Genomic DNA, 56,760 nt, shown 5'->3' on the forward strand with positions numbered 1-56,760 from the left:
GGTATTGCTGACCTAGACCAACACAACCGCAATCGCAGCGTTGAAAACGCCCATAGGAGCTTCGGATGAAACAGCTTTTCCTGGCATCACTGTTAGGCTCGACCATTGCCATGTGCACCGCCGCCATGGCCGCTGACACCGATCTGAAAACGTTGGAAGCCGCTGCGAAAGCGGAAGGCGCCGTCAACAGTGTCGGCATGCCCGATGACTGGGCAAACTGGAAAGGCACCTGGGACGACCTGGCCAAGGTCTACGGCTTGAAACACATCGACACCGACATGAGCTCGGCCCAGGAAATCGCCAAGTTCGCCGCCGAAAAAGACAACGCCAGTGCCGACATCGGCGACGTCGGGGCGGCGTTCGGCCCGATCGCGGTCAAGCAGGGCGTGGTCCAGCCCTACAAGCCAAGCACCTGGGAACAAGTGCCCGCCTGGGCCAAGGACAAAGACGGCAACTGGGCATTGGCCTACACCGGCACCATCGCCTTCATCGTCAACAAGAAGCTGCTGCACGGTTCCGAAGTGCCGACCAAATGGGCTGACCTGAAGACCGGCAAATACAAAGTCTCCATCGGTGACGTGAGCACCGCGGCCCAGGCCGCCAACGGCGTGCTGGCGGCGGCCCTGGCCAACGGCGGCGACGAGAAGAACCTCCAGCCGGCCCTGTTGATGTTTGCCGAGATCGCCAAGCAAGGGCGCCTGTCCATGGCCAACCCAACCATCGCCACGATGGAAAAAGGTGAAGTCGAAGTCGGTGTGGTCTGGGACTTCAACGGCCTGAGCTACAAGGCCAAGATGGCCAACCCGGATGATTACGTCGTGCTGATTCCGTCCGACGGCTCGGTCATCTCCGGCTACACCACCATCATCAACAAATACGCCAAGCACCCGAACGCCGCCAAGCTGGCCCGCGAGTACATCTTCAGCGACGCCGGCCAGATCAACCTGGCCAAGGGCAACGCCCGTCCGATCCGCGCCGAGCATCTGAAACTGCCGGAAGAGGTCCAGGCCAAGCTGCTGCCGAACGAGCAGTACAAAGGCGTGACCCCGATCAAGGATGCGGATGCGTGGGAGAAGACTTCCAAGGCACTGCCGCAGATGTGGAATGAACAAGTCATCGTCGAGATGAAGTGAGGCGGTAGTCAGACCCGCTCGGATATCCACTGGCAATCCAATTGTGGGAGCAGGCCCTTGTGGGAGCAACGTTTGCTCGCGATAAACGATGACACGGTCTCACAGTTGCACCGTGTCGCCAGCATCGCGAGCAAGCTTTGCTCCCACAGGCCTGCTCCCACACTGGACCGAGATGAGTCCGAGTTTTCTGGTGTCCATCCGGAGTCCTGGTATCCATGAAGCACAACGTCATCCTGGTGGTGCTCGACGGTCTCAACCATGAGGTCGCCCGGCATGCCATGGGGCATTTGCAGGCTTACGTCGGCGCAGGACGCGCGGCCCTCTACAAACTGGAATGTGAGTTGCCCGCCCTGTCCCGCCCACTCTACGAATGCATCCTCACCGGCGTCGTGCCCATCGACAGCGGGATCGTGCACAACAACGTCACGCGCCTGTCGAACCAGCGCAGCATTTTCCACTACGCCACCCAGGCCGGCCTGAGCACAGCGGCTGCGGCGTACCACTGGGTCAGCGAGCTCTACAACGCTTCACCCTTCGTGGCCGGTCGCGACCGTCACACCGACAATCCCGACCTGCCGATTCAATACGGGCATTTCTACTGGAATGACCACTACCCCGATTCCCATCTGTTCGCCGACGCCGAACACCTGCGCCAGCGCTACTTGCCGAACTTCCTGCTGGTGCACCCGATGAACATCGACGACGCCGGCCACAAGCACGGCCTCGATACCCCGCAATACCGCAACAGTGCCCGCTCGGCCGACATCAACCTGGCGGTCTACCTGCAAGCCTGGCTCGACGCCGGTTACCAGGTGCTGGTGACCTCCGACCACGGCATGAACAACGACCGCTCCCACAACGGCCTGCTGGCCGAAGAACGGGAAGTGCCGCTGTTCGTCCTGGGTGACAGCTTCAGTTTCGATCCCGCTGCCGCACCGAGGCAGACCGAGCTGTGCGGCACCATTTGCCAATTGCTCGGCATCGACCACGACAAACCCTATTGCCAGGAGTTACTCAAGTGAACGCCATGACGCGCGGCAAATGGCTGGCAGCGTTGTGCCTGGTGCCCTTCGCGATTTTCTTCATCGTGTTCCAGATCGCCCCGCTGCTCTGGGTGCTGGTCAACAGCCTGGAATCGGAAGAATTCGGCTGGGGCCTGGCCAACTTCAGCAAGATCTTCAGTTCCAAGTTCTACCTGCAAGCCATCCAGCACAGCCTGGAGATCAGCTTCTGGTCCAGTGTGTTCGGCATCGTCATCGCCGTGCTCGGCAGCTACTCACTGCGCCGTGTGGATTCACGGCTGCGCAACTTCGTCAATGCCTTCGCCAACATGACCAGCAACTTCGCCGGCGTGCCCCTGGCCTTCGCCTTCATCATTTTGCTGGGGTTCAACGGCAGCATCACGATCATGCTCAAGCAAGCGGGGATCATCGAGGATTTCAACCTGTATTCGAAAACCGGGCTGATCATTCTCTACACCTACTTCCAGATTCCCCTCGGCGTGCTGCTGCTCTACCCGGCCTTCGACGCCCTGCGCGAAGACTGGCGCGAATCCGCCGAGTTGCTCGGTGCCAGCGGCTGGCAGTTCTGGCGGCACATCGGCTTGCCGGTGCTGACCCCGGCACTGCTGGGCACCTTCGTGATCCTGCTGGCCAACGCCCTCGGCGCCTACGCCACGGTCTACGCGTTGACCACCGGTAACTTCAACGTGCTGCCGATCCGAATCGCCGCCATGGTCTCCGGCGACATTTCCCTCGATCCGAACCTGGCCAGCGCCCTGGCCGTGGTGCTGGTGGCGTTGATGACCATCGTGACCATCGTCCATCAGTTGCTGCTCAAGAGGAGCTACCATGTCTCGCGCTGAACCGGGCTCCGTCGGGCTCTATCATCGGGCGGTGGTGTACCTGCTGTTCGCCATCCTGCTGCTGCCCCTGGCCGGCACGCTGGTCTACTCCATCGCCAGCAGTTGGTCGGCCACCGTGCTACCCAGCGGCTTCACCTTCAAATGGTATGTGCAGTTGTGGAGCGATCCGCGCTTTCTCCACGCCTTCGGTCAATCGTTGCTGGTCTGTGTCGGTGCGCTGGTGCTCTCGGTGGTGTTGATCCTGCCGTTGCTGTTCGTGGTGCACTACCACTTCCCCAAACTCGACGCACTGATGAACATCCTCATCCTGCTGCCGTTCGCGGTGCCGCCCGTGGTGTCGTCGGTGGGGCTGTTGCAACTCTATGGCTCCGGACCGCTGGCGATGGTCGGTACGCCGTGGATCCTGATCGGTTGCTACTTCACCGTCGCCCTGCCGTTCATGTACCGGGCGATCACCAACAACCTGCAAGCCATCAACCTGCGCGACCTGATGGACGCCGCCCAACTGCTTGGCGCCAGCACCTTCCAGGCCGCGTTCCTGGTGGTGCTGCCGAACCTGCGCAAGGGCCTGATGGTGGCGCTGCTGCTGTCCTTCTCGTTCCTGTTCGGCGAATTCGTGTTTGCCAACATCCTCGTCGGCACCCGCTATGAAACCCTGCAGGTCTACCTGAACAACATGCGCAACAGCAGCGGCCACTTCACCAGTGCGCTGGTGATCTCCTATTTCTTCTTCGTACTGGTCCTGACCTGGGCGGCCAATATCTTGAACAAGGACAAAAGCCAATGAGCTACGTCAGCGTCCAACACCTGCAAAAAAGCTATGCCGGCACCCCGGTGTTCAGCGACATCAACTGCGAGATCGCCAAGGGCGAATTCGTCACCCTGCTCGGCCCTTCCGGTTGTGGCAAGTCCACGCTGTTGCGCTGCATTGCCGGCCTGACCGCGGTGGATGCCGGCCAGATCATCCTCGACGGACAGGACATCGTCCCGCTGAGCCCTCAGAAACGCGGCATCGGCATGGTCTTCCAGAGCTACGCCTTGTTCCCGAACATGACCGTGGAGCAAAACGTCGCCTTCGGCCTGCGCATGCAAAAGGTCGACGCCTCGGACAGTCGCCAGCGCGTGCTGGAGATCCTGCGCCTGGTGGAGCTGCACGATTTTGCCGCCCGCTATCCCCATCAACTCTCCGGCGGCCAATGCCAGCGTGTCGCCCTCGCCCGCTCCCTGGTCACGCGGCCGCGCCTGTTGTTGCTGGACGAGCCGCTGTCAGCCCTGGATGCGCGGATTCGCAAGCACTTGCGTGAACAGATCCGACAGATCCAGCGTGAATTGGGCCTGACCACGATTTTCGTCACACATGACCAGGAAGAAGCCCTGACCATGTCTGACCGGATTTTCCTGATGAACCAGGGAAAGATCGTACAAAGCGGCGATGCCGAAACCCTTTACACTGCGCCAGTCGATGTCTTTGCCGCCGGCTTCATCGGCAACTACAACCTGCTGGACGCCGACAGCGCGAGCAAACTGCTGCAGCGGCCGGTGAACGGTCGCATCGCCATCCGCCCCGAGGCCATCGAACTGAGCCGCAGCGGCCAGGCCGATGCGCTGATCCGCAGCCACAGCCTGCTGGGCAACGTCATCCGCTACCGGGTCGAGGCCCGTGGCGTGGAATTGGTGGTGGATGTGCTCAACCGCTCGGCCGCCGACCTGCACCCCGATGGCGCACGGTTGGCACTTTCCATCGATCCATCGGCGCTGTGTGAGGTAGCCTGATGGCTTTGTTGATTTTGAAAAGGGAAACACGCTGATGGCCCTGGCAATTTTTGATCTGGACGAAACCCTGATCCACGGCGACTGCGCCACCCTCTGGAGTGAACAGATGGGTCGCCTGGGCTGGGTCGATCCCGAGTCGTTCATGCGGCGCAACAACGAGCTGATGGACGCCTACAGCCACGGCAAGCTGAGCATGGAAGAGTACATGGACTTCAGCCTGGAACCGATGATCGGCCGCACACCGGAGGAAATCGAGCACCTGGTGGCGCCGTGGGTGGAAGACTTCATCGAACCGATCATCTTCAGCGACGCCACCAAGACCATCGCCGAACACCGCAAGGCCGGCGACCGGATCCTGGTGATCTCGGCCTCGGGCACGCATCTGGTCAAGCCGATTGCCGAACGCCTGGGCATCGATGAGATCCTGGCGATCGAGCTTGAAGTGGCCCATGGCGTGTACAGCGGCAAGACCGTGGGCACCCTGACCTACCGCGAAGGCAAGATCGCGCGGTTGCTGGATTGGCTGGATGCCGAGGAGGAGAACCTGGAAGGCGCGAGTTTCTATTCCGACTCGCGCAACGACCTGCCGTTGTTGCTCAAGGTCGATCACCCGCACGTGGTGAACCCGGACCCGGTGTTGAAGGCCCATGCCGAATCGGCCGGGTGGCCAATCCATAGCTGGAAGTGAGCAGCCCGGTGTGGGAGCGGGCTTGCTCGCGATAGCGGTGGATCAGCAGACATTGATTTAGCTGATACACCGCAATCGCGAGCAAGCTCAGCTCCCACGGGCTCAGCTCCCACAGCTTCAGCCCCTAGCCCAGCAGCAGCCACAGGCTCCAGCCGAGCAACAACAATCCGCAGAGACGACTGAGCCAGAGTCCCTGCGGCAGGTTTTTCTCCAACAGAATGAAAGCACCGATCACTGCCACCCAGAGCAGATTCATCACGCCGACCACGAACAGCAGGCCCATCAGGGCCCAGCAGCAGCCCAGGCAGTAAGCGCCATGGGCCAGGCCCATGCGCCAGCCGCCGAGCACGTCGGGGCGCCAGTAGCTGAGAAGAAAATGCAGCGGCCCGCGACAATGCTCAAGGCAGACCGCCTTGCTCGGCAGCCACTGATAGACGCCTGCGACCAGCAGCAGGCCAGCGCCCAGGGCGGTACTGCTGCTGCGCATCCCCGGACTGAGCAGGGCGAGCCGCTCGAGCGCCCATTGCAGCGCCGTGGCGCCCAGGGCGAAGCCGGCCCAGACCAGACCATAGGCGCTGCAAAACAGCAGCAGGGCCAGGTGTCGCTGCGGTGCCGGCATGCGCTTGCGCAGCATCTGCTGGTAGATCAGCAGCATGGGTACGGCACTGGGCAGCATCATGCCGATCATCATCACCACCCACATGACGAACATCAGCAGCGCATCGCTCAGGCTCCAGGGCATGACCATACCGGCCATTGCCGCATCGGCCATGCCACCCGGCGCACTCATGTCGCGGGCCATGCGCAGCAGCATCAGCCAGGCCAGGACGGTCAGCGCGAGCAGGCAGAGCAGGAACAGCAACTGCTCGCCTGTCAGTCGCTTGCTCGGCGTCGCCGCCCGAGGCCCTGCCATTACGGCTCTATGCCATGGCCGGTGAAGTGTACGTGGGCGAGATGGCTATGACTGCCCTGGGACTGTAGCTTGAGGGCTGAATGCGTCTGGTAGCTGCCGCTGGCGACTTCGGCCTCAAGGAACTCGAAGCCGTTGGGCAGGGACAGGCGGACTCGATGAGGTGAGCCGTCGATCGGGCTACGGATCGGCTCGCCGCTGGCCTGCAGCACGCCTGGAATGTCCAGGTGCGCCAAGCGCTGATCGACATCGATGGATAGGGTGATGGGCACGAACAGCGGTTCGAATGCTTCACTCATGGTGCTGCTGAACACCTGGAACACGTTGGCCCCGGGTCGCTCTCCAGGCCAGAGAGGATGGTCAGCAGGGCCTGGCGTTGCGCCTCGTCGGCGCGTTCATCGATGAACACCTGACAACTGCCGTTACCCTCATGAATAGCGCCCGGCCAAGCGAAGGTGGCAGCCCAGCACAAACCTCCCAGCGCCACCTGATTGAAATACCCGTGCTCCACTCGCATCGACGCCACCGCCTGGCAGTGGCCCCGGGTCGGTGGCGCATCGAATTGACAAGGACAGCCCCAATTACAGTTGCAGGCAACGAATTCGACGCCCTGCATGCGCCATTCGGCGATGGCCATGATCAACCTCTTCACCTGGCGGGTGAAATGAAAGCTGCGGTTACCCCCATCCCCCCTTAATTAACGCTAGCAGGGGGCGCGCATCGGGTACGGGCTGCCGACCAAAGGTCCGCTTGCCCGTGGTCGCCGGTCAACGGTGCAAGCCACTGTCAATTGGGATGAAGGTGCCCGTCATATCGGTGCAAGCATGCAAATGCTCCTGCAAATAAAGACACCTGTGGGAGCGAGCTTGCTCGCGATGACGGTCGCACACTCAACAACTTTGTTGACTGTCACACCGCTAACGCGAGCAAGCTCGCTCCCACAAGTCTGCGCAAAGTCAGCTCAGGCTCTCGTCGATCAGCAACACCAACTTGCCCGACACCTGGTTGGTCGCCAGCTCCGCGAACGCCGCTTCGGCGTCCTTGATTGCGAAGGTCCGGGCCAACTGCGGGCTCAGGCGCTTGTCGGCAAACAGCGGCCACACCTGTTGCCCCAGCTCACTGATCAAGTCAGCCTTGAACTGATCGTCACGGCTGCGCAGGGTCGAGCCGAGCAGTTGGATACGCTTGCCCAGCACCTGGGCCAGATCGAGCTCGGTCGAGCGCCCCCCCATCAGGCCGATCAACACCCAACGGCCGTCAACTGACAAAAGTTTCACGTTGAGCTTGGCGTAGCTGCCACCCACCGGATCGAGGATCACGTCGAAGGGAGCGAGGTCGTTCAAACCCTCCAGGCCATCGGTGCGTACCACGCCGCCTTGGGCGCCCAAGGCCTCGCAATAAGACAGCCGTTCGGTCGAACCGACACTGACCCAGCACGGGTTGCCGAACGCCTTGCACAACTGGATCGCGGCCGAACCGACGCCGCTGGCCCCGGCATGCAGCAGCACTTTCTCGCCCGGCTTGAGCGCCGCCAGCTGGAACAGATTCAGCCACGCGGTGCTGTAGACCTCAGGCAGCGCGGCCGCTTCAGCCAAGGACAAGCCCTCGGGCACCGGCAGCACGTGACGGCCATCGACCACCACCTCCTCGGCCATCCCACCGCCGGCCAGCAGCGCACAAACGCGGTCACCCACCTGCCAGGACGAGCCCGGCCCGACCTCGCTGATCACCCCGGAACACTCCAGCCCCAACACCTGGCTAGCGCCGGGTGGCGGCGGGTAAAGCCCGGCTTTTTGCAACAAATCGGCCCGATTCAGGCCGGCGGCCGCCACACGGATGCGAACTTGCCCCACATCACACGTCGGGCTCGGCTCATCTGCCCATACCACTTGGCCTTCAACGCCTTGCAATGCTTTCACGGTGCCTCCATAGTGAGTCTCGACTGGGCCCGCTGCTTCAACGCCGGGCTTTCTTGCATTATGCGCCCGGGCCACATGGAACCGGCGACTTCAAAGACGGCCTAATATGCGTTATCAATTGTCCCTGCGTCGAATCAGCATGAAGCACCTGTTCCCCAGCACCGCCCTCGCGCTCGTCATTGGCCTCGGCCTGTTACCGTTGTCGAACGATACGTTCGCAGCCAACAGCTGGGACAAGCTTCAGCCCGATCGCGACGAAGTGATTGCCAGCCTTAATGTCGTCGAATTGCTCAAGCGCCATCACTACAGCAAGCCGCCGCTCGATGACGCGCGCTCGGTCATCATCTATGACAGCTATTTGAAGCTGCTCGATCCGTCCCGCAGTTATTTCCTGGCCAGCGACATCGCCGAATTCGACAAGTGGAAAACCCAGTTCGACGATTTCCTCAAGAGCGGCGACCTGAACGCCGGGTTCACCATCTACAAGCGCTACCTGGACCGCGTGAAGGCGCGTCTGGACTACGCCCTTGCCGAGCTGAACAAGGGCGTCGACAAAATCGATTTCAATACCAAGGAAACCTTGCAGGTCGACCGCAAGGACGCCCCTTGGCTCAAAAGCACAGCCGAACTCGATGACCTGTGGCGCAAGCGCGTCAAGGACGAAGTGCTGCGCATGAAGATCGCCGGCAAGGATCCCAAGCAGATCCAGGAAACCCTGACCAAGCGCTACAAGAACCAATTGGCGCGCCTGGACCAGACCCGCGCCGAGGACATTTTCCAGGCGTACATCAACACCTTTGCCATGTCCTACGACCCGCACACCAACTATCTGTCGCCGGATAACGCGGAAAACTTCGACATCAACATGAGCCTGTCCCTGGAAGGCATCGGTGCCGTGCTGCAAAGCGACAACGACCAGGTGAAGATCGTGCGCCTGGTTCCGGCGGGTCCCGCTGACAAAACCAAACAGGTCAGCCCGGCGGACAAGATCATCGGTGTCGCCCAAGGCAACAAGGAAATGGTCGACGTGGTCGGCTGGCGCCTCGACGAAGTGGTCAAGCTGATCCGCGGCCCGAAAGGCTCGGTGGTGCGCCTGGAAGTCATCCCGGCCAGCAACGCGCCGAACGACCAGACCAGCAAAATCGTGGCCATCACCCGTGAAGCGGTGAAACTGGAAGAACAGGCGGCGAAGAAATCGGTCCTCAACCTCAAGCAGGACGGCAAGGACTACAAGCTCGGCATCATTGAGATCCCGGCTTTCTACCTGGACTTCAAGGCCTTCCGCGCCGGGGATCCGGACTACAAGAGCACCACTCGTGACGTCAAGAAGCTGCTGACCGAGCTGCAGAAGGAAAAGGTCGACGGCGTAGTCATCGACTTGCGCAACAACGGCGGCGGCTCCCTGCAGGAAGCCACCGAGCTGACCAGCCTGTTCATCGACAAGGGCCCGACCGTGCTCGTGCGTAACGCCGATGGCCGAGTGGATGTGCTGGAAGACGAAAACCCGGGCGCGTTCTACAAGGGGCCGATGGCCTTGCTGGTCAACCGCTTGTCGGCGTCGGCCTCGGAGATTTTCGCCGGTGCCATGCAGGACTATCACCGGGCACTGATCATCGGCGGCCAGACCTTCGGCAAAGGCACCGTGCAGACCATCCAGCCGCTCAACCATGGCGAGCTGAAGCTGACCCTGGCGAAGTTCTACCGGGTGTCCGGCCAGAGCACCCAGCATCAGGGCGTACTGCCTGACATCGATTACCCGTCGATCATCGACACCAAGGAAATCGGTGAAAGCGCCCTGCCCGAAGCCATGCCGTGGGACACCATCCGGCCGGCGATCAAACCGGCCGTTGACCCCTTCAAGCCGTTCCTGGCCCAACTCAAGTCCGACCACGACGCGCGCTCGGCCCAGGATGCGGAGTTCGTGTTCATCCGCGACAAGCTGGCCCTGGCGCAGAAGTTGATGATGGAGAAAACCGTCACCCTCAACGAAACCGACCGTCGTGCGCAGCATGCCGACATCGAGGCCAAGCAACTGGCCATGGAAAACCTGCGTCGCAAGGCCAAGGGCGAAGAACCCCTCAAAGAGCTGAAGAAAGAAGACGAAGACCTGATCACCGAGCCGGAGAAAACCAAGCCGGAAGACGATGCCTACCTGAGCGAGACCGGGCGGATCCTGCTGGATTACCTGAAACTCAATACGGCGATCGCCAAGCACTAAGGTGATGGCCATTTAATGGTGATGCTCGTCGGAGTGTCATCAAACTGACATCAGTCTGTCGTGAAATACAGGACTGGGTGCCCCGCACCCGGTCCTTTTTTTATCGCCAGAGATTGCCATGACCACGACAGAACAGCTGAGTGCCTTGAGTTCGATCCTGGCTCAAAGCGGTTTGCACAGTCTGTTCCAACCGATCATCTGTCTTTCCGAAAGGCGCATCGTGGGCTATGAAGCCTTGACCCGCGGCCCTTCCAACAGCCCGCTGCACTCGCCCATCGCGCTGCTCTCCGTGGCGCGCCAGGCCGGACGCCTCAGCGAGCTGGAGCTGGCCTGCCGCCGCAGCGCCTGCCAACGCTTCAACGAGCAAAAACTGCCGGGCAAGCTATTTCTCAACGTCTCGCCCGAGTCCCTGCTGGAATCCGCGCACCAGACGGGGCGCACACTGCAATTGCTGCAAGACTTCGGCATCGCACCCAGCCAGGTGGTGATCGAACTGACCGAACAGACCCCTATCGATGACTTCCAGCTCCTGCAAACCGCCCTGCATCACTACCGGGCCATGGGTTTCTCGATTGCCCTGGACGACCTCGGCGCCGGTTATTCGAGCCTGCGGCTGTGGTCCGAATTGCGACCCGACTATGTGAAGATCGACCGGCATTTCATCGACGGCATCCATCAGGACGCCCTCAAGCGCGAGTTCGTGGGCTCGATCCTGAAAATCGCCCGGGCTTCCCGCGCCCAGGTGATTGCCGAGGGAATCGAACTGCCGGAAGAACTGGCGGTGCTGATCGAAATGGGTGTCGACCTGGTCCAGGGTTATCTGCTGGCCCGCCCCCAGGAACAACCGTCACGCGATGCCAGGGCGCTGATGCCCAGGCAGGACAGCGGCGTGGCGGCGCTGAGCGATGAGATCAACGACCTCAGTGCGCTGCTCAACGAACAACCGGCGATGGCCCACGACACACCGACCGCCACCGTGCTGGAAGCGTTTCGGCGCCAGGCCAACCTCAACTCCCTGGCGGTACTGGACAATCAGAACCAGCCCTGCGGCATCGTCCATCGCCATTCACTCTCCGATGCCTTGCTCAAACCCTTCGCCACCGACCTGTTCGCCCGCAAGCCTATCAGCCGGCTGATGAGCGATGACTTTCTCGCGGTGGAGTTGAACCAATCGCTGCAACAAGTCAGTCGCCTGATCACCAGCCGCGCCCGACAACGCATCGAAGAAGACTTCATCATCACCCTCAACGGCAGCTACCTGGGCCTGGGTCGGGTAATCGATGTGCTCAAGCTCATCACCGAGCTGAAAATCCAACAGGCCCGCTACGCCAACCCATTGACCCTGCTGCCGGGCAACGTCCCGATCCAGCAATGCCTCACGCGCCTGCTGCAACAACGGCAGGAATCGGTGATCTGTTACGTGGACATCGACAGTTTCAAACCCTTCAACGACATCTACGGCTACGGCCGCGGCGACGAAGTCCTGCTGTGCCTGGCCCAATGCCTGAACGAACGCATCGACCCCAGCCGCGACTTCGTCGGCCACATCGGCGGCGACGACTTCCTGCTGGTCCTCGGCCCGGAAGACTGGCGCAAACGCCTGGACCAATTGCTGAGCGACTTCCAGACCCATTGCCGGCGCTTCTACCGGCCTGAACATCTGGAGGCGGGGTGCTTTACCGCACTGAATCGACAGGGGGTTCGCCAGGATTTTGCGCTGTTGTCGCTGTCGATTGGGGTGGTGCATCTGCGCGCCGAGGCCTGCGAGAAACTGGATGCCAGCCAACTGGCGGAACTGGCTTCCCAGGCCAAGCACCATGCCAAGGAGATTTTGGGGGGAGTGTGTATTTAGTAGATGGTTTGGCTGAGCGGGAGGCTGTGGTGGAGTTGGGGTTGTCGGTGTAAGCGGACTCTCCATTCACCACGGCCCGAACGCCCTGGCGCAACCCCTGTGGCAAGGGAGCTTGCTCCCGCTGGGCTGCGTAGCAGCCCCCTTCTGAACAACGCCGCGGTGTGTCTGGTTGATCGAGCAGGCTGTTTTGGGGCCGCTTCGCAGCCCAGCGGGAGCAAGCTCCCTCGCCACAAAAGCGGTTTGGTGGTAAATGGCCTACCAAGTAGATTGATCTTCAAGGGCTGCTTTTCTGAGATCTTCCTTCCAAGTTTCTTTTGCCAAGACATAAACATCCTGAAGAAACTCTTTAGGATTTTTTAAGTTATACCATTCCCCACGAGGCCAGCTACCCGCACAATCTTCGTCTATCTCAAACAAACCTTTAAAGTCAAAGTTCGGATCATTAAGCTTGTCACCCAAAAATTCAACCAATACATATCTATGTCTATAGGATAGGCAATCTAAATCCAAACCATATTTAACAATCAACTCTGATCTGTCACGCTTATTCTCAGGATCGTAGACCTCTAGTATTGCCCCGAGTGTTTCTTCACGATCATACACATCAAACTGACCCACAAACCACATCAAGTCAGGTACAAACTCCTCATTTAGAAAAGGGTGCATCAGCATCATTTTTTCTCCATAGGAAATCCGGTGTAAGGTACTCCACCCTTACCAAACTTCACTTCAAACCAATTTAAATCTTCGTTCAACTTAGGATTTTGTTTATCCTTTTTATTTGGTTTATAGCCACGCCCTGCTCCCGGTAACTCCTGCCTGACAACTCTATCTTTTTTGTGATCTACACCAGTAAACGGATCCAGTCCAAGCTTTTCTCTTGTCATAGCTTTATTTAGCGCATTCAAATGAATCCGCCAGTTGCTAAATTGGGAGCTTAGACTTCCATTAGCTCCCTTGGGAATTTCACCCGTGTGCGGATTCGCACCGTTAATGGCACGCTGTTTGAGCGCTACATCTGATATTTCCGAACTGTGTTTTTCAACAGTGTGCATATGGTATTTTTCTTCCATAGTAACAACCCGTCTCTTAGCATTCGCCTCCCCCAACTCATCAATCCGCGCCCGCCGCTGCTCCGCCGTCATCGGCAACCGCGGCTCACCCTCATCTACCTGGACCTTACCCGCCGGATCCTGATCCCCAACCGCCGGCCGACACCCCCCTTCCCCGGACAATCCACCAACCCCAACGGATCCACCCACCCCGTCGGGTTCACCGTGTAGCGATACCCATTGAGCCCACCCGCCAACTTGCTCGGATCAGGCGTCAAATAGCGGCCGGTTTCGGGATTGTAGTAGCGGTGCCGGTTGTAGTGCAGGCCGCTTTCCGGGTCGAAGTATTGGCCCTGGAAGCGCAGCGGTTGTTCCAGTTGTTCGGCGCTGCCGTGGGTGAGTTCGGTGAGTTTGCCGTAGCCGTTGTAGCGCGCCGACCAGACGATCTGGCCGGTGGGGTTGGTCAGTTCCTGGGGCGTGCCCAGGTGGTCGAGGTGGTAGTAGAACGGGCGGGCGTCGGGGCCTTCGCCGTCGAGCAGGGCCAGGGGGCGGAAGGTGCCTGGTTCGTAGACGTAGCTGCGGTGGTGGTGCGGGCTGTTTTCGGCGACGAGCTGGTCGCCCTGCCAGAAAAATTCCGTGGTCAGGCCGTCCACGGTCTTGCTGATGCGTCGGCCGAAGGCGTCGTAGCGGTAGGACGTTTCGCGGCCGTCGGCCGTGGTGACGCCGATCAGGCGGTGTTGGCTGTCGTAGCGGTAGGCGCTGACCAGGGCCTGGCCGCGGCGTTCGCGGATCAGGTTGCCGAAGGCGTCGTAGTCGTAGTGGTGGTCGCCCTCCCTCAGCAGGCGGTTGCCCTTGAGGGTGGTCGGCCCGGGGCGGTCCTGCATCAGCAGGTTGCCGGCCGGGTCGTGGCTGAAATGTTCCGGCGGTTCGCTGTGGGAAAAGTCGATGCGGGTCAGGCGATCCAGCGGGTCGTACTGGTAGCGGCGGCGGTTTCGCTGGTCGGAAAGGCTCTGGAGGTTGCCCCGGGGGCTGTAGGCATAGTCGCGCCAGAACAGTTGTTGCTGGGGGTTCTGCCACACGGTCTGGGCCTTGAGGCGGCCCTGTTCGTCGTACGTGTAATCACTGAGCAGCTGGCCCTGCCGGCGTTGCCGTTCGCGGCCGCCGTCAACGCGGTGTTCGGTCAGGCGCGCGCCGTTGAGGTCGATGGCGGTCAGCGCGCCACCGGGGGCGTGGTGGTAGTCGAGCTGGCTGTCGTCCGGCAGGCGCAGGTGGTTGAGGCGCCCGCAGGCATCGTAGCGATAACGCAGGGTGCCCCAGCCCTGGTGTTCCGTGACCAGCCGATCCTGGGCATCGTATTCGAAGGCCAGCGGGTGATCGCTGCCGTCGTCGACCTGGACCAGCCGGCCCAGTTCGTCGTAGCGGTATTCGATGGCCTGGCCGTCGGGCAAGGTCTTGATCCGCAATCGCCCGGCCGCGTCACGCTGGTAGCGGGTGAGCCGTTGCGAACCGTCCTCGCCGTGCTCGGTTTTCTCCAGCAGGTGGCCGTTGAGGTCGTAGGCGTAGGCGGTGCGTTGGCCGTCGAAGCCGACTTGCTGTCGGATCAAGCCGTTGGCCGTGTAGTCCAGCTGATAGCGTTCGCCGGATTCGTTTTCGATCTCGGTCAGCAACAGCCGCGCCGAGTCGTAGCGGTACTTCAGCTCGCTGCCGTCAGGGTTCAGGCGGCGGCTGACCAGGTGCAGGTCGTCGGCGTATTCGTAGCGGGTGGTTCGGCCCTGCTCGTCGCGCTCGGCGATGACCTTGCCGTAGGCGTTGTAGCTCCAGGCCCGGGTCGCACCGGTGGGCAGGGTGACTTGCAGCAGGCGGCCGACGGCGTCCCATTGGTAGTGCGTGAGGGCGCCGTGTTCGTCCCGGCGGCTGAGTAAACGCCCCAGGGCGTCGTAGGCAAAACACCGCCGACCGCCGTGGGGCAGGACTTCTTCGGTCAGTTGGCCCAGGCGACTCCAGGTGAAACGATGTTCGCCACCGTCCGGGTCATACCTGGCCAGCAGTTGCCCATGGGCGTCGTAGGCATATTCCGTACGCTGGCCGTCGGGATCGATGCTCGCGATCACATCGCCCCGGGCATTGCGGCGGTAGGTCCACACGGCCTTGCCGCGGGACCGGGCGTGCAGGAAGCCGTTGCGGTACTCGTAGGAAGTCGGCGCTTCGTCCGGCGGAATCAGCGCCACCAGCCGTCCGACGTCGTCGTAGCGGTATTCGCTGACCGCCCCCAGCGGGTCCTGTTCGGCGATCAAGCGGCCCTGTTCGTCGTAGGCCTTGAGGTGCTCGCCGCCGTCGGGCTCGACCTTGCGCACCAACCGCGCCCGGTCGTCGTGGACATACACTTCCTGGCTGCCATCCAGGTGCCGGACCGTGACACGGCCGTCCTCGCTCCAGGTGTAGCGGCTGTCCATCTGCGCGAAGGAGGCCCAATGCCGTACGCAGCGGGACGCCGGCCCGACGCCTTGCCACTCCCAGTAGAAACTCGCGCCGCCGGCCAGTTGCCGCTGGAGGATGACGTGCTGGTCGTCGTAGTCGTAGCGTTCGCTTTCACCGGCGGCATTGGTCGCTTCGATCAGTCGGAAACGTCCGTCGTAGCGGTAGGACACCAGCGTCTGCTCGGTCCGCCAGGCTTCGTCGAGGGTGAGGGCCGGGTGGAAGCTCTGGTAGTCGACGGCGACCAAGTGGCGCTGTTCGTAACGCAGGCGCAGGGAGCGCCCGGCGCCGTTGTCCAGGCGGCTGATGTCGCCGTGGATGTTGCGCTGGACGGTCAGGCGGTTGTCGTAGCGGTCACTGAGGGCGATCAGGTGGCCGTCGCGAAAGTGCAGGAACGGGGCGTTTTCCCCGGGCTGGGCGATGATCAGTTCGTCCGGCGCGGCCCCCAGGTAGATCGCCGCCCGGGCCAGGCTGTTGTGGATCGCCGGGCGTTGGGCGGTGGGCAATGGAAAGATCGTGCGGCGATTTTCCTGGTCGACCCAGGTGATCTGCTCGCCCTTGAGCTCCAGGCGATGGGCCAGGGCATGGCTCCAGCCGCGCCCGAGGCCGACGTCCAGGGCGGCGGCGCTGGTGCGGTACAGCCGGGTGAAGACGAACGGCAAGCGGCCGTCGAGGGTGCCATCGTCCAGGGTCAGCAGTTCTTCGCCGGTGACCATCGACACCGGACAGCCGCTGGTCTGGGTCTGGGCCACGGTGTCGGCGCTGTCGCCGTTGGGGTTTTTCGATTGGGCCGGGGCGGCGTCGTGGGGTTCGTGTTTTTTCAGCGTGGTGTTGCGCTGCGCATCCCAGCGCAGTTGCAGCCGGCCTTTTTTTATTCCCGCCGCGACGCCGCGCGCCGCCACGGTTTTGTAGCGGTCCACGTAGGCCATGAAGCCGTTGACCACCGCGAAGATCGCCTTGACGAAACGCTGCATGGCGTTCAGCAGGGTTGCGCCGTGCCTGGCCAACCGCATCGACAGGTAGGCGATCCCGGCCCCCGCACCGGCAAAGGTCAAGACCACGCCGATCAGCAAGTCGATCACGCACTGCACCACCACGGTCGAGAGTGCTTCGGCCGTGTCGCCGGCGACTTCGCTGGGCGGCAGCATCTCCAGCCAGAGGCTGGCGGTACGCACCAACAGGCACAGCGCCGCTTCGTCGCTGGCCAGCAGTTGCAGCTTCGCCATCAGCAGCGGCGTGTCTCGTGCCAGTTTCTTCAACTGATCGGCGCTGTCACCCAATCGATCAACAAACTGACCAGGATCCTTGAGAATGTCCGACAACAGGCTGATGCTGTCCCACACACCCTCGATCGCCGCCCAACTGCCGGCGAGCAACCCGTTCCCCACCGCAGCCGCCGATGTCGCCAAGGACTGCCGGGCCCATCGCGGCTTGAAGCCTTGCCACTCACCCCGTAGCCAGTCCGTCAGATCCCGAGTCAAGCCATCGTAGGAAGAAAACAGCGTCTCGATCTGCCCGGGAGACACCTTGTCCTGGACATGAACCCGATAGGACTTGCCCGCCTCCCCCTCGAAAGTCCCGAGCCCCTGGGCGTCCAGGGTCACCGGCGTGACCTTGCCGCTGTTCACCTCCACCACATCCACCACGATGTCGCCCAGCGGGATGTCGTACACCGACTCGAACTTGCTCTCGATCGTCATCACCCCACCCAGGGGGCACTGGACGACCGTGGAGAGGAAATCATCGTCACCGCTGCTGACGACGGTGGTGCTGTCGCCGAAGCGGATCAGCCGCTCCATGCCCATCAGCGAGGGCAAGTCGGCCGCGTGGCTGGCTCGGTCCGCCGCCCGGCTGTACCAGCGCTCAAGTTGGTCGCGGTAGACCGACAGGGTGTCCTTGAAACTGTCGAGTTCCTGCTCGATACGGTTCACCTGCTCCATCAGGGCAAGGCTCGCTCAAGGGCCGGCAGGAAAAAACGGTCGAACATGGGCAGCGTCTCGCAGCACTCAGGGAGCGCGAGACTGTGCCGGGGATGACGGGGGAATTAAGTCAGGGGAACGGGACAAAGGATGTAGGGCGATTCGCTAAATCCGCCCGACTTCGTCACGAATAGCCTGTGGATAACGCTAGCGGTCGCGAGCTTCGAGTGCCTTGAGCTTGATCTCGGCCAACGGATGCCCGGCTTTTGCCGCCAGGGTCCACCAACGTGCCGCTTCGACCGGGTCCGGTGCCTTGCTGGTTGTACCGGCCAGGCTGATCACGCCGACCTGGTAGGCCGCCTTGCCATCACCGGCCAGAGCCGCCAGCCGCAGCAGGCGAACCCCTTCTTCACGGGCGCCCAGCCCTTGGCCGCGAAACGTGAGGATGTGCCCATAGAAACTTTGCGCACCGACGTCGCCCAGGTTCGCCATGCGTGAGAATTGGCCCTCAAGCCAGGCCCAACCACGCGCCTGGCGGACGAACCAGGACCAGTGAAACAACCGGCGCGCCAGCCAATAACCGACCCGCGCCTTGAGTCGCCAGAGCACTCAGGCCTCCGCCGACTCGGGGTATTCGTATTCAAACACCCGGACCACTTCCGAAGCGTGCCAGGAGGCGGCAGCCACCCCATCGGAAGGCCCGGAAAAACGCCCCAGGCGCTCAACGCATTCGAAGAAGCCCGTGCGCGGCAACCGGCTCGCGCCTTGGCTGATCACCAGGGAACTGCGCAGCGGCTGTTCTGCCCGAGCGTCCAGCGCCGCCAGGTGTTCAAGGGCCGCAGTCAAGGTCTGCATGGCGGGGCTGGGCAGTTGCAAGCGCTCCAGCAAGGCGCGGTAAGTCAATAAATGGCGTTGGCGACGCGCCTGGTCCAATTCACCCAACAACCCATCCCAATGCTGCCGACTGATGCGTACGCTCACGATTCTTCCCTCCAACCCGGCACCGTCAACTCCCAGGCCAGACTGCGCCGAATCGCGGCATCGGGCTGTCGCTCGCCGCTCTCGATCAAGGCCAGATAAGACGGGCTGATACCTACCGTGCGGGCCAGCGCCTCGATGGCGATGCCCTTCCCTTCGCGTAAACTGCGTAACTGATCCAGGCCAGGGAGAACCTGGCCGGGTGCCGCCGCGTGACGGACTGTCGCTTCCCGCGGCGGAGCTTGATCGATGCCTGCTGCCTTCAACAACGCTTGGTACTGATCCCACGGCAAAACCGCGTACTCGGGCTCTCCATCACGTGTGATTATTTGAATATCCATGTTTACCCCGTAGGACAACAACACTTAGCGAGTCAGCCTTTTTCCTTGGAAGTGTAATCCTAAATGCTGGCTAAGGTCGCGGGGTGATGAATTCTCTGGGGATCAGGACTTTTTCTGCCCTTGGAGCTGGAGTTGTTCCGGGGTATCGGGAAGCCTTTCGACTTGGGCCAGTTTCTCGGGAGACTGGCGATAACGCCAGGCGCGGAATGCCTCGAGTTCAACGTCGAGGGTTTTCATGACCCAGGCCAGCACTGCGATATCGTCGAACATGCCAAACATCGGCAAGATATCCGGAATCGCGTCCAGGGGACTGAGGAAATACATGAGCCCGGCCACCACCGACAGCATCGACTTGGCGCTGACCGCGCGGTATTCGCCCCGCCAGTAAGCCAGGCACAAGGCCTGCAACAGGCGCAGGTCCTCCTTGAGCTTGCCCAGCCGTCCGCCCTCCCGGGCACCTTTGCTGGCGACGGCAAAGAGCAACGTCGGTAATCGACCGCGGGCCAGCAGGCGGCCTGCCAACGGCAGAAATCGCGCAAAATTCCACGGGGCCTTCATTTTTTCTCCCACTGAAATGTTATCCACACAAATTGTGGATAACCTTGTGAACAGAGCTGCATTTCACCGCTGAAGCCCCCGTTTCATAAGGGCCCGGCTTAGATCGGGCGTTTTTTACTCACATAAAAAAACCCAATATTTCATTGACTTGACCGGCTGACTGCGTCTAGCACAGCGCCTGTATTGCCTATGACTGTAGCCTGCCCCGTGCGTTCGGTTTTTTTACCATTTGCCGTAGCCCAGATGCGACAACGCCCCGCATGAGCGAGGCGTTGTCGTTATAGCAGACGCGATTACTTGGCTGCGTCTTCTTTTGCCGGATCCTTGATCGCCAGCAGTTCCAGGTCGAACACCAGGACCGAGTTGGCCGGGATGGCCGGGCTCGGGCTCTGGGCGCCGTAGGCCAGGTCGCTCGGGATGTACAGCTTGTACTTCTCGCCGACGTGCATCAGTTGCAGGCCTTCGACCCAACCCGGGATCACACCGCTGACCGGCAGGTCAATCGGGCTGCCACGCTCGACGGAGCTGTCGAACACGGTGCCGTTGGTCAGCTTGCCGGTGTAGTGAACGGTCACTACATCGGTCGGCTTAGGCTGTGGGCCATCGGCTTTCTTGACCACTTCGTACTGCAGGCCGGAAGCGGTGGTGGTAACACCGGCTTTCTTGCCGTTTTCCTCGAGGAATTTCTTGCCAGCGGCTGCCGACTCTTCACTCATCTTGGCCATGCGCTCTTCGGCACGCTTTTGCAGCGCGGCAAAGGCTTCGACCAGTTCTTCGTCTTTCAGCTTCTGTTCTTTCTTGCCGACGGCATCTTCAATGCCCTGGGCGACCGCTTTGGAGTCCAGGTCATCCATGCCTTCCTGAGCCAGGCTCTTGCCCATGTTCAGGCCAATACCGTAGGAAGCTTTCTGCGCCGGGGTTTTCAGCTCTACGCTGGTCTGCGAGTCGCAACCCGCGAGTACCAGGCCAACCAGGGCCACCGCCGCCGCCAACCGATGCTGTTTCATGCTATTTCCTTGTTCATGCGCCTAAAGGGCAATCGAATAAAGCCGCGAGCTTATCAGGCGGCCACGACCAATGGCTACCGGCATGTGAGCCGCAAAGTGATGATAAGTTCAGGCCCGCAAACGCTTTTTAATCCTGGGCAAATGAAGCATCTGTCATCCGTTACGTACAGGGACACATTGCCGCTCCCCCACAGGCCAAGGGTAATGGCCACTTGCCCGCCGCGCAGCACTGAGGCATAAGGGTTTATCAAAAAAACAAGGACGTTACCGTGCGCCTTCTCTCTCGCATTCTCTTGCTCCTCCTCGCGCTGCTGATCCTCGTCGTGGCCGTGGTGCTTTATTACGTCGCCAATCCTCGCTTGCCGTTCTATACCCCCGTCGAACAGGTGCACTACCTGGATCAATGGAGTGCCGCCGAGCGCCAGACGTATTACTTCACCCCCAGGGCACCCAGGTCAAAGGCCTGCGCTACGACTGGTTCACCGCCCTCGAATTGCCTTTTTCGCAACAACGCTTCGCTTCGCCGGAGTACCTGGCGCGCTTCGGCTTCCTGATCGATCCGGCGCAGAAAGCCTCGCCTGACAACCCCGGCAACTTGCCGGTAGGGTTCGCCCGGCACCAGAACCCGGGCAGCACCGAGCAGTTCCTGGATATCACCTGCGCGGCGTGTCATACCGGCGAATTACGCTTCAAGGGCCAGGCGATACGGATCGATGGTGGCTCGGCCCAGCACGTGCTGCCTTCTAGTGTTCCTACGCTACGTGGTGGCAGTTTCGGACAGGCATTGGTCGCCAGTCTGGCGTCTACCTACTACAACCCTTGGAAATTCGAACGCTTCGCCCGCCAGGTACTGGGCAAGGACTACGACGCCCGCCACGAAGAGCTGCGCAAGGCGTTCAAGGTTTCCCTGGACACGTTCCTGCGAGTGGCCTGGAACGATACCCATCGCGGCCTCTACCCCACCGAAGAAGGCCCCGGGCGTACCGACGCCTTCGGTCGCATCGCCAATGCCAGCTTCGGCGACGCCATTTCGGCGGAAAACTACCGGGTCGCCAACGCTCCAGTGGATTACCCGCAACTGTGGGAAATATGGACGTTCGACTGGGTGCAATGGAACGGATCGGCCCAGCAGCCGATGGCCCGCAACGTCGGTGAAGCGCTGGGGGTCGGTGCCACGCTGAATTTCTTCGACGCCCAGGGCAAACCGCTGCAGGGCGACGCGCGATACCCTTCCAGCGTGCGCGTGCGCGACTTGAACAAGATCGAAGAAACCCTGCAACTGCTCAAGCCGCCCGTGTGGCCGGAAGCGTTGCTGGGCGCGATCGATAAACCCTTGGCCGCCAAGGGCCGGGCCCTGTTCACCGAAAACTGCGCCGGCTGCCATGTGCCCAAAGTGGTCCAGGGGCCTGACAGGCCGGTGCAGCAATTGCACATGCTGCCTGTGCAGGTGATCGGCACCGACCCGGGCACCGCCAATAACATCGCCGACCACCGCTTCGACCTGACCAGCCTGCAATGGGACCCGGCCGAACTGGCGAAGCTGGACGTGCAACTGCACCCGACCCCGACGGAGCCGCTGGACCTGAGCCAGCTTTCGGTCGCCAAAGGCCTGGCCTACGTCACCGCCTTCGTCGAAAACCGCGCCTACCGCGACGCCGGCGTCACCCCCGTCGAACGCCCGGCCCTGGACGGTTTCGGCCTGCCCATTGGCGTGCGTGAACTGCGCGCCTACAAGGCCCGGCCACTGGCGGGGGTCTGGGCTACGCCACCGTTCCTGCACAACGGTTCGGTGCCGACGATTTATCAGTTGCTGTCGCCCCAGGACGAGCGGGCGACCACGTTCTATAAGGGCAACTTCGAATACGACCCACGCCACCTGGGTTATCGCACCGAAGCGTTCACCAATGGCTTTATCTTCGACACCCGGATTACCGGCAATCACAACAGCGGCCATGAGTTCCGCGCGGGCGAGCGCGGTAACGGCGTCATTGGCCGCTTGCTGCAACCGCAGGAACGCTGGGCCTTGCTGGAGTATTTGAAAGTGCTGGGCGGGCCACTGGAGTCGCAACTGTAATGATGAACCTCACCGGTAAAAGGATGTTGGCATGTTGATCACCCTCTGGCTGCGCCTCGGCGCCTTTTTGGGCAAGACGCTCCTGTGGCTGCTGGGTATCGGGTTGCTCGGCTGGGCCCTGTCCACGGCCTGGTTTGCCTGGCAGCACAAGGGACCGGTCCCGGACAAGGAACAGATCGCACCCGGCGAAGCCGCCATGACCCAGGACATCATCCAGACCGCGATCCGCATCGTCGATCAGCACCGCGAAGGCACACGTTACCTGCGCGACGCCCATGCCAAGGCCCACGGTTGCGTCATGGCCGAGGTCCAGGTGCCGAGCGACCTGCCGGCGCCGTTGCGCCAAGGAGTGTTTGCCGAACCGGGCAAGACTTGGCAGGCCACGATCCGCCTGTCCAACGGCAACGCTTATCCGCAATTCGACAGCCTGCGCGATGCACGGGGGATGGCGATCAAGCTGCTGAACGTACCGGGCAAACAACTGCTTGTTGATCGGCAATCACAGGGCGAGCAGGATTTCGTGATGTTCAATCATCCGAACTTCTTTGTCAGTGATGTCGCCGAGTACCGTCAGAATGTGGCCGCCCAGGCTGACGGGAAGAAGGCGATGGCGTTCTTTCCGAGCCTGGATCCGCGCACCTGGCAGATCCGTCATCTGTTCATCGCCCTGGCAACCCTCTCGCCGGCTCCGGCCAGTCCGACCCAGACCACTTATTTCTCGGTATCGCCTTACAAATTCGGCGAAGCCAATGCCAAGTTTCGCGTCACGCCGGACCCGGATAGCTGCCCAAGCTATACCCTGCCCCCTCAGAACCAGGACCTGCCGAACTTTCTGCGTAGCGCGTTGAATCAGCAGTTATCCACAGACCGCGTGCCAGCGTGTTTCGTCCTGCAGATCCAACGGCAGGATCCGAGCAAGTACATGCCGATCGAAGACACCAGTATTGAATGGCAGGAAAGTGATGCACCGTTCGAGACCGTGGCGCACATCAAGGTGCCGGCCCAGGATTTCGACACGCCCAAGCTGAACCTGGCCTGTGACAACCAGTCGTTCAACCCGTGGTTCGGCATCGAGGCCCACCGCCCCATCGGCGGCATCAATCGCCTGCGCAAAGCGGTGTATGAGGCGGTCAGCGATTACCGCCACAGCCGCAATGCCGAGCAGTAGCAACGGCCAAATGACAGGCAACAAAAAGCCCGCTCATTGAGCGGGCTTTTTTGTGGTGACCTGGCGTTCAGAGGGCCAGGAAACCGAAGATGGCGCAGCGGACGGGACTCGAACCCGCGACCCCCGGCGTGACAGGCCGGTATTCTAACCGACTGAACTACCGCTGCGCGTAACATTGAAAGCTTGGTGGGTGATGACGGGATCGAACCGCCGACATTCTGCTTGTAAGGCAGACGCTCTCCCAGCTGAGCTAATCACCCTTCACTTTCGATGCGGGGCGCATTCTCTCACAGTTTTCCGTAACGTGCTGATCTAATTAGCAAATTTCAGAAAAAAGAAGCAACGCACACCACAGGAACTGCAAACAGCAAAAAGCCCGCGTTAGCGGGCTTTCCGTGGTGACCTGGCGTTCAGTGTTCCAGGTAACCGAATATGGCGCAGCGGACGGGACTCGAACCCGCGACCCCCGGCGTGACAGGCCGGTATTCTAACCGACTGAACTACCGCTGCGCGTAACACGTTGAACGAATGGTGGGTGATGACGGGATCGAACCGCCGACATTCTGCTTGTAAGGCAGACGCTCTCCCAGCTGAGCTAATCACCCTTCGCTTTCGGTGTGGCGCGCATTCTACGGAGCACTCTTTAAGCTGGCAAGCACTTTTTAAATTAATTTTTTCAGGCCTTCCAAAGGCTTAGCGAAGGGTTGGCCTATGGCGCCGCGAAGAGAATAATGCCCCCCTTTGTATAAAGGAGAGACTCACCCCATGTGGTTCAAAAACCTGCTTATCTATCGCCTGACCCAAGATCTGCCTTTTGATGCCGAGGCGTTGGAAACTGCACTGGCCAGCAAACTGGCGCGTCCATGTGCAAGCCAGGAGTTGACCACTTACGGTTTCGTCGCGCCGTTTGGCAAAGGCGAAGACGCGCCATTGGTGCATGTCAGCCAGGACTTCCTGCTGATCGCCGCGCGCAAGGAAGAACGCATCCTGCCGGGTAGCGTCGTGCGTGATGCCCTGAAGGAAAAGGTCGAAGAGATCGAAGCCGAGCAAATGCGCAAGGTCTATAAAAAGGAACGGGACCAGCTCAAGGATGAAATCATCCAGGCGTTCCTGCCCCGTGCCTTCATCCGCCGCTCGTCCACCTTCGCCGCCATCGCGCCGAAACAGGGCCTGATCCTGGTGAACTCGGCCAGCCCGAAACGCGCCGAAGACCTGCTGTCCACCCTGCGCGAAGTCATCGGCTCACTGCCGGTACGCCCGCTGACGGTCAAGATGGCCCCGACCGCCACCATGACCGACTGGGTCAAGACCCAGAAAGCCGCGGACGATTTCTTCGTGCTGGATGAATGCGAACTGCGCGACACCCACGAAGACGGCGGCATCGTGCGCTGCAAGCGCCAGGACCTGACCAGCGACGAAATCCAGCTGCACCTGAACACCGGCAAGGTAGTGACACAATTGTCGCTGGCCTGGCAGGACAAACTGTCCTTCGTGCTCGACGACAAGATGGTGGTCAAACGCCTGAAGTTCGAAGACCTGCTGCAGGACCAGGCGGAGCAGGACGGTGGCGACGAAGCCCTCGGCCAACTGGACGCCAGCTTCACGCTGATGATGTTGACGTTCGGCGAGTTCCTGCCGGCGCTGGTTGAAGCGTTGGGTGGGGAAGAGATTCCGCAGGGGATCTAAACCCGGCGGATAGCTACCTTGTGGGAGCGAGCTTGCTCGCGATAGCGGTATGACAGCCACCGAGATGTTGACTGACACTCCGCCATCGCGAGCAAGCTCGCTCCCACATGAGTATTGGATGTTCTTAATAATAAGGATCAGGTCATGCGCGCACTGGCTGCATTGAGCCGCTTTGTCGGCAATACCTTCGCTTACTGGGTACTGATTTTCGCGGTGGTGGCATTTTTGCAGCCCGCTTGGTTCATCGGTCTGAAAAGCGCCATCGTGCCGCTGCTGGGCCTGGTGATGTTCGGCATGGGCCTGACCCTCAAGCTCGAAGACTTCGCCGAAGTCGCACGCCATCCCTGGCGCGTGGCCCTGGGCGTGGTCGCACATTTCGTGATCATGCCCGGTGTGGCGTGGTTGCTCTGCCAAGTTTTCCATCTGCCGCCGGAAATTGCCGTCGGCGTGATTCTGGTGGGTTGTTGCCCGAGCGGCACCTCGTCGAATGTCATGACCTGGTTGGCCCGCGGCGACCTGGCGCTGTCGGTGGCCATCGCCGCCGTCACGACCCTGCTCGCACCGCTGCTGACCCCGGCGCTGATCTGGCTGCTGGCCTCGGCCTGGCTGCCGGTGTCATTCATGGAACTGTTCTGGTCGATCCTGCAAGTGGTGCTGCTGCCGATCGTGCTGGGCGTGGTGGCGCAACGACTGCTGGGAGACAAGGTGCGCCATGCGGTGGAGGTGCTGCCGTTGGTGTCGGTGGTAAGCATCGTCATCATCGTCACCGCCGTCGTTGCTGCCAGCCAGGCAAAAATTGCCGAATCGGGCCTGTTGATCATGGCCGTGGTGATGCTGCACAACAGCTTCGGCTTCTTGCTGGGCTACTTCACCGGGCACCTGTTCAAGCGGCCGCTGGCCCAGCGCAAATCCCTGGCACTGGAAGTGGGCATGCAGAACTCCGGCCTTGGCGCGGCGTTGGCGAGCGCGCACTTTTCGCCGCTGGCGGCAGTACCCAGCGCGCTGTTCAGTGTCTGGCACAACATTTCCGGGGCTTTGCTCTCGACGTACTTCCGGCGTATGAGCGAAAAACAGGACCGTGAACTGCTTGCCAGCCGAGCGGTGGACTGACCGAGCGACTTGACCGAACAATCAGCATTGGGCACTCTTGCGCCCAATGCGGGGACGACCCCGCAACGCCATAGTGTTCATTATCCGGGGACGACCCCATCCATCGATGAGGTGTTTGATGTCCTGGATCATTCTGTTTTTTGCCGGCCTGTTCGAAGTCGGCTGGGCTGTCGGCCTGAAGTACACCGACGGCTTCAGCCGCCCTCTCCCCACTGCTCTGACCATCGCCGCCATGGCGATCAGCCTCGGCCTGCTCGGCCTTGCCATGAAGGAACTGCCGCTGGGTACCGCCTATGCGATCTGGACCGGGGTCGGTGCCGTGGGCACGGTGATCGCCGGGATCATTTTGTTTGGTGAGTCGATGGCGCTGGTTCGCCTGGCCAGCGTGGCGTTGATCGTTGCGGGGTTGATCGGGCTCAAGGTCAGCGCCTGAACTTTCCTGCAGGAGCCAAACCTCTGAGGGCAGCAAGGCCTGTGGGATTAAACCTGTGGGAGCAAAGCTTGCTCGCGATGGCGTCCTTGCGATCGCTATCGCGGGCAAGCCTTGCTCCCACAGATCTTGCTCCCCACAGGTTTAATCCCCCAAGCCTTTTGCCCCACAGTTTTTTCGTTTAGCGGACAGTGCCGCGCAAGTCTCCCACCAACACCTGCAAACTCGAAGGCGTTGCCGCCTCTACCGCAACCGCCGAGCCCGCCACCAGCGTCACCCGTGACCAGAACCGGCGAAACAGCCCCTTGGCCGGGTCGCGGCTGAAGAAACTGCCCCACAAACCCTGGAGCGCCAGGGGAATCACCGGCACCGGGGTTTCCTGGAGGATGCGCGTCAATCCGCTCTTGAACTCATTGATCTCACCATCAGCGGTCAATTTTCCTTCAGGGAAAATGCACACCAGCTCGCCGTCCTTCAGGTATTGGGCAATTCGCTTGAAGGCTTTTTCGTAGATCTGAATGTCTTCCTGACGCCCGGCAATCGGGATGGTCCCAGCGGTGCGGAAGATGAAATTCAGCACCGGCAGGTTGTAGATCTTGTAGTACATCACGAAGCGAATCGGCCGACGCACCGCACCACCGATCAGCAAGGCATCGACGAAAGACACGTGGTTGCAGACCAACAGCGCAGCCCCTTCATCCGGTATCGCCTCCAGGTTGCGATGCTCCACGCGGTACATGGAATGGCTCAGCAGCCAGATCATGAAACGCATGCTGAACTCGGGGACGATCTTGAAGATGTAGGCGTTGACGCCGATGTTGAGCAGCGACACCACCAGGAACAACTGCGGGATCGACAGCTTGGCCAAGCTCAGCAAGACGATGGAGACGATGGCCGAGACCACCATGAACAACGCGTTGAGAATGTTGTTGGCGGCGATCACCCGCGCCCGCTCGTTCTCCACCGTGCGCGACTGGATCAGCGCGTACAACGGCACGATGTAGAAGCCACCGAACACACCCAGGCCAAGGATGTCGATCAACACCAGCCAGGCGTGACCGAAACCGAGCACTTCAAGCCAACCGTGCCCCTCGACGCTGTCGGGAATTCCACCAGAATGCCACCACAGCAACAGACCAAACACAGTGAGCCCGAACGAGCCGAACGGCACCAGGCCGATCTCGACTTTGCGTCCGGACAGTTTTTCACAGAGCATCGACCCCAACGCGATCCCCACCGAGAACACCGTCAGGATCAAGGTCACCACGGTTTCGTCACCGTGCATCCACTCCTTGGCGTAGGCCGGGATCTGCGTCAGGTAAATCGCCCCGACGAACCAGAACCAGGAGTTGCCGACAATCGAACGGGACACCGCCGGGGTTTGCCCCAAGCCCAGTTTCAGGGTGGCCCAGGATTGGCTGAAAATGTTCCAGTTCACTCGCATGTGTGGCGAGGCCGCCGCCGCGCGTGGAATGCCGCGACTGGCCAGGTAACCGAGCACGGCCACGCCGATGATCGCGGTCGAGACGACGGGGGCGTAATGCGCCGAGGACATCATGATCCCGGCGCCAATGGTGCCGGCCAGGATCGCCAGGAAAGTCCCCATCTCCACCAGGCCGTTGCCACCGACCAACTCTTCCTCATGCAAGGCCTGGGGCAGGATCGAATACTTCACCGGACCGAACAGCGCCGAATGCGTACCCATGGCGAACAGCGCCAGCAGCATCAACCACAAATGATCGAACATGAAGCCCACGGCGCCGACCGCCATGATGACGATTTCGCCGAGCTTGATCAGACGAATCAGCGCGTCCTTGGCGAACTTTTCCCCAAACTGCCCCGCCAGCGCCGAGAACAGAAAGAACGGCAGGATAAACAGCAGCGCGCAGAGGTTGACCCAGATCGAGCGGTCCCCCTCGATGGTCAGTTTGTAGAGAATGGCGAGAATCAGCGACTGCTTGAAAATGTTGTCGTTGAACGCGCCAAGGGACTGCGTGATGAAGAACGGCAGGAAACGCCGCGTGCGAAGCAAGGTGAACTGCGAAGGGTGACTCATCTTCCATGTTCCTGAGTGGCGTGGACGCTTATTGGAATGAACGTTTTTCGATCCAGGCCACACATTACCTGTCTTTAACGATTATTTCGCCAGCCCCGCAATGCACGGCGACACAAACAACTCACCGTGCCAGGCCCCTGCCAGCGTTCGCCGCGCCACGATCAGCCACATCACCACCAGCATCGCCACCAGGACATTGCCGAAAACGCTGAAAAATTCCAGTTTCAGCAGGTCCGCCAGCTTCAGCGTGGTCAGCGCATACACGCCCAAGGGGAAGGTAAAGCCCCACCAACCGAGGTTGAACGGGATACCGGTGCGCAAGTAGCGTGCGGTGATCAACAGCGCCATCACCATCCACCAGAGCCCGAAGCCCCACAGCGTAATGCCCGCCACCAGCCCCAGCCCGGCGGCAATATCGCCGACGCCCGGCAAGCCATTGGCGGCAAAGATCATCGGGGCATCGCCCCCCAGTAACAACATGCCGAGGGCACCGGTGCAGATGGGACCGAGGGCCAACCAGCTAGAAGCGGCCATGTTCTCGTGGGGCAATTTGTGCAAGGCCATGCGCAGCACCAGGATCGTCAGAATGCTGAACGCCAGCGGTAGGGAAAAGGCCCAGAGCACGTAGCTGGTGACCAGCACGATCAGTTGCGAATGAACGTCCGCCAGGTGCGGTGCCAACAGCCCACCGCTGGCCGCCGCGACTTCGGCGGCCACTACCGGCAACAGCCACACGGCGGTCATCTGGTCGATCCGGTGCTCCTGGCGGGTGAACATCAGGAAGGGAATCAACACGCCGCAAGCCAAGGACATCGCTACGTCAATCCACCACAGCACCTCGGCCACCGCCACCACGCCCTCGCCCCAGCGCGGCAGCCCAAACAGCAAAAGGCCGTTGATGATGGTTGCGAGCCCCATGGGGATGGTGCCGAAGAACATCGAGACGGTGGAATGGCCGAAGATCCGTCGCGCTTCGTGGAAGAACAGTACCCAGCGGGCGGTGTACATCAAGGCGAACACCACGAACAACAGCGTGTTGAACAACCACAAGCCTTCGCCCAAGGCGTGCAGGCCTGGCATCGTCGTCGGCCATTGCGCCAAGGCCAGGGCCAGCACACCGGTGCCCATGACCACGGCAAACCAGTTAGGCGTGAATTGACGAATGGCCTCCAGCGGCCTGGGCAAATGGCTCAAGGGGTGCAAGCGGTTTTTTGCAGCACAGCATGTCATGACGAACTCCTGTCCTCGGTTGAGGTGGAGCCATGCTAGAGCCGGATCAAATATCTATATAACGGTTAATTTCTCTATCTGTTATCTGCTTTATAGATAAAGGTCAGACACTGCCCTCAGTCTCGATCACCAGGATCCTCGCTTCGCCCAAGGGCTTGGCCACATGCTCGGTGCCCACAGAGGCGTAGAAAATGTCTCCGGCGTCCAGCAAGGTCGCTTTTTCAACACCGTCTTCCCGATAGCACATCTGCACTTGCCCATCGAGCACCACGAAGACTTCCTGGCCGTCGTTGATGTGCCATTTGTAGGGCTGATCGGTCCAGTGCAGGCGCGTGGTGATGCCGTTCATGTTGGCGATATCCAGCGCCGCCCAGGCACGGTCACCGGTGAAGGATTTGCTGCGGATGATTTTCAAGAGATCCGTCCAGAATGAAAACTGAGTGCCAAGACTAACCCACTGCCCACGGCACCTGCATGCCTGGTTTCAAGGCCGAACGCCATCGCCGAGCGGTTTTATCGACTGCCGTAACCCCCACAGCGCGGCGACGCACAACACGATCAACACGGCGCCATACCCATCGGTCGTCGGGATCAAGCCGAACACCCGCGTCAGGTTCCCCGCCAGCAGCGACGGCAGGCTGAAGGCCAGGTAACTGAGGACATAGAACGCCGACATCAAGCCGGCCCGTTCGTGGGGCAAGGCCAGCGGCATGAGGCTGCGCAGCGCCCCCAGGAACCCGGCGCCGAAACCGCCACCGGTGACCAGCGTGCCGACGAAGAACAACGGCAAGCTGGCACCATGTACCGCCACCAGCACCAATGCCAGGCCGATCACCAACAGGCTCGCGGACGGGCGCAATATTGTGTCGGCCTCCTGGTTGCGCAACAGGTAGATGGCTGATGCGCCGCTTAGGGTCAGCACCGCCACCAGCGCGCCACCGATCAGATTGGAGGTCGATCCGGTGGCCGCCCGCACCAGCGACGGTGCCAGTGACAGGTAGAAACCACCCACGGCCCAGGCCGCCAGATCCAGTGGCAAGACACGCCACAAGGCCCGCCGCGCCTGGAGTGGCACGTGCAAGGTCGGACGCAAGGACTGCCAGGCACCTGCTTGCGGGCTGACGCTTTCTTTCATGCGCCAGAGGTAAACGGCCTGGGCCAGGAACAACCCCAGCAGCAGCCAGTAGGTCAGTTGCAACGGCAACGGTGCGAACTCGGCCAGCAGGCCACAGCCCAGCGCCCCGCACGCCATGCCCAACAGCGGCGCAACGCTGGTGATCAACGGGCCTTGGCGACGGTCGAAGTCCAGCAAAGCAGCACCCAATACACTGGTGGCCATGCCGGTGGCGAACCCCTGGATCAACCGGGCACCGATCAACCAGGCGACGCTGTCGGCACTGATAAACAGCAGCATCGCCAGTATGTTGAGCAACAGCGCCACGAAAATCACCGGCTTGCGGCCCAGGTAATCCGACAGCGACCCCACGGTCAGCAAGGCCGCCAGCAGACTGAAGGCGTACACGCCGAAAATCAGCGTCAGAACGGCCGGGGAAAACTGTAATTGTTCCTGATAGAGGTGATACAACGGCGTCGGCGCGCTGGACGCGGCGAGAAAACCGAGCAAGGTAAGCGCCAGGAAGATCAGGCTGGCGCGGGTCGAAGCTGGACGGGACATGGGCACGCTCCACAGGAACATTCGCAAAAGCTAATTTTTTGCTTTTGCGGAGTGTGCTACCGGTGTGCGCTTAAAGCAAATTCTTTGTGTTAAGGTCTGACGCATGGCTATTAAAGAAGGTTTACGCCCCGGCGGCCGAAGCGCCCGGGTCCAGGAATCGATTCATTCGGCGGTCCGCGCCCTGCTGCAAGAGCAGGACCGCGCCACACTGACCGTGCCGCAAATCGCTGCGCGCGCCGGGGTCACGCCGTCCACTATCTACCGGCGCTGGGGCGATCTGCCGGCGCTGCTGGCCGACGTCGCCATCGCCCGCATGCGCCCCGACGGCGAACCGGCCGACACCGGCAGCTTGCGCGGCGACCTGCGCGCCTGGGCCGAGCAGTACCTGGACGAAATGAGTTCCGAGCCCGGTCGTAACATGATGCGCGACATCCAGGCCTGCGCCACCCCAGGGTATTGCGTAGGGATCATCAGCCGTCAGTTGCAGATCATCCTGGACCGCTATCCCGATGAACCCAATCCGGGCGTCGAGCGGCTGATCAATGTGGTGGTGGCACCGACGGTGTTCCGCATTCTCTTTGCCACTGCGCCGTTGGAGGCTGGGGAGTTGTATCGGTTGGTGGATATTGCGTTGGGTCAGTAACACCGTCATCGCGAGCAAGCTCGCTCCCACATGGCGTCCAGAACGCTCATAGAACGCGTGTTCACCACAAATCCCTGTGGGAGCGAGCTTGCTCGCGATGAGGCCCGCCCAGACACCTCATTACCCACCTGCGACACCCCACCACGCCTCGACCTTGGTCGACACTGACGAACCCGAGCGGGCATGCGAGACTGTCCTGCCGGGCTCAAGTCCCGGTGTCTTTGTCCGGGAGTTTCCATGTCGTTGTCCAGCGGGCTGATCGCCGTTGTCGCCCTGGCCTATATGGCCATCATGTTCGCCATCGCCTTCTACGGCGACCGGCGCAGCACGCCGCTGCCACCACGGGTGCGGGCCTGGGTCTACAGCCTGTCGCTGGCGGTGTACTGCACCAGCTGGACGTTCTTTGGCGCCGTGGGCCAGGCCGCCGAACAGCTCTGGTCATTCCTGCCGATCTACCTCGGACCGATCCTGTTGCTGGTACTGGCGCCGTGGGTCCTGCAGAAAATGGTGATGATCAGCAAACAGGAGAACATCACCTCCATCGCCGACTTCATCGCCGCCCGCTACGGCAAGTCCCAATCCCTGGCAGTGGTGGTCGCACTGATCTGCCTGGTGGGCGTGTTGCCGTACATTGCCTTGCAGCTCAAGGGCATCGTGCTCGGGGTGAACCTGTTGATCGGTGCCGGCGCCGACGCCATGGGCACCCGCGCCCAGGACACCGCGCTGATCGTCTCGCTGATCCTGGCGCTGTTCACTATCGTGTTCGGTACCCGCAACCTGGACGCCACCGAACACCACCGTGGCATGGTGCTGGCGATTGCCTTCGAATCCCTGGTCAAGCTGTTCGCCTTCCTGGCGGTTGGCGCCTTCGTGACCTTCGGCCTGTACGACGGTTTCGACGACCTGTTCAACCAGGCGATGCTCGCCCCACGGCTGGAGCAATACTGGAAAGAAACCATCAATTGGCCGTCCATGGTGGTGCAGACCGGGGTGGCGATGATGGCGATCATCTGTTTGCCGCGGCAGTTCCACGTGACCGTGGTGGAAAACATCGAGCCTCAAGACCTGCGCCTGGCCAAATGGGTATTCCCTGCCTACCTGGCCCTGGCCGCGCTGTTCGTGGTGCCCATTGCCCTCGCCGGGCAAATGATGCTGCCCAGTTCCGTGCTGCCGGACTCGTTCGTCATCAGCCTGCCGCTGGCCCAGGCCCATCCGGCCCTGGCGGTACTGGCGTTCATCGGCGGCGCCTCGGCGGCCACCGGCATGGTGATCGTGGCCAGCGTGGCGCTGTCGACCATGGTCTCCAACGACATGTTGTTGCCCTGGCTGCTGCGCCGCAACAACGCCGAACGCCCCTTCGAAGTGTTCCGCCAGTGGATGCTGTCGGTGCGCCGGGTCAGCATCGTGGTCATCCTGTTGCTGGCCTATGTCAGCTATCGGTTGCTGGGTTCGACGGCGAGCCTGGCGACCATCGGCCAGATCGCCTTCGCCGCCGTGACCCAACTGGCCCCGGCCATGCTCGGCGCGCTGTACTGGAAACAGGCCAACCGCCGCGGCGTGTTCGCCGGCCTCGCCACGGGGATCTTCCTGTGGTTCTACACCCTGGTGTTGCCGATTGCCGCCCACAGCCTGGGCTGGTCGCTCAGCAGTTTTCCGGGGCTGGCCTGGTTGCACGGCAATCCCTTGAACCTGCCGATCACGCCGCTGACCCAAGGGGTGGTCCTGTCCCTGGCCGGCAACTTCACGCTGTTCGCCTGGGTGTCGGTGCTGTCGCGCACACGCGTCTCGGAACACTGGCAGGCCGGGCGCTTCATCGGCCAGGAAATCAGCGCCCGCCCCAACCCCCGCTCGATGCTGGCAGTGCACATCGACGACCTCTTGCAACTGGCCGCACGTTTCGTCGGCGAAGAGCGGGCGCGGCAAAGCTTCATTCGCTTCGCCTACCGCCAGGGCAAAGGCTTCAACCCGAACCAGAACGCCGACGGCGAGTGGATCGCCCACACCGAACGCCTGCTGGCCGGTGTACTCGGCGCCTCTTCGACACGTGCGGTCGTGAAAGCAGCCATCGAAGGTCGGGAGATGCAGCTCGAAGACGTGGTCCGGATCGCCGACGAAGCGTCGGAAGTGCTGCAATTCAACCGCGCCCTGTTGCAAGGCGCCATCGAGAACATCAGCCAGGGCATCAGCGTGGTCGACCAGTCCCTCAGGCTGGTGGCGTGGAACCGCCGCTACCTGGAGCTGTTCAAGTACCCGGACGGCTTGATCAGTGTCGGCCGGCCCATTGCCGACATCATCCGCTACAACGCCGAACGTGGCCTCTGCGGGCCGGGCGAGGCGGAAGTCCATGTCGCCAGGCGCCTGCACTGGATGCGCCAGGGCCGAGCCCATACCTCAGAACGGCTGTTCCCCAACGGCCGGGTCATCGAGCTGATCGGCAACCCGATGCCCGGTGGCGGCTTCGTCATGAGCTTCACCGACATCACCGCCTTCCGTGAGGCCGCACAGGCGCTGACCGAAGCCAACGAAGGGCTGGAGCAACGGGTGGCCGACCGCACCCGGGAACTGTCGCAGTTGAACCTGGCCCTGACCGAAGCCAAGAGCACCGCCGAAGCGGCCTATCAATCCAAGACCCGGTTCCTGGCGGCGGTCAGCCACGACCTGATGCAACCGCTCAATGCCGCGCGCCTGTTCTCCGCCGCACTGTCCCACCAGCACGACGGTTTGCCGAGCGAGGCCCGGCAACTGGTGCAACACTTGGACAGTTCGCTGCGCTCTGCTGAAGACCTGATCACCGACTTGCTGGATATCTCCCGCCTGGAGAACGGCAAGATCAACCCCGACCGCAAACCCTTCGCCCTCAACGACCTGCTCGATACCCTCGGCGCAGAGTTCACGGCGCTGGCCCAGGAACAAGGCTTGAAGTTCCGGGTTCGCGGCTCGAAGTTGCGAGTGGACAGCGACATCAAGCTGCTGCGGCGCATTTTGCAGAACTTCCTGACCAACGCTTTCCGCTACGCCAAGGGCCCGGTGCTGCTGGGCGTACGCCGACGCAACGGCGAGTTGTGCCTGGAAGTCTGGGACCGCGGGCCGGGTATCGCCGAGGACAAGCTGCAAGTCATTTTCGAAGAGTTCAAGCGCCTGGACAGCCACCAGACCCGCGCCGAAAAAGGCCTGGGCCTGGGCCTGGCCATCGCCGACGGCCTATGCCGCGTGCTGGGCCATACCTTGCGCGTACGCTCCTGGCCGGGGCGCGGCAGCGTGTTCAGCGTCAGCGTGCCCTTGGCCCAAACACAGGCCGTCGTACCGGGGCCCGTGGCCGAACCCAACGGTCATCTGCCAAGCGGCGCACAGGTGCTGTGCGTCGATAACGAAGACAGCATCCTGATCGGCATGAACAGCCTGCTGACGCGCTGGGGTTGCCAGGTGTGGACGGCGCGCAACCGCGAGGAATGCGAGCGTTGGCTGGCCCAGGGCGGCCGACCGCAACTGGCGCTGGTGGATTTTCATCTGGACGACGGCGAGACCGGCACCGAACTGATGGCCTGGTTGCGCACGCGCATGGGGGAACCGGTGCCAGGGGTGGTGATCAGTGCCGATGGCCGCCCCGAGACGGTGGCCCTGGTGCATGCGGCGGGCCTGGATTACCTGGCCAAGCCGGTGAAGCCGGCGGCGTTGCGGGCGTTATTGAGTCGGCATTTGCCGTTGTAATTCGGGCAAATGGTGCCCTGTGCAAGGTCATCTTGTGGGAGCAAGGCTTGCCCGCGATGGCGGTCTCAAGGATGCCATCGCGAGCAAGCCTTGCTCCCACAAGATGACCTCGCCACAAGTTTCTGCTTCATCCTTGGGGTTGTGCTTCAGCCCTGGGTTTTCTCGCTGGCTTCTTCCGGCAACTCAGGCAGCCCATCCGCATCGGTCATCGCCCGCTCGAGTAAATCGGCAGGCAGGCTCTTGCTCGCCCGGGCGCCGAGCAACTTGAGCTGTTCGCTACGGCTGATCAGGTTGCCGCGCCCTTCTGTCAGTTTGTTGCGCGCGGCACTGTAGGCTTTGTCCAACTGCTGCAAGCGACTGCCGATCTCGTCCAGGTCCTGGATGAACAGGACGAACTTGTCATACAGCCACCCGGCCCGCTCGGCGATTTCCCGGGCGTTCTGGCTCTGGCGTTCCTGCTTCCACAAGCTGTCGATCACCCGCAGCGTCGCCAGCAGCGTGGTCGGGCTGACGATCACGATGTTGCGGTCGAAGGCTTCCTGGAACAGGTTCGGCTCGGCTTGCAGGGCGGCGGAAAACGCCGCTTCGATTGGCACGAACAGCAACACGAAATCCAGGCTGTGCAAACCGTCCAGGCGCTTGTAGTCCTTGCCGGCCAAGCCTTTGACGTGGGCACGCAACGACACCACATGTTGCTTGAGGGCGAGTTGGCCGATGGCGTCATCTTCAGCGGCCACGTACTGCTGATAGGCCGTGAGGCTGACTTTGGAATCGACCACCACTTGCTTGTCGCCCGGCAGATAAATCAACACGTCCGGCTGGAAACGCTCGCCGTCCGGGCCCTTGAGGCTGACCTGGGTCTGATACTCGCGGCCCTTCTCCAGGCCGGCATGTTCAAGCACCCGCTCCAGGATCAGTTCGCCCCAGTTACCCTGGGTCTTCTGGCCCTTGAGCGCCCGGGTGAGGTTGGTGGCTTCGTCGCTCAGGCGCAGGTTCAGTTGTTGCAGGCGCTCCAGTTCCTTGCCCAGGGAGAAGCGTTCCCGGGCCTCGGCCTGATAACTTTCTTCAACGCGTTTTTCGAAGGACTGGATGCGCTCCTTCAGCGGATCGAGCAACTGGCCCAGGCGTTGCTGGCTGGTTTCGGCGAAACGTTGTTCACGTTCGTCGAAGATCTTCCCGGCAAGCTCGGCGAACTGCGCCCGCAGCTCGTCTCGCGAGCCTTGCAGGTCATCCAGGCGTTGCTGATGGCTTTCCTGCTGCTCACGCAGTTCGGCCTGCAACGACGCCGCCTGGGCATCGAGCCGGCGCAGCTCGGCTTCCTTGTTGGCACGCTCGAGGTTCCAGGCGTGAGCCGCATCCCGGGCATTGTCGCGCTCGATCTGCAGCAATTCGACCTCACGGCAGGCCGCGGCAAGCTCGGCCTGCTTGGCGGCGTTGGCCTGGCTCAGATCGCTGATTTCATCGCGGCAGGCATCGAGCTGGGCGTTGAGGCCATCGTGGGCCATGTGGGCCGTGGCCAGGCGCTCCTCCAGCAGGGCCAGTTCGGTCTGCGCGGCGGCGGCTTGGCGTTGCAGGTGCCAGGCCAGTGCCAGCAACGGCACCGCAGCGCCTGCCAGGCCAAACAACAGGCTGGTCAAATCCATAGCCATGACAATTCCTGCCGATCAAATAAAGCCCGAAGGTTAACCAAGCGGCTGGGGGTTGCCCAGCGCAGTCTTCGTTTTCAATCTTCGATTTCACCAAGGGCCCGGCGGGCACGATCATCGCCGGCCCGGGCGGCCTGGCGCAGCAGGTCGTGGCCGATGCGTCGATCCCGGGCGTTGCCGCATTCTCGGCACATCAACTGCCCGAGACGACTTTGAGCGGCCACCACGCCTTCACGGGCCGGTTGCTTGAGCAAACGACCAGCCAGGTGCTTGATGCTGGGGCTGTCCCCCAGCCGCGGGCTGTCGAGCAGCCACTCAGCTACCCGCATCGACATACGTTTGGGTGGGGTAACACCAGAGGGCGTGGAGGTAACAGGATTTGATACTGAGCGAAACTTCATAAAACACTGTGGGACAGATCGGAAGGCGCGCCACTCTACTCCTTTTTTCGTACGGGTAAAGTCGAAAAAAAACCGGCACGCCCGTGCTAGAGCAAGCGCTTGGGACAATCCACAGAAGCTGTGGATAACTCAGTGGACAACCCCCCTGAACTCGCGCAAAGCCCTGTGGAACGGGGCCTGCGCTCAAACTGACGATTTTTTCACCAGTAAAAAAAAGCGATGTTTTTCATTGACTTAAATTTTGGATACAGGCACCTACCCCGGATTGTTTCGACATGACAGTTGGGTGACAAGTGGTGCAGCGAGTGTGCACAAGTAACAGCTGAACGGGTTATAACGCTGCGTTTTTTTGGCACAACGGGCGGTAAAAGCTGGGGATAACCTCTGGCCGTGCATTGCAGCAACGGTGGCGTGGGCGCACTTGCAAGCGTCGGTTCCTGTGCTACGGCAGGCCCCCACAGCGATTGAGTGGCCACTTGAATATTTTTTAACCAACACCCTTCCCTTCACCGGTTCGATCCGTTAGTATCCGCAGCGTTAGTACCAAGCTGAAAGTCAATTCCGGGTCGAACACATCTCCACGGTCAGCCATCCTCCCAAGGACGCCTCACCGAAAAAAGGAGACCGGCCCCCTCGATGGTTTCCAGGTAAATCTTGCGCCAACACAGCCTTTGATCGAATGCAAAGGGTGTTGCCAGGCTCATTACTCTGACCGAACCAACCTGCAAAATTGATCAGGATCTTCACCCCGGGCCCAGAACCTTTGCCCTCGATGTGTTGCCTGCCCTCCTAAGTACCTACCTGCCAGCCCAAGCGCGCACTTATATAGCGCTCAAACTGGCTGCTTTGTTCCAGTCGGGTTCTTCGTTCGACCAATGGTGGTCGACGTTACTGGAACGTTTTAACGTTGCACGGTTCTTAACCGTGTCATTTGCAGGAACACCCATAACATGTCTACTCAAATCCACGCACAGGATGCTATCCGCACCCTCACCAACGCTTTTGCACCGATGAACTGCCTGATCATGGCCGCTCGCAAAGGCTGCTTCAGCTTCACGCTGGTCAACGAACACGGCATCGCCCGTCACAGCGAACGCCTGTACCCCGACCAGTACTCCAGCGCCGAACCGCTGCAGGCCGTGATCGAGCGTACTCGCCAGGCACTGGTTGCCTGAGACGCCAGAAAGGCTGAAACCCCAAAGGCCCCGCCCAGAAAGCGGGGCTTTTTATTGCCCGAAATTTCTCGATGAAGCGAAACGGCGTAAGCACCAAGGGATATAACAGTTATAACCGTTCGCTGAAGATGTTTTAAAAACAGTCCTTTACAGCGGGAATATGACACTACACTTCAAGTCAAGCGGCATGATCCGCTTCCGGCGGGGCCTGGACCGATCCACCGCTGCCAAGCCCACACTCTTCAGGCTCCGCCCCTTTCACACTTCGAGGGTTTTATGGGTATCGCTGCCAGCGAACTGTGTCGATATGTGATCCGCCCGACGCTCCTCTACCTTGAGCGTCACAGCGCAACCGCGGAATCCTTGTTGCTGGGCATTGCCGCCAGCCAGTCCGCCCTGGGTTCGGCCCTGCATGATCGACGGGGGCATGGCCTGTATCGCATTACCGAGCCCCGACACCAGGCACTCTGGGACCATTACCTGGCACGCGATCCGGAACGGGCCAGCCTGGTGCGCGGCCTGGCCAGCCAGCATGCCTTTCTCAGCGGCCCGCACCTGGAATTGACCGTCAATTTGCGCTACGCCACCGCCATCGCCTGGCTGCTGGTGGAGGAACAGAATACCCCGCTTCCCGACGCCGACGACCTGCTGGGCATGGCCCGCATCTGGCGCCAGACCTTTCATCCCCAAGGGCGCCTGCGAGATTTCACCTGCGCCTGGCAACGCTGTGTTTCGCCGCTGAGTCGGGTCGCTTGCTGAATGGGAAATTTGGAAACTTCCTACAACGGTCGCGAATCTGGTCGGATTGTCCTACAAAACCGCTCTAAATCAAGCCATACAGGCTATAGCGCTTGAGGGAAAATGTTGGTAATTTTCGCCCCGGTGATCACCAGGAGTTCTAACAATGAAAAAAATGATGCTCAAAACCACCCTTGGCCTTGCCGTTACCTTGGCATCCACGCAACTTTTCGCCAGTGGCTTTGCCTTGAACGAACAAAGCATCAGTGGCATGGGCACTGGTTTCGCAGGTCGTTCTTCCTCTGCCGATGACGCCAGCACCGTGTTTGGCAACCCTGCCGGCATGTCGCGCCTAAAGCGCCAGCAAGTCACCGGTGGCTTCGCCGCCATCGATGCTTCCACCGATATCGACGATGCCAGCGGTACCCAGTCCGGCACCAACAAGGGCGACATGGTTCCGCTCACTGCCGTTCCGATGGGCTACTACGTCAAGCCTATCGATGACCAGTGGGCTTTCGGCCTGGGTGTCTACGCACCGTTTGGCTTGATCACCGACTACGAAAATGGCTTCCAGGGCCGTAACTTCGGCAGCAAGAGCGAAGTGAAGGTCGTCACTTTCCAGCCAACCGTCAGCTATGCCTTCAACGACAAGGTATCGATCGGTTTCGGCCCGACCATCAACCGTATTTCCGGCTCCCTGGAATCGGATCTGACCTCTCCCCTGTCGCCGAATGATGGCAGCGTGAAGATCAAGGGCGACGACATTGGCTACGGCTACAACATCGGCCTGCTGGTCCAGGCGACCGACACCACCCGTGTCGGCCTGACCTATCACTCCAAGGTCAAGTACAAGCTCGAAGGCCACACCGAAATCAGTCCTGGGGCTGGCACACCTCCCAGCCTGCTGAATGGCGCGCGCTACGATGCTTCGCTGGATATCACCACGCCTGAATCGGTGGACTTTTCGGTCACCCAGCAAATCAATGATGCCTGGACCGTCTACGCGGGCAGCACCTGGACGCGTTGGAGCCGCCTGAAAGAAATCACCGTGAACAACGACGGTGTAACGCCCGCAACGGGCGGTGCTTTCGCGCCTGGCTTCTTCAGTTCCATTACTGAAGAACAGAACTGGCACGACACCTGGGCCTACGCCATCGGTACCTCCTACCAGTTGAACAAGCAGTGGGTACTGCGTACCGGCCTGACCTTCGACCAGGCACCGACCAACAACCAGGACCGTTCGCCACGTATCCCGACCGGCGACCGGACCATCTTCAGCCTGGGCGCCGGCTGGAGTCCGACCGACGACCTGACCATCGACGTGGCTTACTCCTACCTCAAGGAAGAAAAAGTCAACGTCAGCGGCAGCAATGCCCTCGGCCAGTCCTACGACGCCAAATACGAAAACAGCGCCAACGGTTTCGGTGTCGGTGCAACCTACCGCTTCTGATGTTTCACGGCGAACCTGAACCCCTCGCCAGCTGAAGCGAAAAAAAGCCCCGCACTCTACAAAGAGGCGGGGCTTTTTCGTGGCAGGTGTCAGGGCTTGGAGGCGATAGCCGCCTCTACCGCCTTGATGAAATCGGGATCGTCAGGCTTGATCCGGCTGGAAAAACTGCCAACGACCTTGCCCTGACGGTCCACCACATACTTGTAGAAATTCCATTTCGGCGCACCGGACTGTTCGGCCAAGTGCTTGAACAGCGGTATCGCATCCGCACCCCGCACCGGCTGCGGTTCGGTCATGGTGAAGGTCACACCGTAATTGACGTAACAGACCTTGGCGGTTTCGGCCCCGTCCTTGGACTCCTGCTTGAAGTCATTGGACGGTACGCCCAACACTTGCAACCCTTGCTCCTTGTAGCGCTGGTTGAGCGCTTCGAGGCCCTTGAACTGCGGGGCGAACCCACAGAAGCTGGCGGTGTTCACCACCACCAGAGGCTTGCCGGCAAAGCGCTGGCACAAATCAATGGTTTCCTTGGCCCGCAGCTTGGGCAACGAACCCTCCAGCAACGGCGGACAATCGGCAGCCCAGACTTGCCCGGTCACAGCCAGCAACAGGGCGGGAACAGCAAACCAGCGCATCAACATGTCGGTATTTCCTTAAAGCATGTCAGACCACGACGTTACTCCGCCATGCCCGCTGCCGTCCATTGTTCAACACGTCCCCATGCCCAGTTGCATCAAGGCCAACCCGCCCTGGTGCCAGCCCCACCAGGCGAGCGCCAGCAACAGGCCGGCGCCGGCAGCGATCAACCACGGGCCGATGCGACTCATGCCGCACCGACCTGGACTTGCAGGCGCGCCACCGGCCGTTCACGCACCGGCCAGTTCAACGCCGCCGCCAGCAGGCTGAGCAGGATCGATACCTGCCAGATCAAGTCGTAGCTGCCGGTGCGGTCATACACCACCCCGCCCAACCAACCACCGAGGAACGAGCCCAACTGGTGGAACAGGAACACAATCCCACCCAACATCGACAAATTTCGTACACCAAACAGGGTCGCTACCGTGCCGTTGGTCAACGGCACGGTCGACAACCACAGCACGCCCATTGCCATGCCAAACAGGTACGCCGTGGTGGTGGTCACCGGCAGCCACAGGAACAAGCCAATCACCACGGCCCGCAACAGGTACAACCCGGTCAACAGGCGTGGCTTGGACATGCGCCCGCCCAGCCAGCCAGCGGTGTAGGTGCCGAAGATATTGAACAACCCGACCAGGGCCAGCACGGTGGTGCCGACGCTGGCGGGCAGGTGTTGGTCCACCAGGTACGCCGGCAAATGCACGCCAATGAACACCACCTGGAAACCGCAGACAAAAAAGCCGACCGCCAGCAGCCAGAACCCGGAATGGCTGCACGCCTCGCGCAAGGCTTCGGCCAGGGTCTGCTCGTGGCCAGCCACCGGCAACGGTGCGTCCTTGAGCATGCTCACCAGCGGCACGATCAACGCCACCAGCAGCCCCAGCGCCAACAACGCCGCCGACCAACCGAGCCAGCCGATCAGCCCCAGCGTACCGGGCAACATGGCGAACTGGCCGAAGGAACCGGCGGCACTGGCGATGCCCATGCCCATGCTGCGTTTTTCCGGTGGCACGGCCCGTCCGACCACGCCGAGGATCACCGAGAACGATGTGCCCGACAAACCGATACCAATCAAAAGACCCGCGCTCAACGACAAGGACCATGGCGAGTCGGCCATGCCCATGAACACCAGGCCGAGTGCGTAGAGCACGCCACCGATCAGCACCACTTTCGCCGCACCGAAGCGGTCGGCCAGCGCGCCGGTGAAAGGCTGCGCCAGGCCCCAGATCAAGTTCTGCAGGGCAATGGCGAAGGCGAATACCTCACGGCCCCAGCCGAACTCGGCACTCATGGGCGCGAGGAACAGGCCGAAGCCATGCCGCACGCCCAGGGACAACGCCAGGATCAGCGCGCTGCCCACCAGGACCCAACCACAGGTACGCCACATCGATGTCATTTTTGTTCTCCAGTCGTGGGTATATACCCACTTATCATCGAACGAACCGGCGTCACGCCAGTTCATCCAGCAAGGCCAGCAAGGTCGCACGTTTTTCGGCGCCCAGCTTATCGATCAGTTTCTGTTGCGCCGCTTCCCAGGCCGGCAGCGCTGCCGCCAGCCGGGCCTGCCCCGTTTCAGTGAGCACGACGATACGGTTACGCAGATCGTCGCCCTCGGCCAGCGCCACCAGCCCCTCGCCTTCCAGCACCCGCAGGTTGCGCCCCAGGGTGCTGCGGTCCAGGCCCATGGCCTCGGCCAGGGAGGAAATACTCGGTTGGTCCAGGCGCGCCAGGTTGCTCAGCAAAGAATACTGGGCAACGTTGATCCCGAAGCCGTCGAGGGCGCCGTCGTAATACCTGCTGACGCCACGTGCGGCACGACGCAGATTGATGCACAGACATTGGGAAGGAAGCATGATGCGTGTATATACCCGCGACTAAGTGAATGCAAACTTAAATGAACACTGCGCCGTCGACAAGATCCGGCTTCAACGCAACGCCAGCGCGACCAGAACGGCGGTTTCCAGCAGTTCCAGCAAGGCGCCCGCCGTATCCCCGGTGCAGCCTTGCAGCCTGCGCAGCATCATCCGTCGCAATCCGATGAAGACCAGTGTAGCCACCACCAACGTCCACAGCCCGGCCCAGCCCAACAGCAGCAGGCAACCCAGCGCACAGGCCGACAACACCTGCCAGCCCGAGCGGCGCGGCAGGTGATCGGCGAGCGCCTGCCCCAATCCACCGGCACGCACATACGGCGTCGTCAGGAACAACCCCAGCAATGCGCCCCGCCCCAGCATCGGCACGATGAGCAACGCCAAGGCCTGCTCCTGTTCGATCAACGCCACCAGCGCTGTCCATTTGAGCAGCAACACCACCACCAACGTCACGACGGCAATCGGCCCGCTGCGCGGATCCTTCATGATCAGCAACGTCCGTTCGCGATCGCCGAAACCGCCGAGCCACGCATCGGCGCTGTCGGCCAGGCCATCCAGGTGCAACCCGCCGCTAAGCAGCACCCACGCCATCAGCACCAGCGCGGCATGCAGCAGCAACGGCGTGCCGAGCAATAACCAATCCACCCCCCATAACAGCCCTCCGAACACTAGCCCCACCATCGGATAGAACAACAGCGAACGGCCCAACTGTTCGGGCTCGGGCATGCCGGGCAGGCGAACCGGCAGGCTGCTGAGAAATTGCAGGGCGATCCAGAAGGGCAACATCGTCAATTCGCCTCTTCGAGCACTGAACCTGCCGACACTGTCAGGGAAAACAGCGCGCCGTGACCGACTTCGACATTGAGCAGTTGCTCGCGAGGCAGGCCGCGGGCCTGGGCCAGCAGCAGGCGCATGACGCCGCCATGGCTGACCAGCAAGACCCGCTGACCGGCATAGGCCGCGTGCAGACGCTCGATCGCCGCCAGGACGCGGCTGGCAAACACCTGCACCGGCTCGCCTTCGGGGGGCGTGAAGGCATAGGGATCGGCCCAGAACTGGCCCAGTGCCTCGGCGTCAGTGTCCATCAACGCCGCTGCGCTGCGACCTTCCCAGGCGCCAAAATGCAGCTCTTGCAGGTCTTTGTCCAAATGCACCGGCACGTTGAGCCGGGCGCCGAGTTGCTCGGCGAAACGGGCGCAGCGCTGCAAGGGTGAGCTGACCAGACGATCCCAGGGTCCGCCTTGAGCGACGGCGGTGTGCATCTGCTCCCAGCCCCTGGCCGTCAAGGCATCGTCGAGGCTGCCGCGCAAGCCGCCGCCCAATTCGGTTTCGCCGTGACGCAGCAGGTCCAGGCGCAAGGTCATGCCGGGCGGTCCGCCACGGCCGCTTCGGCAAACGTCGCCATCTGCCCGTGCAGGTCACACGCCAGGCGCAACAGCGGCACCGCCAACGCCGCGCCACTGCCCTCGCCCAGGCGCAGGCCGAGATCCAGCAGCGGTTCGGCACCGAGGGTTTCCAGCACGTGGAGATGGCCCGGTTCGGCGCCGCGATGGCCGAACAGCAACCATGGCCGGCACGCGGGATTGAGGCGCACCGCCACCAGGGCCGCGACGCTACAGATGAATCCGTCCACCAGCACGGCGACGCCCTGCTGGGCACAGGCCAGGTATGCGCCGACCAACGCGGCGATTTCAAAACCGCCGAGGTTGAACAGGGTCTGCAATGGATCGTTACCCTGGGCAGCGTGCAACGCCAGCGCCCGTTCGATCACCTGGGCCTTGCGGCTGACACCCGCGGCGTCCAACCCCGTGCCCGGCCCGACCAGATGCGCCACCGGGCAGTCGAGCAAGGCGCAAGCCAGGGCGCTGGCGGCGGTGGTGTTGCCGATGCCCATCTCGCCGCCGATGAACAATTGCGTGCCGGCCGCGACGGCACGCAGCACACTGTCGCGCCCGGCGTGCAAGGCTTGCTCGCCCTGTTTCACCGTCATTGCCGGGCCCTGGGCGAAATTCGCCGTGCCCGGCCCGAGGTTCAGGTGCCGCACACCGGGCAGGTCCAGCGCAGGCGTGACGGTGCCCAGGTCGACCACTTCCAGGGACGCGCCCAGTTGCCGCGCCAGGACGCTGATGGCCGCGCCGCCGCTGACGAAGTTGAGCAGCATTTGCCCGGTGACCTCTTGGGGATAGGCCGATACGCCTTCTGCGACCACGCCATGGTCGCCGGCGAAAATCGAGATCCACAACCGCTCCAGGCTCGGTTTGACCTGCCCTTGCAGACCCGCCAGTTGCACCGCCACCGATTCCAGCCGCCCCAGGGAACCGGCCGGCTTGGTCAGTTGTTGCTGACGGGCCGCGGCCAGTTCCAGCACGTGGGTATCGACGGGCTTGCATGGTTCCAGCCACCAGCGATGATTCATAACGCAGTACCTTTGAGAGTCAGGGGCAGGCCAGCGACGGTCAGCACGACGCGCTGACAACGTTCGGCCAAGGCTTGATGCAGCCAACCGGCTTCATCGACGTAACGGCGCGTCAGCTCGCCCAGCGGCACGACACCCATGCCGGTCTCGTTGCTGACAAAAATGATCTCCCCGGGCAGCGCGGCCAGGCTGTCCAGCAGCGCTTCGCGCTCGGCGTTCAGTTGCTCGGGAGCCTCGAGCATCAACAGGTTGGTCAGCCACAGGGTCAGGCAATCCACCAGCAGGCATTGCCCGGGGGCGGCGTTCTCCCGCAGCACCCGGGCCAGGGCCAAGGGCTCCTCCACCAGCGCCCATTCGGCTGGTCGCCGGGCGCGGTGCTGGGCGACACGATCGTTCATCTCACCGTCCAGGGGTTGGCTGGTGGCGATGTAGGTCACTGGCAAGCGGGTGTCCGCCGCGAGTTTTTCAGCCAGGCGACTCTTACCGGAGCGGGCGCCGCCGAGGATCAGTTGCAGCATGGGTCATTAACCTTTATTTGGCGGTGTGGCGACTGGCGCCATCGCGAGCAAGCTCGCTCCCACAGTTGATCTGGGGTGTACATAAATTCTGTGCTCATCAGCGATCCAATATGGGAGCGAGCTTGCTCGCGATGAGGCCACCCCAGCGACCCTGAATCCCACAAAGCTCACGCAACAATCCAGTATCCAGATGCCGCTCCACCAGATCCGCCAACCGCTCGATGTCCCGCTCGCGCAAGCCGTGGTAATCCACCGTTTGCACATCCGCCAACCCCGCCCAACGCAACAACGCGCTGCTGGCCTGGGGCGACTCGAACAGCCCGTGCAGGTAGGTGCCGAACACCTGTGCGTCGAGGCTCTGGGCGCCGTCGCAACGGCCGTCTTCCAGGTGCACCGCAGCATTTTCCAAGGCCGGGCCGGTGGTCACGCCCGCGTGGATCTCATAGCCGCTGACCTCGGCCGCTTCCAAGGCCAGTCGCCCACGCACATTGCGCAGTTGCTTCTCATGTTCCAGGGTCGTTTCGAAATCCAGCAGGCCCAGACCGGCACTGGAGCCCGCCGCGCCTTCCAGCCCCAAGGGGTCGTGAACCTGCTGGCCAAGCATCTGCAAACCGCCGCAGATGCCCAGCAATTTGCCGCCGTAGCGCAGGTGACGATGGATCGCCGTCTCCCAACCGTTGGCTCGCAGGTAGGCCAGGTCGCTGCGCACGCTTTTCGAGCCGGGCAGGATGATCAGGTCGGCCGGCGGGATGGGCTGGCCGGGGCCGACGAATTGCAGGTCGACCTGTGGGTGCAGGCGCAACGGATCGAAATCGGTGTGGTTGCTGATGCGCGGCAAGACCGGCACCACCACTTTCAGCACGTGTTCGGCCTTGTCGATCTGGCGCTGATCGAGGCCATCCTCGGCTTCCAGGTGCAGATCCATGACGTACGGCAACACGCCGATCACCGGTTTGCCGGTGCGCGCCTCCAGCCAGTCCAGGCCGGGTTGCAGCAAGGCGATGTCGCCACGAAAACGGTTGATGATGAAGCCCTTTACCCGCGCCTGCTCACTGGGGGAAAGCAACTCCAGCGTGCCGACCAGATGGGCGAACACCCCGCCGCGATTGATATCGGCGATCAGCAGCACCGGGCAGTCCACCGCCTCGGCAAAGCCCATGTTGGCGATGTCACCGGCGCGCAGGTTGATCTCCGCCGGCGAGCCGGCGCCTTCCACCATCACCACCGCATAAGCCGCGCTCAAGCGCGCGTGGGAGGCCAGCACCGCTTGCATCGCGATGGCTTTGTAATCGTGATAAGCCACGGCGTTCATGGTGGTGACGGCACGACCATGGATGATCACCTGGGCGCCGGTGTCGCTGTTGGGCTTGAGCAGCACCGGGTTCATGTCGGTGTGCGGTTCGAGACCGGCGGCCTGGGCCTGCACCGCCTGAGCCCGACCGATTTCGCCGCCGTCAGCGGTCACGGCGCTGTTGAGGGCCATGTTCTGCGGCTTGAACGGCACCACGCCCACGCCCTGGCGCCTGACCCAGCGGCACAAGGCCGTGACCAGGGTACTTTTGCCGGCATCGGAGGTGGTGCCCTGCACCATCACTGTGGTCATGGGGTGTCCTTGGCGTAGGCTTCAAAGGCTTGTTCGAGGCGCAGGAATTCGCTGTCGTCGGCCGGCAGCCCGAAACGCAGGCTGCTGGTGTTCACGAACAGGCGCAGGAGAATGCCGCGATGGGCCATGAAATCGTGAAGCCCCTGGGCGTGTTCGGTGATCAGCCATTGGAACAATCCGCAGCCGCCCTGCGGCTTGAAGCCGTGGCGTTCGAGCAACAGCGCCAGGCGTTGGCTGGTGGCTTCGCAGCGTTGGCGCTGAGCTGCGTGGGCATCGCTATCCAGCAGGCACGCCTGGCCCAGCACCCGGGTCGGCCCGCTGACCGCCCACGGCCCGACTTGTTCGGCAAGCAACTTGAGCAAGCGGCGTTCGGCCAATACAAAGCCCAGGCGAACCCCGGCCAGGCCAAAGAACTTGCCGAACGAACGCAGGACGATCAGCCCGACCAGATGGGTGTACGCCGCCAGGCTCAGCGCCGGTGTGACGTCCATGAACGCTTCATCCACCACCAACCAGCCACCGCGCTGGGCCAGGCGGGCATGCCAATCCAGCAAACGCTCGGGCGCCAGGCTCAGGCCCGTGGGGTTGTTCGGATTGACCACCACCAGCACATCGAGGCTATCGAGGAAGAAATCCACTTCCGCTTCCAGCACTTCGCGCACGATATAGCCGCTGCGGCGCCAGGCTTCGGCGTGCTCGGCGTAACACGGCGACAAGACGCCAACCTTGCCGCTGCGACGCAGGCGCGGCAACAGCTGGATGGCCATCTGCGAACCGGCCACCGGCAGCACATCCAACGCACCGTAGTAATCGCAGGCGGCCTGCTCCAAGCCGTCATCGGTTTCCGGCAGGCGCGCCCAAGCCCGCGGGGGAATCGCCGGAACGTCGAACGGCCAAGGCGCGAGGCCGCTGGACAAGTCGAGCCAATCGGCCTCGGCAATGCCGTATTGCCGGGCCGCGTTGCGCAAGCGTCCGCCGTGCTCAAGCATAGAACTCAGCTCCCAGGCAGAGAATCAGCAACCACAACCATACCCCGCGCTGGACCAATTGCCAGCCGCGATCAATGGAATCGGCACTCGCCGGTACGCCTTCGCCCAAGGGCGGACGTTGGTGCAGTTCGCCGTGGTAAACCGCCGCCCCGCCCAACTCGACACCGAGCGCTCCGGCCCCGGCGGCCATCACCGGCCCGGCGTTGGGGCTGTCCCAGGTCGGGCCCTGGCTGCGCCAGCACTTGAACGCCAGGCGGGTCTGGCCGAGCAGCGCGTAGGTCAACGCCACCAGGCGCGCCGGAATGTAGTTGAGCACATCGTCGATCTTGGCCGCTGCCCAGCCGAAGCGCTCGAAGCGTTCGTTGCGATAGCCCCACATGGCGTCGAGGGTATTGCTCAGGCGGTACAGCACCACCCCGGGCGCGCCGGCCACGGCGAACCAGAACAACGCGGCGAACACCGCGTCGCTGCCGTTTTCCAGCACCGACTCGGTGGCGGCGCGGGCCACGGCGGTTTCGTCCAGTTCAGCCGTCTCGCGACTGACCAGATAGCCGACGCGCTGGCGTGCCTGCTCCAGATCACCGCTGCGCAGTGCCCGCGCCACCGGTTCGACATGCTCGCCGAGGCTGCGCAGGCCGAGGGCACAATACAACGCCAGGATATCCACCAACCAGCCCACCATCGGCGCCCAGGACAGGGCCGTGGCGAGCAAGGTCAACGGCACCACGGCCATCACCCAAGCCGTCACCCCGTGGCTGCGCCAGCCACGTCCGCCTGAGTTGAAACGCTGTTCGATGCGATCGGCAAAGCCGCCGAACGCCACCAACGGATGCCAGCGCCGAGGCTCGCCCAACAGCGCATCCAGCGCCACCGCAGCGGCACTGAGCAACGCCACGCTCATGGGCTCACTCCCCAACGGTTTTCATACAGCAGTTCATTGAGCGGACGCGGTTGCGCCCAACCTTCCAGGGCGAGCATCGGCGCTGGGTAAAACCCTTCGACCGGGCCCAGGCAAAGGATCGCCAGCGGCTTGGCCCCGGCGGGCAGGCCCAGCAGGTCGGCCAGGGCCTGAGGTTCGAACAATGACACCCAGCCCATCCCCAGCCCTTCGGCGCGGGAGGCCAGCCACAGGTTCTGGATGGCGCAGGACAGCGAGGCCAGGTCCATTTCCGGCAAGGTCCGACGACCGAAGATGTGCCGCTCGCGATCCTCCATCAACGCCGCCACCAGCACTTCGGCGCAATCATCGATGCCTTCGACCTTGAGCTTCATGAATTCATCGCTGCGCTCGCCCAGGGCTTCGGCGGTGCGAATGCGTTCTTGTTCCACCAGTTGGCGGATCTGCCCACGCAAGGCGCGGTCGCTGATGCGGATGAATCGCCACGGTTGCATCAGGCCGACGCTGGGGGCCTGGTGCGCGGCTTCCAGCAGACGGCGCAACAGGGCCGGCTCTACCGTGCCGCCGCTGAAATGGCGCATGTCGCGGCGCTCGGCGATGGCGCGGTAGACCGCATCGCGTTCGGCCTGGGAGAAAGCGTTGTCGGTCATGGCCGCTTCGCGAGCAAGCTCGCTCCCACAGGGTTCAGGTGATCAAATGTGGGAGCGGGCTTGCTCGCGAAGGCGGCCTCAAGATCTGGCGCAAACAGCCCGGCAATCGCCCTGGGATTGGACGGAAAATAAAAGTGCACATAGGAAGCCGTCATCCGCCCCTGCCGGAAAACCGCCTCCGCCCCTCGCCCGCCATTGGGGCTATGGCCACGGGCAATCGGTTCAACCTCGGTACTGGTCAGGGAATGATGATAGGTGTGCCCACGCAGGTTGCCTTCCGGCAAATCCACCGACTGCAATGCCAAGGCCGCCAGGCGCTTTTGCATCTGCGCATCACCGGCCAGCAAACCCAGCAGTTCGGCGCGCACGCCGTCGACATCGGTCAATGAATCGAGCAGATACAACATGCCGCCGCATTCGGCGAGTAACGGTTTATCGGCGGCGTGGTGGGCACGGATCGCGGCCAGCATCGGCTTATTTCGAGCCAGCGCAAGGTGGTGCAGCTCCGGATAACCGCCAGGCAGATAAAGACTGTCCGCCTCAGGCAGTTCGGTGTCATGGATCGGTGAAAAAAAGCTCAACTGCGCACCCATGGCCCGTAGCAGATCAAGGCTTGCGCCATAGGTGAAGGCGAACGCTTCGTCACGGGCCACGGCGATGCGCACCCCGGCGAGCCACGGCTCAACGGCGATCACCTGCGGCGCGGCGAACTCCACCGCCGGCGGCAGCGCCACTTCGCAACTACTGGCCAAGGCATCGGCCGCCGCGTCGAGGCGCAGGTCGAGATCGTTCAATTCACTGGCCTGGACCAACCCGAGATGACGGCTGGGCAATTCGATGCCGGTTTCCCGGGACAGCGCGCCGTACCAGCGCAGGCCTTCGGTCAGGCTGCCTTCGAGCAACTGCGCGTGACGCAAGGTGCCGACCCGGTTGGCCAAGACCCCGGCGAATGGCAGGTCCGGTTGATAACGGGCCAGGCCCAGGGCCAAGGCACCGAAGGTCTGGGCCATGGCCGTACCGTCGATCACCGCCAGCACCGGTACGCCAAAATGCCGCGCCAGATCGGCGCTGGACGGGGTGCCGTCGAACAGCCCCATCACCCCTTCGATCAGGATCAGGTCCGCTTCGGCGGCGGCTTCCCACAACAGCCGGCGACTTTCCTGCTCGCCGACCATCCACATGTCCAATTGATAGACCGGCGCGCCGCTGGCCCGCTCCAGGATCATCGGATCGAGGAAGTCCGGGCCACACTTGAAGACGCGCACCTTGCGTCCCTGGTTGCGATGCAACCGGGCCAGCGCCGCAGTGACGGTGGTCTTGCCTTGTCCCGAGGCCGGCGCTGCGATCAACACCGCCGGACAGTGGCGGCTTGTCAGGCAAGGGTCACTCACAGTTCGACGCCTTTCTGCGCCTTGATACCCGCCTGGAACGCGTGCTTGATCATGCCCATTTCAGTCACGGTGTCGGCCAGCTCGATCATCTCCGGCTTGGCGCCGCGACCGGTCACCACCACATGCTGCATCGGCGGACGCGCCTGCAGATCGCTGAGCACCTGATCGAGGTCGAGGTAGCCGTGCTTGAGGGCGATATTCAATTCGTCGAGCACCACCAGGCCGATGGACGGATCGCTGAGCAACTGACGGGATACGGCCCAGGCGGCTTCGGCGGCGGCGATGTCGCGCTGGCGGTCCTGGGTTTCCCAGGTGAAACCTTCACCCATGACATGAAAACGCACCTGCTCCGGGAAGCGGCGAAAAAACAGCTCTTCACCGGTGCTATTGCGTCCCTTGATGAACTGCACCACACCGCATTGCATGCCATGGCCCATGGACCGTGCCAGCATGCCGAACGCCGAGCTGCTCTTGCCCTTGCCGTTGCCGGTCAGCACCAGCAGCAAGCCGCATTCGTTCGGCGAGTTGGCGATGCGCTCGTCGATCACGGCTTTCTTGCGCTGCATGCGCGCCAGGTGGCGTTCATCGCGATCAGGGGTGTCGGTCATGGGGAGCTCTCCGTTGGGATTGGATAACGGCGGGCGGGGCACAAAAAAAGACGGCAGCAAGCCTGGCATCGCCCACCGTGATGCCGTTGGATGAATCAGGCCGGTCTCCGGGCTCATGAGCGGCGTGGCGCCGGGCTGCGCGCCTTCCCATGTCATGCGACACAGTGGCTTAGGCACAGCGTTGACTCATTTACCGTTGCGGGGGCAGCGCCGGGTTCGTATGCACTCACCGGCTTCCCTGTTTCACTCTGTCGAACACAGTCACAGAGCACCTGAAACAAGCGGCGAAGGTTAGAGGGTTGGGGGTGGAGCGTCAATTAAAGCCGCCTGTCGGGGCACTCATTGGCGCCGATCAATAAAATGACGCCAATCTTGTGTGATCCTGCGGCAAGTGATATCAAAGCGACATTACGACCCGATATCACAAGAACAAGAGGGCAAAACATGCAAGGCATGCTCATCAGCAATCCGAAACTGGAATTCCTGCGCCCGGTGCTGGAACGCTGGTTTGATTGTATCGACCGCTACAACGCGGTGCGCGGCGATAACGACACCCCCTACTGGTTCGATGAACGAGCCAATCTCAGCTTGCTGTCGGCCGCTGCCTGGATGGCCGAGATGGTCACGCTGCAGAACGCGCCGACCCGCAAGCAGAACGAAGAAGGCGAACGCAACGTCAGCGCCGACCTGTTCATCGCCAGCACCGATGAGCGGGCCTTCATCCAGGCCACCCAACGCTGGCCCAAGGTCAACAACCTGAACCTGACTCAACCGCTGTCGGAAGCCACCAGCGATGCCAAGCGCATCAGCTACGCCAGCGACCTGAAGCTGGGCTGCCTGTTCGTCTCGCCGCAAAAAGCCCAGCAAAGCGCCACGCCCGAAGAACTGCAGGACATGATCGACGACCTGCAAAAGGAAAACACTTGCGCGGTGGCCTGGTACTTCCCATACGCCTATCGCAAGTTGCGCAACGAGGCCGGCCAATACCATCCAGGCATTGCCGTGCTGTTCAAGCAGGCCCATGGCTGACTCATTACTGTGGGAGCGAGCTTGCTCGCGATAGCGACGCACCTGGCAACATCAATCTTGATTGTCCTGCCGCCATCGCGAGCAAGCTCGCTCCCACAAGGTTTTGCGCGCAGTTTGAACCATCCGTGCGTCTACGCTTCTCTATGAATAACCACATGCATTCATAGGGAAGCCAGCATGCTCAAGCCACCCCATCTTCTGATCGTCGCCCTTGCCGCCGGGCTTGTCGCTTGTGGCGAGTCTTCCACACTGCAAGTGTCCGATGGCACCGGTCCTGCGCCGAAGCTGCCGGAACCGAACAAGACCCTGGTCCCCACCGTCAACATCGCCGAAGCCATCGGCTGGCCGCAAGGCACCAAGCCGACCCCGGCCCAGGGCCTGCAAGTGGGCGCGTTCGCCGAAGGACTGGACCATCCGCGCTGGCTTTACGTGCTGCCCAATGGCGATGTGCTGGTGGCCGAAACCAACGCCCCGCCCAAGCCAGACGACAGCAAGGGCATCCGTGGCTGGGTGATGAAAAAGGTCATGGGCCGCGCCGGTGCCGGGGTGCCCAGCCCCAACCGCATCACGCTATTACGCGACGCCAATCACGATGGCATCGCCGAAACCCGTACGGTATTCCTGGAAAACCTCAATTCGCCGTTCGGCATGACCCTGGTGGGCAATGACCTGTACGTGGCCGACACCGACCGACTGATCCGCTTCCCGTACAAGGACGGTGACACGCAGATCAAGGCGCAGCCGACCAAGGTCGTCGACCTGCCGGGCGGCACCCTCAACCATCACTGGACCAAGAACGTGATCGCCAGCCGCGACGGCAGCAAGCTGTACGTCACCACCGGTTCGAACAGCAACGTCGCGGAAAATGGCATGGAGGCCGAAGAAGGTCGCGCCGCCATCTGGGAAGTGGACCGGGCCAGCGGCAATCACCGAATCTTCGCCTCAGGCCTGCGCAACCCCAACGGCCTGGCCTGGGAACCCCGCAGCGGAGCCCTGTGGACGGCCGTGAACGAACGGGATGAGATCGGTAGCGACCTGGTGCCGGACTACATCACCTCGGTCAAGGACGGCGCGTTCTATGGCTGGCCCTACAGCTACTACGGGCAACACGTCGATGTCCGGGTCGAACCACAGAACCCGGCCCTGGTGGCCAAGGCCATCGCCCCGGACTACGCTGTCGGCCCCCATACCGCCTCACTGGGCCTGACCTTCGCTGAAGGCAGCACCCTGCCTGCACCGTTTACCGAAGGGGCTTTCGTTGGTCAGCACGGTTCCTGGAACCGTAAACCCCACAGTGGCTATAAAGTGATTTTCGTACCGTTCAACGGCGGCAAACCCGTGGGGCAACCGGTGGATGTGCTGACCGGCTTCCTGAACGCCGACGAAAAAGCCCAAGGCCGGCCGGTGGGCGTGGTAATCGACAAGCAGGGTGGTTTGTTGGTGGCTGATGATGTGGGGAACAAGATCTGGCGGGTCTCGGGTCAGTAACACCACTCAAGACTTGTGAAGGCCCCCTGTGGCGAGGGAGCTTGCTCCCGCTGGGCTGCGAAGCAGCCTTTGGGCTCTGACGGTTGCTGCGCAACCGAGCGGGAGCAAGCTCCCTCGCCACAAGAGCGTCCTCAGGGATTACGCGCCAGGTGCTCCGGCTGCAACACACGCTTGGCGCCCAGGTAAGCCTTTTGCCAATAGGCCTTGGACAAGCTGTCGAGCTTGACCGTGCCGCCCGTGGCCGGTGCGTGGACGAAGCGCCCCTCGCCGACATAGATCCCGGCATGGCTGACCTGAGAGCCGCCGTTGGTAGCGAAGAAAATCAAATCGCCGGTCTGCAAGGCGTTCTTGCCGACATCCGGCGCGCGCATGCCGATCATCTCGCGCGTGGAGCGCGGCAGGGAAATACCGGCGGCGTCGCGGTACACATAACCGATCAAGCCACTGCAATCGAATCCCGAATCCGGCGTGTTGCCGCCCCAGCGGTACGGCGTCCCTACCAGGCCCAGGGCCCGGAACAGGACGTCTTCGGCGGCAGGGGAAAAGGATTGCGAGGGGGCAAAGACCACCGGGGCCCGTACCACAGGTGCTGGCGGCGGGGTTCGGCTGGCGCACGCACTGAGCAGTGCGGCGAGGAAGATGAGCGCGAGGCGGGCCGACGTCGACATATGCAGAACAATCCTGATCTGGATGCGGCTTTTCTGCCGTGGGCATGAAAACAAATCCGCCTGCGTAGTACGCAGGCGGATTGCCATCAATCAATGATCAAGGATTCTAGCGACTATG

Annotated in this window: 48 protein-coding genes, 4 tRNA genes, 3 pseudogenes and 1 riboswitch; of the genes and pseudogenes, 20 read left to right on the plus strand and 35 right to left on the minus strand. The window is 62.0% G+C overall.

The genetic code is table 11. The features are described 5' to 3' along the window. Positions 1 to 65 precede the first annotated feature (65 nt). The 6 genes from ACZ5M5_RS22730 (at position 66) to ACZ5M5_RS22755 (ending at position 5,458) form a co-directional block, all read left to right on the plus strand. A complete protein-coding gene (locus tag ACZ5M5_RS22730) occupies positions 66 to 1,133 on the plus strand; it encodes an ABC transporter substrate-binding protein (protein ID WP_464738016.1) in 1,068 nt (355 codons plus the stop codon). A 215-nt stretch (positions 1,134 to 1,348) separates the two neighbouring features. Further along, complete coding sequence (locus ACZ5M5_RS22735; RefSeq protein WP_464738017.1) at positions 1,349 to 2,155, plus strand: alkaline phosphatase family protein; 807 nt, start codon at positions 1,349 to 1,351, stop codon at positions 2,153 to 2,155. A gap of 5 nt (positions 2,156 to 2,160) precedes the next feature. Further along, on the plus strand, positions 2,161 to 2,997 hold the full coding sequence (locus tag ACZ5M5_RS22740; RefSeq protein ID WP_162491260.1) for an ABC transporter permease: 837 nt from the start codon (positions 2,161 to 2,163) through the stop codon (positions 2,995 to 2,997). After that, positions 2,984 to 3,784, plus strand: coding sequence for an ABC transporter permease (locus ACZ5M5_RS22745; RefSeq protein ID WP_060741108.1), 801 nt, complete (start codon positions 2,984 to 2,986; stop codon positions 3,782 to 3,784). Before ACZ5M5_RS22740 ends, ACZ5M5_RS22745 begins: the two co-directional genes overlap by 14 nt. Beyond that, on the plus strand, positions 3,781 to 4,770 hold the full coding sequence (locus ACZ5M5_RS22750; protein ID WP_060741107.1) for an ABC transporter ATP-binding protein: 990 nt from the start codon (positions 3,781 to 3,783) through the stop codon (positions 4,768 to 4,770). Before ACZ5M5_RS22745 ends, ACZ5M5_RS22750 begins: the two co-directional genes overlap by 4 nt. A gap of 34 nt (positions 4,771 to 4,804) precedes the next feature. Next, entirely contained in the window at positions 4,805 to 5,458 is a 654-nt protein-coding gene (locus tag ACZ5M5_RS22755; RefSeq protein WP_060741106.1) for an HAD family hydrolase, read from the plus strand. A 124-nt stretch (positions 5,459 to 5,582) separates the two neighbouring features. On the opposite strand, the gene ACZ5M5_RS22760 is transcribed toward ACZ5M5_RS22755, so the two are convergent. From ACZ5M5_RS22760 to ACZ5M5_RS22775, 4 genes are all read right to left on the minus strand, one after another. Further along, positions 5,583 to 6,371: a DUF2182 domain-containing protein gene (locus ACZ5M5_RS22760; RefSeq protein WP_103310920.1), complete on the minus strand. Its 789-nt coding sequence runs from the start codon at positions 6,369 to 6,371 to the stop codon at positions 5,583 to 5,585. Beyond that, entirely contained in the window at positions 6,371 to 6,667 is a 297-nt protein-coding gene (locus ACZ5M5_RS22765; protein WP_464738018.1) for a DUF1326 domain-containing protein, read from the minus strand. The genes ACZ5M5_RS22760 and ACZ5M5_RS22765 overlap by 1 nt, the downstream gene beginning before the upstream one ends. After that, positions 6,664 to 7,005, minus strand: coding sequence for a DUF1326 domain-containing protein (locus ACZ5M5_RS22770; protein WP_464738019.1), 342 nt, complete (start codon positions 7,003 to 7,005; stop codon positions 6,664 to 6,666). Before ACZ5M5_RS22770 ends, ACZ5M5_RS22765 begins: the two co-directional genes overlap by 4 nt. A gap of 319 nt (positions 7,006 to 7,324) precedes the next feature. Beyond that, positions 7,325 to 8,287: a zinc-binding dehydrogenase gene (locus tag ACZ5M5_RS22775; protein WP_060741103.1), complete on the minus strand. Its 963-nt coding sequence runs from the start codon at positions 8,285 to 8,287 to the stop codon at positions 7,325 to 7,327. A gap of 139 nt (positions 8,288 to 8,426) precedes the next feature. Between ACZ5M5_RS22775 and ACZ5M5_RS22780 the strand changes: the two genes are divergently transcribed. Both ACZ5M5_RS22780 and ACZ5M5_RS22785 read left to right on the plus strand, forming a co-directional pair. Then, positions 8,427 to 10,505 carry a carboxy terminal-processing peptidase gene (locus ACZ5M5_RS22780; protein WP_177431744.1) on the plus strand — a complete coding sequence of 693 codons (2,079 nt, stop codon included), beginning with the start codon at positions 8,427 to 8,429 and terminating at the stop codon, positions 10,503 to 10,505. A gap of 118 nt (positions 10,506 to 10,623) precedes the next feature. After that, positions 10,624 to 12,410: pseudogene (locus ACZ5M5_RS22785) on the plus strand (bifunctional diguanylate cyclase/phosphodiesterase). A gap of 202 nt (positions 12,411 to 12,612) precedes the next feature. Here the strand turns inward: ACZ5M5_RS22785 and ACZ5M5_RS22790 are convergent. From ACZ5M5_RS22790 to ACZ5M5_RS22820, 7 genes and pseudogenes are all read right to left on the minus strand, one after another. After that, a complete protein-coding gene (locus ACZ5M5_RS22790) occupies positions 12,613 to 13,032 on the minus strand; it encodes a hypothetical protein (RefSeq protein WP_464738020.1) in 420 nt (139 codons plus the stop codon). Further along, positions 13,029 to 17,824: pseudogene (locus ACZ5M5_RS22795) on the minus strand (RHS repeat-associated core domain-containing protein). Before ACZ5M5_RS22795 ends, ACZ5M5_RS22790 begins: the two are co-directional and overlap by 4 nt. Before the next feature lie 186 nt (positions 17,825 to 18,010). Further along, complete coding sequence (locus tag ACZ5M5_RS22800; protein ID WP_092330380.1) at positions 18,011 to 18,412, minus strand: SEL1-like repeat protein; 402 nt, start codon at positions 18,410 to 18,412, stop codon at positions 18,011 to 18,013. Beyond that, complete coding sequence (locus tag ACZ5M5_RS22805) at positions 18,413 to 18,784, minus strand: hypothetical protein (protein ID WP_003179080.1); 372 nt, start codon at positions 18,782 to 18,784, stop codon at positions 18,413 to 18,415. Beyond that, the gene (locus ACZ5M5_RS22810; RefSeq protein ID WP_053124879.1) at positions 18,781 to 19,122 is read right to left on the minus strand and encodes a helix-turn-helix domain-containing protein; all 342 of its coding nucleotides are present in this window, start codon (positions 19,120 to 19,122) and stop codon (positions 18,781 to 18,783) included. Before ACZ5M5_RS22810 ends, ACZ5M5_RS22805 begins: the two co-directional genes overlap by 4 nt. Before the next feature lie 102 nt (positions 19,123 to 19,224). Then, positions 19,225 to 19,680: a YkvA family protein gene (locus tag ACZ5M5_RS22815; protein WP_060741098.1), complete on the minus strand. Its 456-nt coding sequence runs from the start codon at positions 19,678 to 19,680 to the stop codon at positions 19,225 to 19,227. Between the two features lie 293 nt (positions 19,681 to 19,973). Continuing rightward, entirely contained in the window at positions 19,974 to 20,687 is a 714-nt protein-coding gene (locus ACZ5M5_RS22820; RefSeq protein WP_003204577.1) for an FKBP-type peptidyl-prolyl cis-trans isomerase, read from the minus strand. Between the two features lie 269 nt (positions 20,688 to 20,956). Between ACZ5M5_RS22820 and ACZ5M5_RS22825 the strand changes: the two are divergent. Continuing rightward, positions 20,957 to 22,761: pseudogene (locus ACZ5M5_RS22825) on the plus strand (di-heme-cytochrome C peroxidase). A gap of 31 nt (positions 22,762 to 22,792) precedes the next feature. Next, the gene (locus ACZ5M5_RS22830) at positions 22,793 to 23,929 is read left to right on the plus strand and encodes a catalase family protein (RefSeq protein WP_464738021.1); all 1,137 of its coding nucleotides are present in this window, start codon (positions 22,793 to 22,795) and stop codon (positions 23,927 to 23,929) included. Between the two features lie 90 nt (positions 23,930 to 24,019). Here the strand turns inward: ACZ5M5_RS22830 and ACZ5M5_RS22835 are convergent. The 4 genes from ACZ5M5_RS22835 to ACZ5M5_RS22850 form a co-directional block, all read right to left on the minus strand. After that, positions 24,020 to 24,096 (minus strand) — tRNA-Asp (locus ACZ5M5_RS22835). Positions 24,097 to 24,113: 17 nt separating this feature from the next. Beyond that, a tRNA-Val gene (locus ACZ5M5_RS22840) sits at positions 24,114 to 24,189 on the minus strand. Positions 24,190 to 24,362: 173 nt separating this feature from the next. Further along, positions 24,363 to 24,439: transfer RNA gene (locus ACZ5M5_RS22845), tRNA-Asp, on the minus strand. A gap of 19 nt (positions 24,440 to 24,458) precedes the next feature. Continuing rightward, positions 24,459 to 24,534: transfer RNA gene (locus tag ACZ5M5_RS22850), tRNA-Val, on the minus strand. 160 nt (positions 24,535 to 24,694) lie between these two features. On the opposite strand from ACZ5M5_RS22850, the gene rdgC reads away from it, so the two are divergent. From rdgC to sugE, 3 genes are all read left to right on the plus strand, one after another. After that, positions 24,695 to 25,615, plus strand: coding sequence for a recombination-associated protein RdgC (gene rdgC, locus ACZ5M5_RS22855; protein ID WP_014339706.1), 921 nt, complete (start codon positions 24,695 to 24,697; stop codon positions 25,613 to 25,615). A 144-nt stretch (positions 25,616 to 25,759) separates the two neighbouring features. Next, positions 25,760 to 26,725 (plus strand): bile acid:sodium symporter family protein, encoded by a 966-nt coding sequence (locus tag ACZ5M5_RS22860; RefSeq protein ID WP_464738022.1) that lies wholly within the window; start codon positions 25,760 to 25,762, stop codon positions 26,723 to 26,725. Between the two features lie 118 nt (positions 26,726 to 26,843). Then, the gene (gene sugE, locus ACZ5M5_RS22865) at positions 26,844 to 27,158 is read left to right on the plus strand and encodes a quaternary ammonium compound efflux SMR transporter SugE (protein ID WP_003204587.1); all 315 of its coding nucleotides are present in this window, start codon (positions 26,844 to 26,846) and stop codon (positions 27,156 to 27,158) included. Between the two features lie 178 nt (positions 27,159 to 27,336). On the opposite strand, the gene ACZ5M5_RS22870 is transcribed toward sugE, so the two are convergent. From ACZ5M5_RS22870 to ACZ5M5_RS22885, 4 genes are all read right to left on the minus strand, one after another. Continuing rightward, positions 27,337 to 29,211, minus strand: a complete 1,875-nt coding sequence (locus ACZ5M5_RS22870; RefSeq protein WP_464738023.1) for an MFS transporter — start codon at positions 29,209 to 29,211, stop codon at positions 27,337 to 27,339. 81 nt (positions 29,212 to 29,292) lie between these two features. Continuing rightward, positions 29,293 to 30,441, minus strand: coding sequence for a TDT family transporter (locus tag ACZ5M5_RS22875; protein WP_464738024.1), 1,149 nt, complete (start codon positions 30,439 to 30,441; stop codon positions 29,293 to 29,295). A 103-nt stretch (positions 30,442 to 30,544) separates the two neighbouring features. Further along, the gene (locus tag ACZ5M5_RS22880) at positions 30,545 to 30,856 is read right to left on the minus strand and encodes a cupin domain-containing protein (RefSeq protein ID WP_060741092.1); all 312 of its coding nucleotides are present in this window, start codon (positions 30,854 to 30,856) and stop codon (positions 30,545 to 30,547) included. Between the two features lie 69 nt (positions 30,857 to 30,925). Beyond that, positions 30,926 to 32,116, minus strand: a complete 1,191-nt coding sequence (locus ACZ5M5_RS22885; protein ID WP_103309605.1) for an MFS transporter — start codon at positions 32,114 to 32,116, stop codon at positions 30,926 to 30,928. 103 nt (positions 32,117 to 32,219) lie between these two features. Between ACZ5M5_RS22885 and ACZ5M5_RS22890 the strand changes: the two genes are divergently transcribed. After that, a complete protein-coding gene (locus ACZ5M5_RS22890) occupies positions 32,220 to 32,759 on the plus strand; it encodes a TetR/AcrR family transcriptional regulator (RefSeq protein ID WP_060741090.1) in 540 nt (179 codons plus the stop codon). Between the two features lie 237 nt (positions 32,760 to 32,996). After that, positions 32,997 to 36,467 carry a hybrid sensor histidine kinase/response regulator gene (locus ACZ5M5_RS22895; protein ID WP_464738025.1) on the plus strand — a complete coding sequence of 1,157 codons (3,471 nt, stop codon included), beginning with the start codon at positions 32,997 to 32,999 and terminating at the stop codon, positions 36,465 to 36,467. A gap of 146 nt (positions 36,468 to 36,613) precedes the next feature. Here the strand turns inward: ACZ5M5_RS22895 and ACZ5M5_RS22900 are convergent, their stop codons facing one another. Continuing rightward, the gene (locus tag ACZ5M5_RS22900) at positions 36,614 to 38,002 is read right to left on the minus strand and encodes a DNA recombination protein RmuC (protein WP_162491259.1); all 1,389 of its coding nucleotides are present in this window, start codon (positions 38,000 to 38,002) and stop codon (positions 36,614 to 36,616) included. A gap of 188 nt (positions 38,003 to 38,190) precedes the next feature. Continuing rightward, positions 38,191 to 38,514, minus strand: a complete 324-nt coding sequence (locus ACZ5M5_RS22905) for an SEL1-like repeat protein (protein WP_060741087.1) — start codon at positions 38,512 to 38,514, stop codon at positions 38,191 to 38,193. A gap of 950 nt (positions 38,515 to 39,464) precedes the next feature. Here ACZ5M5_RS22905 and ACZ5M5_RS22910 point away from each other — a divergent pair. The 3 genes from ACZ5M5_RS22910 (at position 39,465) to ACZ5M5_RS22920 (ending at position 41,877) form a co-directional block, all read left to right on the plus strand. Beyond that, the gene (locus ACZ5M5_RS22910; RefSeq protein ID WP_003204606.1) at positions 39,465 to 39,689 is read left to right on the plus strand and encodes a hypothetical protein; all 225 of its coding nucleotides are present in this window, start codon (positions 39,465 to 39,467) and stop codon (positions 39,687 to 39,689) included. Positions 39,690 to 39,965: 276 nt separating this feature from the next. Continuing rightward, positions 39,966 to 40,448 carry a hypothetical protein gene (locus tag ACZ5M5_RS22915; protein WP_060741086.1) on the plus strand — a complete coding sequence of 161 codons (483 nt, stop codon included), beginning with the start codon at positions 39,966 to 39,968 and terminating at the stop codon, positions 40,446 to 40,448. Positions 40,449 to 40,593: 145 nt separating this feature from the next. Further along, positions 40,594 to 41,877 (plus strand): OmpP1/FadL family transporter, encoded by a 1,284-nt coding sequence (locus ACZ5M5_RS22920; protein ID WP_464738026.1) that lies wholly within the window; start codon positions 40,594 to 40,596, stop codon positions 41,875 to 41,877. Positions 41,878 to 41,966: 89 nt separating this feature from the next. On the opposite strand, the gene ACZ5M5_RS22925 is transcribed toward ACZ5M5_RS22920, so the two are convergent. The 13 genes from ACZ5M5_RS22925 to cobO all read right to left on the minus strand — a co-directional run bounded on the left by ACZ5M5_RS22925 (position 41,967) and on the right by cobO (position 53,457). After that, entirely contained in the window at positions 41,967 to 42,518 is a 552-nt protein-coding gene (locus ACZ5M5_RS22925) for a glutathione peroxidase (protein WP_464738027.1), read from the minus strand. Between the two features lie 182 nt (positions 42,519 to 42,700). After that, positions 42,701 to 43,909 carry an MFS transporter gene (locus ACZ5M5_RS22930; RefSeq protein WP_464738028.1) on the minus strand — a complete coding sequence of 403 codons (1,209 nt, stop codon included), beginning with the start codon at positions 43,907 to 43,909 and terminating at the stop codon, positions 42,701 to 42,703. A 52-nt stretch (positions 43,910 to 43,961) separates the two neighbouring features. Beyond that, a complete protein-coding gene (locus tag ACZ5M5_RS22935; protein ID WP_003204618.1) occupies positions 43,962 to 44,366 on the minus strand; it encodes a MarR family winged helix-turn-helix transcriptional regulator in 405 nt (134 codons plus the stop codon). Between the two features lie 72 nt (positions 44,367 to 44,438). Beyond that, positions 44,439 to 45,170, minus strand: coding sequence for an adenosylcobinamide-GDP ribazoletransferase (locus ACZ5M5_RS22940; RefSeq protein ID WP_464738029.1), 732 nt, complete (start codon positions 45,168 to 45,170; stop codon positions 44,439 to 44,441). Between the two features lie 2 nt (positions 45,171 to 45,172). Then, complete coding sequence (gene cobC / locus ACZ5M5_RS22945; RefSeq protein WP_464738030.1) at positions 45,173 to 45,748, minus strand: alpha-ribazole phosphatase family protein; 576 nt, start codon at positions 45,746 to 45,748, stop codon at positions 45,173 to 45,175. Beyond that, positions 45,745 to 46,800, minus strand: coding sequence for a nicotinate-nucleotide--dimethylbenzimidazole phosphoribosyltransferase (gene cobT / locus ACZ5M5_RS22950; protein WP_464738031.1), 1,056 nt, complete (start codon positions 46,798 to 46,800; stop codon positions 45,745 to 45,747). Before cobT ends, cobC begins: the two co-directional genes overlap by 4 nt. Next, on the minus strand, positions 46,797 to 47,318 hold the full coding sequence (gene cobU, locus ACZ5M5_RS22955) for a bifunctional adenosylcobinamide kinase/adenosylcobinamide-phosphate guanylyltransferase (protein ID WP_464738032.1): 522 nt from the start codon (positions 47,316 to 47,318) through the stop codon (positions 46,797 to 46,799). The genes cobT and cobU overlap by 4 nt, the downstream gene beginning before the upstream one ends. A gap of 97 nt (positions 47,319 to 47,415) precedes the next feature. Then, on the minus strand, positions 47,416 to 48,921 hold the full coding sequence (locus ACZ5M5_RS22960) for a cobyric acid synthase (RefSeq protein ID WP_464738033.1): 1,506 nt from the start codon (positions 48,919 to 48,921) through the stop codon (positions 47,416 to 47,418). Continuing rightward, complete coding sequence (gene cobD, locus ACZ5M5_RS22965) at positions 48,918 to 49,910, minus strand: threonine-phosphate decarboxylase CobD (RefSeq protein ID WP_103311113.1); 993 nt, start codon at positions 49,908 to 49,910, stop codon at positions 48,918 to 48,920. The genes ACZ5M5_RS22960 and cobD overlap by 4 nt, the downstream gene beginning before the upstream one ends. Next, positions 49,903 to 50,811, minus strand: coding sequence for an adenosylcobinamide-phosphate synthase CbiB (gene cbiB / locus ACZ5M5_RS22970; RefSeq protein WP_103311114.1), 909 nt, complete (start codon positions 50,809 to 50,811; stop codon positions 49,903 to 49,905). The genes cobD and cbiB overlap by 8 nt, the downstream gene beginning before the upstream one ends. Beyond that, positions 50,808 to 51,458 (minus strand): 5,6-dimethylbenzimidazole synthase, encoded by a 651-nt coding sequence (gene bluB / locus ACZ5M5_RS22975; RefSeq protein WP_103311116.1) that lies wholly within the window; start codon positions 51,456 to 51,458, stop codon positions 50,808 to 50,810. Before bluB ends, cbiB begins: the two co-directional genes overlap by 4 nt. Next, a complete protein-coding gene (locus tag ACZ5M5_RS22980) occupies positions 51,455 to 52,849 on the minus strand; it encodes a cobyrinate a,c-diamide synthase (RefSeq protein WP_060741074.1) in 1,395 nt (464 codons plus the stop codon). Before ACZ5M5_RS22980 ends, bluB begins: the two co-directional genes overlap by 4 nt. After that, positions 52,846 to 53,457, minus strand: a complete 612-nt coding sequence (gene cobO / locus ACZ5M5_RS22985) for a cob(I)yrinic acid a,c-diamide adenosyltransferase (RefSeq protein WP_060741073.1) — start codon at positions 53,455 to 53,457, stop codon at positions 52,846 to 52,848. Before cobO ends, ACZ5M5_RS22980 begins: the two co-directional genes overlap by 4 nt. Before the next feature lie 81 nt (positions 53,458 to 53,538). Beyond that, positions 53,539 to 53,748: riboswitch (cobalamin riboswitch) on the minus strand. Between the two features lie 153 nt (positions 53,749 to 53,901). Here cobO and ACZ5M5_RS22990 point away from each other — a divergent pair. Further along, entirely contained in the window at positions 53,902 to 54,486 is a 585-nt protein-coding gene (locus tag ACZ5M5_RS22990; protein ID WP_092170032.1) for a hypothetical protein, read from the plus strand. A gap of 177 nt (positions 54,487 to 54,663) precedes the next feature. Next, on the plus strand, positions 54,664 to 55,974 hold the full coding sequence (locus ACZ5M5_RS22995) for a PQQ-dependent sugar dehydrogenase (RefSeq protein WP_103311118.1): 1,311 nt from the start codon (positions 54,664 to 54,666) through the stop codon (positions 55,972 to 55,974). A 131-nt stretch (positions 55,975 to 56,105) separates the two neighbouring features. On the opposite strand, the gene ACZ5M5_RS23000 is transcribed toward ACZ5M5_RS22995, so the two are convergent. After that, positions 56,106 to 56,642: a C40 family peptidase gene (locus tag ACZ5M5_RS23000; protein WP_060741070.1), complete on the minus strand. Its 537-nt coding sequence runs from the start codon at positions 56,640 to 56,642 to the stop codon at positions 56,106 to 56,108. Between the last annotated feature and the right edge of the window lie 118 nt (positions 56,643 to 56,760).

It is taken from the genome of Pseudomonas sp. Van50, from assembly GCF_055390755.1.

Bases quoted from the DNA above. Each gene is read 5' to 3' on its own strand.
- cobU (WP_464738032.1), bottom strand. From the start codon at position 47,318: ATGCTGCAACTGATCCTCGGCGGCGCCCGCTCCGGTAAGAGTCGCCTG.
- ACZ5M5_RS22830 (WP_464738021.1), top strand. From the start codon at position 22,793: ATGTTGATCACCCTCTGGCTGCGCCTCGGCGCCTTTTTGGGCAAGACG.
- ACZ5M5_RS22890 (WP_060741090.1), top strand. From the start codon at position 32,220: ATGGCTATTAAAGAAGGTTTACGCCCCGGCGGCCGAAGCGCCCGGGTC.
- ACZ5M5_RS22760 (WP_103310920.1), bottom strand. From the start codon at position 6,371: ATGGCAGGGCCTCGGGCGGCGACGCCGAGCAAGCGACTGACAGGCGAG.
- rdgC (WP_014339706.1), top strand. From the start codon at position 24,695: ATGTGGTTCAAAAACCTGCTTATCTATCGCCTGACCCAAGATCTGCCT.
- ACZ5M5_RS22915 (WP_060741086.1), top strand. From the start codon at position 39,966: ATGGGTATCGCTGCCAGCGAACTGTGTCGATATGTGATCCGCCCGACG.
- cbiB (WP_103311114.1), bottom strand. From the start codon at position 50,811: ATGAGCGTGGCGTTGCTCAGTGCCGCTGCGGTGGCGCTGGATGCGCTG.
- ACZ5M5_RS22940 (WP_464738029.1), bottom strand. From the start codon at position 45,170: ATGTTGCCCTTCTGGATCGCCCTGCAATTTCTCAGCAGCCTGCCGGTT.
- cobO (WP_060741073.1), bottom strand. From the start codon at position 53,457: ATGACCGACACCCCTGATCGCGATGAACGCCACCTGGCGCGCATGCAG.
- ACZ5M5_RS22755 (WP_060741106.1), top strand. From the start codon at position 4,805: ATGGCCCTGGCAATTTTTGATCTGGACGAAACCCTGATCCACGGCGAC.
- ACZ5M5_RS22750 (WP_060741107.1), top strand. From the start codon at position 3,781: ATGAGCTACGTCAGCGTCCAACACCTGCAAAAAAGCTATGCCGGCACC.
- ACZ5M5_RS22960 (WP_464738033.1), bottom strand. From the start codon at position 48,921: ATGACCACAGTGATGGTGCAGGGCACCACCTCCGATGCCGGCAAAAGT.
- sugE (WP_003204587.1), top strand. From the start codon at position 26,844: ATGTCCTGGATCATTCTGTTTTTTGCCGGCCTGTTCGAAGTCGGCTGG.
- cobC (WP_464738030.1), bottom strand. From the start codon at position 45,748: ATGACCTTGCGCCTGGACCTGCTGCGTCACGGCGAAACCGAATTGGGC.
- ACZ5M5_RS22735 (WP_464738017.1), top strand. From the start codon at position 1,349: ATGAAGCACAACGTCATCCTGGTGGTGCTCGACGGTCTCAACCATGAG.
- ACZ5M5_RS22765 (WP_464738018.1), bottom strand. From the start codon at position 6,667: ATGAGTGAAGCATTCGAACCGCTGTTCGTGCCCATCACCCTATCCATC.
- ACZ5M5_RS22810 (WP_053124879.1), bottom strand. From the start codon at position 19,122: ATGGATATTCAAATAATCACACGTGATGGAGAGCCCGAGTACGCGGTT.
- ACZ5M5_RS22730 (WP_464738016.1), top strand. From the start codon at position 66: ATGAAACAGCTTTTCCTGGCATCACTGTTAGGCTCGACCATTGCCATG.
- ACZ5M5_RS22745 (WP_060741108.1), top strand. From the start codon at position 2,984: ATGTCTCGCGCTGAACCGGGCTCCGTCGGGCTCTATCATCGGGCGGTG.
- ACZ5M5_RS22860 (WP_464738022.1), top strand. From the start codon at position 25,760: ATGCGCGCACTGGCTGCATTGAGCCGCTTTGTCGGCAATACCTTCGCT.
- ACZ5M5_RS22905 (WP_060741087.1), bottom strand. From the start codon at position 38,514: ATGAAGTTTCGCTCAGTATCAAATCCTGTTACCTCCACGCCCTCTGGT.
- ACZ5M5_RS22815 (WP_060741098.1), bottom strand. From the start codon at position 19,680: ATGAAGGCCCCGTGGAATTTTGCGCGATTTCTGCCGTTGGCAGGCCGC.
- ACZ5M5_RS23000 (WP_060741070.1), bottom strand. From the start codon at position 56,642: ATGTCGACGTCGGCCCGCCTCGCGCTCATCTTCCTCGCCGCACTGCTC.
- ACZ5M5_RS22870 (WP_464738023.1), bottom strand. From the start codon at position 29,211: ATGAGTCACCCTTCGCAGTTCACCTTGCTTCGCACGCGGCGTTTCCTG.
- cobD (WP_103311113.1), bottom strand. From the start codon at position 49,910: ATGCTTGAGCACGGCGGACGCTTGCGCAACGCGGCCCGGCAATACGGC.
- bluB (WP_103311116.1), bottom strand. From the start codon at position 51,458: ATGACCGACAACGCTTTCTCCCAGGCCGAACGCGATGCGGTCTACCGC.
- ACZ5M5_RS22935 (WP_003204618.1), bottom strand. From the start codon at position 44,366: ATGCTTCCTTCCCAATGTCTGTGCATCAATCTGCGTCGTGCCGCACGT.
- ACZ5M5_RS22930 (WP_464738028.1), bottom strand. From the start codon at position 43,909: ATGACATCGATGTGGCGTACCTGTGGTTGGGTCCTGGTGGGCAGCGCG.
- ACZ5M5_RS22780 (WP_177431744.1), top strand. From the start codon at position 8,427: ATGAAGCACCTGTTCCCCAGCACCGCCCTCGCGCTCGTCATTGGCCTC.
- cobT (WP_464738031.1), bottom strand. From the start codon at position 46,800: ATGAATCATCGCTGGTGGCTGGAACCATGCAAGCCCGTCGATACCCAC.
- ACZ5M5_RS22925 (WP_464738027.1), bottom strand. From the start codon at position 42,518: ATGTTGATGCGCTGGTTTGCTGTTCCCGCCCTGTTGCTGGCTGTGACC.
- ACZ5M5_RS22995 (WP_103311118.1), top strand. From the start codon at position 54,664: ATGCTCAAGCCACCCCATCTTCTGATCGTCGCCCTTGCCGCCGGGCTT.
- ACZ5M5_RS22740 (WP_162491260.1), top strand. From the start codon at position 2,161: ATGACGCGCGGCAAATGGCTGGCAGCGTTGTGCCTGGTGCCCTTCGCG.
- ACZ5M5_RS22895 (WP_464738025.1), top strand. From the start codon at position 32,997: ATGTCGTTGTCCAGCGGGCTGATCGCCGTTGTCGCCCTGGCCTATATG.
- ACZ5M5_RS22820 (WP_003204577.1), bottom strand. From the start codon at position 20,687: ATGAAACAGCATCGGTTGGCGGCGGCGGTGGCCCTGGTTGGCCTGGTA.
- ACZ5M5_RS22910 (WP_003204606.1), top strand. From the start codon at position 39,465: ATGTCTACTCAAATCCACGCACAGGATGCTATCCGCACCCTCACCAAC.
- ACZ5M5_RS22885 (WP_103309605.1), bottom strand. From the start codon at position 32,116: ATGTCCCGTCCAGCTTCGACCCGCGCCAGCCTGATCTTCCTGGCGCTT.
- ACZ5M5_RS22770 (WP_464738019.1), bottom strand. From the start codon at position 7,005: ATGGCCATCGCCGAATGGCGCATGCAGGGCGTCGAATTCGTTGCCTGC.
- ACZ5M5_RS22790 (WP_464738020.1), bottom strand. From the start codon at position 13,032: ATGATGCTGATGCACCCTTTTCTAAATGAGGAGTTTGTACCTGACTTG.
- ACZ5M5_RS22875 (WP_464738024.1), bottom strand. From the start codon at position 30,441: ATGACATGCTGTGCTGCAAAAAACCGCTTGCACCCCTTGAGCCATTTG.
- ACZ5M5_RS22920 (WP_464738026.1), top strand. From the start codon at position 40,594: ATGAAAAAAATGATGCTCAAAACCACCCTTGGCCTTGCCGTTACCTTG.
- ACZ5M5_RS22990 (WP_092170032.1), top strand. From the start codon at position 53,902: ATGCAAGGCATGCTCATCAGCAATCCGAAACTGGAATTCCTGCGCCCG.